Source organism: Acidobacteriota bacterium (assembly GCA_016196035.1).
Lineage (GTDB): Bacteria > Acidobacteriota > Blastocatellia > RBC074 > RBC074 > JACPYM01.
Genome location: JACPYM010000035.1, coordinates 1 through 57671 on the forward strand (window position 1 = coordinate 1; position 57671 = coordinate 57671).

Below are 57671 nucleotides of genomic sequence, written 5' to 3' on the forward strand. Positions count from 1 at the left end.
CAATCAAGGGCCTACCAAAGTGGCGGCCTGTGCCGCTCGCACTCCAAAGACGCTGCGCGTCGAAATCAACCGGTCTGAGGTCTAAACAAAATGCATTGGCTCGATTGGGCAATTGTCGCGGCCTATCTGATTTACATCGTCTATGACGGCTTGCGGCTCACCAAAAAATCGAACGAGGTCGAAGGCTATTTCCTCGCCAACCGCAGCCTGCCGTGGTGGGCGGTCGGTTTATCCGTCATGGCGACACAGCTTTCAGCCATCACGATGGTTGGGACGACGGGGCAGGCTTATGCCGATGGCATGCGTTTCGTGCAGTTCTATTTCGGCTTGCCCTTCGCGATGATCGTTTTGTGCCTGACGGTCGTGCCGTTCTTTTACCGCGCCAGGGTTTACACGGCGTATGAATACCTGGAAAAACGCTTCGACGCGAAGACGCGGGCGCTGGCGAGTTTTTGCTTTCTGGTGCAACGCGCGTTGTCATGCGGCGTCATCATCGCCGCGCCCTCGGTGATTCTGTCGCTGGTGCTGGGCTGGAACGAGCTGACGACGATTTTGGTGATGGGCCTGACGACGACGATTTACACGATGTTCGGCGGCGTCCAGGCGGTGACGTGGACGGATGTGAAACAGATGGTCGTGATCTTCGTTGGCTTGGTCGTCTGTCTTTACATCATCGTCGGCAAGTTCCCGGCGGGCGTTTCGTTGGGCGAAGCCGTCGCGCTGGCCGGGGCGACCGGGCGCTTGAAGATCGTGGATACCAGTTTCAACGTGAAGGAGACTTACACGTTGTGGTCGGGATTGATCGGCGGCTTTTTCCTCGCGCTCTCCTATTTCGGCTGCGACCAAAGCCAGGTGCAGCGCTTCCTGACGGCGAAATCGGTTTCGCAGGGGCGCACCTCACTCTTGATGAGCGCCTTCATCAAAATCCCGATGCAGTTGCTGATTCTGTTCATCGGCGTGATGGTGTTTGTGTTTTATCAGTTCAACGCGCCGCCGCTGATTTTTAAGGCGGATGACCGGGCGAAGGTCGAGCAGCGCGCCGAGTATCAAGAACTGAATGCTGATTACGCCACCGCCTTTACGACACGCAAACAAGCCGCGCTCAGCTTCGCCGAAGCCGCCGAGAACACCCCGCAGCGCGAATTCGCCCGCAACGTTTTTGTCACTGCGAACAAGGACATGACCGAGATTCGCAAACGCACGGCGGATTTCGTCAAACAGACGACGGGCAAACCCTTCAACGACGTCAACTATGTCTTCCCAACCTTCGTGACAACCTATATGCCAGCGGGCGTCATCGGCCTGATCATCGCGGCCATCTTTGCGGCGGCGATGTCTTCCATCTCGGCGGAACTGGCTTCGCTCTCGACCGCGACGGTGATTGATTTTTACCGGCGGCATTTCAAGAAAGAAGCGGCAGACGCGCATTACTTGCTAGTCTCGAAATGGGTCACAGGTTTTTGGGGCCTGTTCGCCTGCATCGTGGCGCTCTACGCCGGACGGCTCGGTTCGCTGATCGAAGTCGTCAACAAATTTGGCTCGTATTTTTACGGCTCGCTGCTCGGCGTTTTCGTCTTGGCGATTGGGACGAAGCGCGCGACCGGGCGGGGGGCGTTCTGGGGCCTGCTGGCGGGCGTCGCGGCGGTTTTCGTGGTGGACAGATTCTGGCCGATCAGTTTCTTGTGGTATAACTTGATTGGTTGCGTGGTGGTGTTTGTGGTTGGGATGTTGTTGAGTTTGACCGACAAAAAGCGAGGTAGCTTATGAGTTCGATGTTGACGGCAATTCAGGAAAAGGTTCGGTTGCTTTCGCCGCAAAGACAGGCCGAGTTGGTAGACTTTGCCGATTTTTTATTGAGCAAAGAACAGGCACAACCGCCCACCAGAGGATTGGCTTTCGATTGGGTAATTGACCCGGCTGAGCCGCCAGAACCGTTAAGCTCGGTTGAGCTGCAACATCAAGCCACCGCCTGGATGGTTGAAATGGCGGAAAAACACCTTGAGAAAAAATGAAGCTGTTACTCGACACCAACGTATTTGCCGAAGTGATGTTTCGTCAGCGCCAAGCAGCCGTGGCGCAAAAGTTGTTGGATGACACCAGTCACGAGCTTTTCATCACTACTTTTGCGCTTTTTTCAATTGGCTTGCTATTGTTCCGGCGCGGTTATGCGACTTATTGGCCGCGCTTTATCAACGATCTGATTGCTTCGGGCCGCGTGCAAGTCGTGTCCCTGGCGCATCAGGAACTGGCAACGCTGCTTCAGGTCGCGCAACAGCTTTCACTCGATTTTGATGATGCTTACCAGTACGTTGCTGCTGAAAACTATGGCTTGACGCTGGTTAGTTTCGATGGCGACTTTGATCACACTCCGCACGGTCGCCAAACGCCGCAAGCAATCCTTCAGCTTCGCTCCCAAGGAAACATCTGAGCCTGGCTGCGCGCGCGCCACATCCGATGAACACAGTGGAACCAAGCCCTAGCTTTAGTCACGAACGCCTGCGGCGGCTGGCGCAAATTGAACGCTGGCATTTTTGGTTTGCCGGGCGGCGCGCGTTGGTGGAAGGCTGGCTGGCCGAATATGTGCCGCCTGCGGGGCAGCGCGTTTACGATGTGGGGTGTGGCACGGGCGCCTTGCTTGAAAGCTTGCAGCGGCGCGATTATTGGGTGGCAGGCTCCGATTTGCGCGCTGAGGGTTTGCAAGCCGTCAAGCAGAATTTGCCAGCGGTGCGTCTGGTGCAAGCCGATGCCACCCAGTTGCCGTGGCAGTCAGAAAGTTTTGACACGGTGTTGTTGCTGGATGTGTTGGAACACGTCAACGACTGCGCAGCCTTGCGTGAGCTTTACCGGATTTTGCAACCCGGCGGGCGGCTCATTCTTACCGTGCCCGCGTTGCCGTGGCTGTGGAGTTACCGCGATGAGGCGGCGGGCCATTTGCGCCGTTATACCCGCCGGCAGTTGCGGGCGGTGCTGAACGAAAGCGGTTTTGAGGTTCGGCAAATCCGCTATTACCAATTTTTGCTGTTGCCGTTGGTGCTGGCGACGCGCTGGTTGGGGCGGCGCCAACCGGTGTGGCGCGAAGTCGAGGATTTGCCCGCGCCTTGGTTGAATTGGGCATTGACCCGGGTAAATCTGTTTGAAGTGCGGTTGGGCCGTTGGCTGGCGTGGCCGTGCGGTTCATCGCTGGCAGCGGTCTGCCAGCGCAGGAAGGCGCACACATAGGGGATGATGGACGAGTTTCAATTCTTGTTGTTTACGATTGATCCGGCCTTGGCGCGGGCCGCCAGCGCCGCCGGGGTTAATGGCATCATCATTGATTGGGAGCACTTTGGTAAAGCCGCGCGCCAATGCGGCGCTGACACGGAAATCAATCATCACACGGTGGATGACCTGCGCCGCGTGCGGGCCAGCACGGACGCGCTGATCGTTTGCCGGCTGAATCGTTACGGCGTCTGGACGGAGGCGGAAGTTGAAGCCGCGCTGGCCGGGGGCGCAGATGAATTGCTGTTGCCGATGGTGCGGCAGGTCGCCGAGGTCGAAGCCGTCCTGGCGCAAGTCGGGGCGCGGGGCCGGGTCGGCATCCTGGTTGAAACTGAAGAGGCCGTGCGTTTGTCCCCGGCCCTGGCGCGCTTGCCGCTGGCGCGGGTTTACCTGGGGCTGAATGATCTGGCGATTGGGCGCGGCGAATCGAACATCTTTACCGCCGTGATTGACGGCACGCTGGAAGCAGTGCGGCGGGCGTTCCGCGTGCCGTTCGGATTCGGCGGTCTGACCTTGCCCGAAGGCGGCAGCCCGATTCCTTGCCGGTTGTTGTTGGGCGAAATGGCACGGCTCAATTGCGGCTTCAGCTTTTTGCGCCGCTCGTTTCACCGCGACATCCGCGGGCGCAACTTACAACTTGAAGTCCCGCGCATGCGCGCCGCCTGGCAACAAGCGACCCGGCGTCCGGCGGCTGTGATCGAACAGGAGCGTCAGGCGCTGGCCAGCGCGATTGTGGCTGCCAGACCGTATTTTGAGCGCCAGTTGGCTGCTCAGGAGGTGCGTTGCGTTGCGGAGTCTTAGCGGCCAGCGCGTGTTGGTGACGGGCGCGACCGGATTCATCGGCGCCAACCTCGTGCGCGCGCTGTTACAGTCCAACGCGGAAATTCACGTCATCGCGCGGGCGGGCGCTGACCGCTGGCGACTAGCTGAAATCGCCGCTCAACTCATCTGGCACGCCGCCGATCTGACCGCGCGTGCGCCGCTGGCGCGGGCTGTCGCCGCCGCCCAGCCCGACTTCATTTTTCATTCCGCCGCATTTGGCGGCCATTCGACGACGGCGGCGCAACGCGCCGCCGCGCTGGGCGACACCGTCGCCGGGACAGCCAATCTGCTCGAAGCGCTGGCGCCGCTGCCATATCGCCGTCTGGTGCATCTAGGCAGTTCGCTGGAATACGGGCCAAAAGCCCAGCCCTTGCGCGAAGACGACCTGTTGACGCCGAATACCTTTCGCGGCGCGACCAAAGCGGCAGCCGCGTTGTTGTGTTTGCAGGCGGCGCGGGCGGAACAAAAGCCCATCGTCGTGCTGCGGCCCTTTTCGGTTTATGGCCCGTGGGAAGCGCACGGGCGTTTGTTGCCGACGTTGATGCTGGCCTTGTTGCGCGGCGGCGAGTTGCCTTTGACCGAAGCGGGCATCTACCGCGATTTCATTTTTGTCGAAGACGTGGTCGAGGCCTGTTTGCGGGCGGCGGCGACGGATGGGGTCGTGGGCGAGATCATCAATGCCGGCTCGGGCGAGCAATACAGCAACGAAGAAGTCGTGGCGCTGGCGCAGGAAGTCGCCGGCATCCGCCTGAAAGTCACGCCCGGCACGTTCCCGCGCCGGCCCTCCGACACGGCGCATTGGGTGGCCGACATCGGCAAAGCGCAACGCTTGTTGGATTGGCAGCCGCGTCACGACCTGCGTGTCGGCCTGACGAAAACCTTCGCCTGGTTTCGCGCGCATCAACAACTTTATCGTGAGCATTAGCCTTTGCTGCGCCTATGGAACCACGCGACAGCCAGTCCGCCAGGCCGCCTGCTCTGAGCGTCGTGCTGCCGGTTTACGGCAACCGCGCAATGCTGCCCGAATTGTATCGGCGTTTGTGCGCGGCGCTCGTGGCGCAGTCCGGTGAATACGAATTGATTTTCGTCAACGATGCCTGCCCGCAAGGTTCGCTCGAAGTTCTGAAGGAACTGGCCGCCGCCGATGCGCGTGTCGCGGTGTTGGCGCTCGCGCGGAATCAGGGGCAGCATTGCGCGTTGCTGACCGGGCTGCGTTACGCGCGCGGCGCGTGTGTTGTGATGCTCGACGCCGATTTGCAAGACCCGCCCGAAACGATTCCGGCCTTGCTCGAAAAACTGGCGGAAGGTTACGGCGCGGTATACGCGGGCCGTTCGGGACGGTATGAATCGGGCGGGCGGTTGTTGATGTCGCGGCTTTTCAAAGGACTGTTGCATGTGCTGGTGGGCTTGCCGGTGAACGCCGGGCTTTTCGTGGCGCTGTCACGGCCAACGATTGAACGCCTGTTGGCCTTTGCTGAACCGCGTCCGTATGTCACAGGCATGATCGCCTGGCTGGGCCGCCCCGTGGCGGTCGTGCCAATTGTGCGCGCCGCCCGGCCTCAGGGCGTATCGGCTTACACCACGTGGATGCGGGTGAAGCTGGGCGTGAATGCGGTCTGGCGCGTCTTGCGCTGGCGTTGCTGGCCGCGCCGCGTTGCAAAATCCACGCTCGCCACACCACTCATCGCTTGTATCGGCGCGCGCTTTACCCCCGCAGGGCTTTTGCAAAGTCGCCAGCGCTCGAACGGTTTAACTGACTCCTGATTCCTGACTCCTGATTCCTGCTAAACTGAAAATACTGGCTGATTTTCAATTTAGCAGGAATCAGGAGTCAGGAATCGGGAGTCAGTCAAAGGTCTTTGGCGGATGTTTTGAGGACTTTGCAAAAGCCATGTTTACTCCCGCCAAACGATTGACAAAGGATTGAACCATGAGCACTACCCGCCCCGAATTCGAGGCGCACAATCAATATCAGCGGCAGTATTTTGACAACACCTTGAAACGGACGATGGTGCCGCGCGCCACGCCCTATGTGCAGCGGCAGGTCAACGAAGCCATGCGCAGCGGGCATTGGACGCCCACCGACCGCGTCCTGGAAGTTGGTTGCGGGATGGGACGCTATACGCTGCCGCTGGCCGAACGCGGTGTGCGCGTCGAGGGGCTGGATTTATCGCCCGTCCTGCTCGAACGGTTGCGGGAATTCAATGCGGGCCGTTTTGACATCCCGCTGTATGCCGCTGATCTGAGCGCGCCGCCCGCACAGTTGCTGGGGCAGTACGATCTTGTGCTGGGCTTTTTCATGCTGCATCACCTGCATTCGCTCGATGAATGTTTCGCCGGGCTGGCGCGCTTGCTCAAACCGGGCGGGCGCGTCGTCTTTCTGGAACCCAATCCCTTCAATCCGCTCTATTACGCCCAGATTTTGCTGACGCCGCGCATGACCTGGCGGGCCGAACGCGGCATGTTGCAGATGCGGCGCACAACGCTGGCGCAAACGCTGGCGCGGCATGGCTTCATCAATTTTACCTTGCGGCGCTTTGGCTTCTTTCCGCCGCTGCTGGCCAATCAAGGCTGGGGCGCGCCCGTCGAGCGCGTCTTAGAGCGCGTGCCCTTGTGGCGCGGCCTGTTGCCGTTTCAAATCTTCAGCGGAGAATTGCCGTGAACTGGCGCGCGGCAGTGGGGCTGTTGCTGTTTATCGGCGTCGGGCTTTGGTTCAGCATTACAGCCGACGGTGTAGGGAATGACGAAGCCTGGTCGTTGCAGGTCGTCTGGCGCATGCAAACGGGCGAAACGCTTTACCGCGACATTTTTTGCGGCGTCTTGCCGCTGGCGTTTTACCTGACGCTGGCGCTGACGAAGTTGCTGGGCGCCGAGATCCTGGTCATCAAGCTGAGCGTGGTGTTGTGTCAGGCGCTGGCGGTGTGGACGGCCGCGCGCGTGATGCAGCAATTGACCGGCACATCACGCTATCAGGGCTTCCTGACGGGCGCGCTTTTGCTTTACGCCACGCCGCGCGCCACCGCGTTGTATCAGCCGCTGGCGACGCTGTTTTTGCTGCTTTGCTATCACGCGGTGTTGGCCCACCAGCAAGCTGAATCGGAAACGCGGCAGGCTCGGCGTTGGCTGCTGGCGGCGGGTGTTTGGGCCGGTTGCTGTGTGGCCACGAAACAAAACGTGGGCGGTTATGCGTTGGCCGCCTTGTGGCTGGCGCTGGCATGCAAACATTGGCGGGGGGCGGACGCCGTTCCCGCTGCGCGCGCGTGGGGCGCGTTTGGGCGCGAGGCGCTCAGCGTCACGCTGGCTGCCGGGTTGACCGTCGGCTTGATTTTGTTGCCGGTGTGGTGGCGCGGCGGGTTGCCGGAGTTGTTTGATTACGCGGTTGCCAACAAGCAGACGTATCTGAAACTAGGCGGCATTTCCTATTTCGCGGGGCTGCGCGAACTCGGTCAGATGCTGGTTGCGCCGTTGTCTTGTTGCGCGTTGTTGCGCGTCTATGTTGATCTGATTTATTTGCTGCCGCCGCTGACACTGGGCGGGCTGGCGCTGCTTTGGCGGCGGCGGCTGGCAGTGGCGGAGCGGCAAGCCCTGGCCGTTGTAAGCTGTTTTCTGGGTGCCGCGTTGCTCACGCTTTACCCGCGCGCCGATCACCTGCACCTCGATTATATTGCGCCGGTTTTGCTGATTGGCGTGTTGGCGGGCTGGCAGCAATTGTGCGTGCAATGGCGCACGCCCTGGGCGGCGTATGTTGAACGCGCGGCGGTGTTGTCGCTGGTGTTTGGCTTGGCGCTCTTTTTGGCGAGTTCGCTAAGAAATCTGCGCTCTGCCCAAACCGCCTGGGTAAATCTGCCGCATTACCGCTATAAGTTATTGCGCGCGGACGAACTGCTCTTAAAACAAACACAGGCTGAGCGGTTGCGCGCGCGCGCGGCGAGTGAACCCGTCTTGTTGTTGTCGGGTGCGGCGGGATTTTACTATCTTGTGACCGGACTGCCCAACCCCACGCCCTTTGATTATCCGCTGGCGACGGCCTTGGGCAGGCACGGCGAAACCGACATCATTGCGGCACTGGCGCAAAAACGCATCCGCGCGGTTTGTCTGGAACGGCGCGGCGACCAGTTGGCGCCGGCACGGCTGGAACATTACGTCATCGAAAATTTACAACGTGAAGAAGACCTGGGTGAATGCACGCTGTATCGCGTGCGCCCCTAACAAGCTGGAAGGCAAAGCTGGAAGGCAAGAAGGATTAAACATGTATAAGCGCTTCGGAATTTGGTTGTCATTGTTTCTGGTTGCAGCACTCACGTGGGCGGCGGTGTCTTCCGCCGACACACGCCCCGCGCCCGAAGACCGCGGCGCAACCGGTCTGGCCTTGCTCTTGCGCCGTTTGCAAACCATCGCCAGCGTCTTGCACACCGCCGCGCATCCCGATGACGAAAGCACCGAGATGATGGCCTATTGCGCCCGCAAAGAAGGCGCGCGCACGGCCTATCTCTCGCTCAATCGCGGCGACGGCGGACAGAATGGCATCGGGCCTGAACTGTGGGACATGCTGGGCGTGTTGCGCACCGAAGAGTTGCTGGCCTCGCGCAAGATTGACGGGGCGGAGCAGTACTTCACGCGCGCCTTTGATTTCGGCTTCACGCGTTCGCCCGAAGAGACGCTGCAAAAGTGGAATCGCGAAGAAATCCTCGGCGATATGGTGCGCGTGATTCGGCGCATGCGCCCGCTGGTGGTCGTCAACGGTTGGAGCGGCACCGCGCAAGACGGCCACGGCCAACACCAGGTCGCGGGCCTGCTCACGCCCGAAGCGATCAAAGCAGCGGCTGATCCGGCGCGCTTTCCCGAACAAGTCAAACAAGGCTTGCAACCGTGGCCGGTGCTGAAATTTTATGCGCGCCGGTTTGGCGGCGGACAGCAAGGGCCACAAGCCCAGTTTGACGTCGGCGCTTACGACCCGGTCATCGGGCGTTCGTACATGGAAATCGCCGCCGACGGGCGCAGCCGCCATCGCTCGCAGGATTTCGGTCAGGTGCAACCGCGCGGTTCTTTTGTGCGCAGCTTCCCGCGCCTGGCTTCGCCCTTGGGCATCAACATCGAGACTCCGGCAGTCGAAGCTTCGCTTTTTGACGGACTGGACGTGACGCTGACCGGCGTCGCCAGGTTCGCGGGCAAAGACGGCGAACGCCTTTTGCCCGCGCTCACCAAAATCAAAGCACACGCCGCCCAGGCGCTCGGCGAATTCCGCCTCGAACATCCGGATTTGATCGCCCCGCATCTGGCCGCTGGGTTGCGCGAAGTGCGCGCCCTGCGGGCGTCACTGCACGGGCTTGACCCCGTCGCCCAAGCCAATGTTGAAGAAATGCTGGCGCGCAAAGAACACGAGTTCAACGACGCGCTGGCCCGCGCACACGGCGTCGTCGTGGACGCGCTCAGCAACACCGAAATCGCCGCGCCTGGTGAAGCAGTCGAGATCAGCGCCAACGTTTATCTAGGCGCGACGGGCAAAGCCGCCAAGACCACCGCCCAATTCAAATTGCTCGCGCCCACCACCTGGCAAATCGCCAGCGCCGGCCCCGAAGTCGAGGCCCCCAGTTCGGTGCCCGCCTTCTTCCGCAACCGCGAAACAGCCGATGCCAGCGCCCGCTTTCGCGCGACCGTGCCCGCCAACGAAACGCCTTCGCAACCGTACTGGCTCGTCCAGCCGCGCACCAAAGATCAATACGACTGGCCCGCCATCGGCGCCGATTTCCCCTTCACGCAACCTTTCGCGCCGCCGCTCTTGCGCGCGCAAGTCACGCTCGAACTCAGCGGCGAACGCGTCGTGCTGACGCAACCCGTCGAATATCGCTACTCCGACAAAACCTTCGGCGAGTTCCGCCACGAATTGAAAGTCGCGCCCGCGCTCACGCTTAACGTCAGTCCGGCGCTCTTGATCGTGCCTTCGGGCGCGCCCAATCGCACCCGCGAAATCACCGTCGAGATCACGCACAATGCCCGCCGCGCGACCAACGGCACGCTCAAACTCGAAGCCCCCGCTGGCTGGAAAGTCGAAAGCGCCGCCGCGCCGCTCGCCTTCACCAAACAAGGCGAAAAGACCTCGCGCACCTTCAAAGTCACCCCGCCCCCCGGCGCAAACGGCAACGTTGAACTTAAAGCCGTCGCCACGGCGGACGGCGTTGCTTACGCGAACGGCTACACCAAGATCGAATACACGCATATCGAACCGCGCTATGTCTACAAACCCGCGACGGCGAAGCTCGAACTCTTTGACGTGAACGTCGCGGCCAATTTGAACGTCGGTTATGTGATGGGCAGCGGCGACGACGGCCCCGAAGTGCTGCGCCAACTCGGCGTCAACGTGCACCTCATCGGCCCGGCGGAACTCGCCGCCAGCGACCTCTCCGGCTACGACACCATCGTGCTCGGCATCCGTGTCTATGAAGTCAACGACGCCGTGATGGCGAATAACAAACGACTGCTTGATTACGTCAGCAATGGCGGCACGCTGATCGTGCAATACAACAAGAACGAGATTGTGCAAGGCAACTTCCTGCCCTACCCGGCGAAGATGGGCAATGGCGCGCGCGTCACGGACGAAACCGCGCCCATCACTGTGCAACAACCGGAACATCCGCTGTTCAACGCTCCGAACAAGATCACCGCCGCAGACTGGCAAGGCTGGGTGCAAGAACGCGGTTTGTATTTTATGACCGAATTCGACGCGCACTATACGTCGCTGCTGGCCGCGCCGGACGACACCGGCAAAGTGCTCAATGGTGGAGAGCTGATCGCTCAGTACGGCAAGGGCACATACATCTTTACCGGTTACGCCTGGTTCCGCCAATTTCCCGCCGGCGTGCCAGGCGCGTATCGGTTGTTTGCGAATTTGGTGAGTTTGCCGAAAGCGTCTGCGCTGAAAAAGTAGCTGTTTCCCGCTTGCGGGCTTGACGAAACAACGCAGCGCTTGCTGAAGTTATAGACCTCAAGAAAATGTAAACACGAAGAAACGAAGCGAACGAAGTGAAGACAAGGGAAGGTAAAGAAGGGCAAGGCGGTACTGTTGACACTGCTTGGTCTTTCTTTGTTCGCTTCGTTTCTTCGTGGTGAAGTTTCTTTTGCTTGAATCCTAGGTCGGATTCAATTGCGTGTACGGTAAGGGTGCGTAACTCTGGGACAGTACCGCGCGCGTGAGCAAGCGGGGCCTGCGTCGCTACTCCAGTGCGCCAAACTTGACGCGCCGCTTGCTCACGCGCGCGGTACTGTCCCGTTGCGCGGCTTTTGCCCTACCCCGAAGTGAAAACCGATCTATTGCTACGAACGTGAGTGCGAAAGGCGCGCCTTCGCTTCATTCTGCTTGCCCTTTGACTGCGCTCAGATTGATCGAATCTCGAACCAGGACGACCCTTATGAAACAACGTACCTTGATCGTGATGTTTGTTGCTCTGTGTTTATTGAGCAACGTTTCGGCTCAGCAAAAGTATGACCTGCTCTTAAAAGGCGGCCACGTCATTGACCCTAAAAACAAGCTCAGCGCCGTTCGTGATGTTGCGATTGCGAACGGGAAAGTCGCCGCCGTCGCGGCCAACATCAATCCGGCTGAGGCGTTCAAAGTCGTGGACGTTGCGGGCTATTACGTTACGCCGGGACTGATTGATATTCACGTTCACGTCTTTGCCGGGATGGGCGAACGCGCTTCTTACGCGGGTGATAACAGCCTTTATCCCGACGGCTTCACCTTTCGCGTGGGCGTCACTACCGTGGCCGACGCGGGCTGTGCGGGCTGGCGCAATTTCGAGGACTTCAAACAGCGCATCATTGACCGTTCCAAAACGCGCGTGCTGGCTTTTCTTAACATCGTCGGTAATGGCATGCGCGGCGGAAAGTGGGAGCAGGATTTGAACGATATGGAAGCCCAGCCAACAGCAGAGATGGCGCTGCGTTATCCGGGCTTGATCGTCGGCGTCAAGACGGCGCATTACGCTGGCCCCGAATGGGCACCGGTCGAACGCGCCGTCGAAGCGGGCACGAAGGCGAATATCCCGGTGATGGTGGACTTCGGCATCAATCATCCCGACACGCGCCCCTTGAGCGAACTCGTCACCAAGAAGCTGCGGCCCGGCGACATTTACACGCATGTTTTTTCGGGCTTGCGTAACGAACAACTCGAAAACGGCAAACTCAATCCCGCGCTCTGGGAAGCCCGCAAGCGCGGCGTGATCTTTGACGTAGGCCACGGCGGCGGCAGCTTCCTCTGGCGCCTTGCCGTCCCCGCGTTGAAAGAAGGCTTCGTGCCCGATTCGATTTCTACCGACATACACATTGGGAGCATGAATGCCGGGATGAAAGACATGCTCAATGTGATGGACAAGTTTCTGGCAATGGGGATGTCGGTGGACGATGTGATTTCGCGCTCGACGTGGAACCCCGCGCGCGAAATCAAACGCGAAGACTTGGGCAATCTCTCCACTGGCGCGGTCGCAGACATTGCCGTGTTCAGTCTCGAAAAAGGCAAGTTCGGCTTTACCGATATGAACGGCGCACGGATGAAAGGCACGCAAAAGCTGACCTGCGAGTTGACGCTGCGCGACGGCAAAGTGGTTTACGATCTGAATGGAATCACACGGCCGGATTGGACTACGTTGCCGCCCAATTATCCGCGCGTAGGCGATGCCCGTTGGGATGCGGTGACGCCCGCCCCTCGTAGACCACAGTAACGAGCCTGGCAATCATTTCAGGTAGTGCTAAAAATGTAGGGCCGAATTTGCAGTCGCGTTAGCGACGACCTGAATTTAGCCCGGCGTTTTCAACGCCGGGAAGACGACGAAAATGCTTTGCGTCGCGTCAGCGACGCCTGAATTCAGGCGTCGCTGACGCGACGCAAAGATCACGCACCGGTTTTCCGTGGGTTGAAAACCTTGTCATTACCCAAATCTTTCGCGTTTAGCGATTCGGGCTTTTGGCCCTGAAAGGGCTGTGGATATTAGCCAGTGGTGAAGCGCTGCGCGGAACCACCGGAAAAGATGCCACCATTTTCGCGCCCTGAAGGGGCGCTGGGACCGAAGCTGATTTACGAATAAATCAGAGTCCGGCGTCCCAGCCGGGACGCAACCCCAAAAACGACGCGGTTCCGGTGGTTTCACCACCGGCTAATGTCCGTCGCGCCTTCAGCGCGCAACTGAAAAGATTTGGGTAATGACAAGGGTTGAAAACCCACGGCTAAATTCAACCGCCGCTAAGCGGCAAAATCATTGCGACTTTACCTTTTATTACTACCAAGGGTTTTCGGTCGTAATTACGCATAGGAGGGACTTCATTTATGAGTTCATCGAAAAAGGCATGGGAGTGGTTTGGTAGCGGCCTTAGTCGGCGCGACCTGTTTCGCCGAGGCGGATTGTTGGCGGGTTTCGCAGGTCTCTGGCCCAACGCTGCCAATGCCAACCCTGCCTCCACCGAAGCAATGCAAGCAGGGCAGAAGATTTATCAAGCGCTGGGTATCCACCCGCTCATCAATTGCCGCGGCACGTTCACCATCATTGGGGGCTCACTTGAGCTGCCAGAGGTAAGAGCCGCGAAAGAAGCCGCTGCCATGCACTACGTCCACTTGGATGAGTTGATGGACGTGGTTGGTCAACGACTGGCTGAATTGACCCAAGCGGAATATGGCCTCGTCACTTCAGGCTGTGCGGCGGCCCTGGCGCACGCCACGGCGGCCTGCGTTGCCGGAGCCAATCCCGACAAACACGTGCGCATTCCCAATCTCAGCGGCTTTGCCAAAGACGAAGTGATCATGCCCAAGCACTCGCGCAACGTTTATGACGCGGCGGTGCGCTCCGTCGGCATCCGCGTGATCGAAGCCAACACGCCCGAAGAATTTGAAGCGGCACTCGGGCCCCGCACGGCGATGGTGTATGTGCTGGCTGGGCCGCGCGCCGAAACCGGCCCGATGGCGCTGGAAGTCCTGACCGGCCTTGCGAATAAGAAAAACGTGCCCGTGCTGGTAGACGCAGCGGCTGAAATCCTGACCATTCCCAACGTACACCTGCAAAAAGGCGCGTCCCTGGTCGGTTACAGCGGCGGCAAATGCCTGCGCGGCCCGCAATGCGCTGGAATCTTGCTGGGACGCAAAGACTTGGTCAAGGCCGCCTGGGTTCACAGCGCCCCGCATCACGGTTTTGGCCGCAGCATGAAAATCGGCAAGGAAGAAATCATGGGCATGCTCGCCGCCGTCGAGATGTGGGTGAAGCGCGACCACCAAGCCGAATGGAACCAATGGCTCGCCTGGATGGAACACATCGCCAAGCGCGTTTCCGCCGTCGCGGGCGTTACGGCTACGGTACAGGCAGATAATCGCCCACTTTCCAACCGCAGCCCCGGCCTAAGCATTCGCTGGGACAGCGCCAAGCTGGGTATCACCGGCGCAGACCTGACCAAGCTTCTTTTTACCACCGAACCGCGCATCACAGTCGCTGGCGGCGGCAGGGGAGCAAATGCGAGTGCCACCGAAACCGGCATCTCGATAACGGCTTACATGATGTCGCCCGGTGATGAAAAAGTCGTAGCCGACCGGCTGCACACGCTGCTTTCCAATCCGCCGCGCACTGCGCCCCAACCACCTCCGAAACCGCCCGTGACCGATCTGAGCGGCCAATGGGATGTGCAAATTGACTTCATCGGCAGCAACTCCGAACACATCCTCCATATCAGGCAGCAGGGCAGTCAGATCACAGGCTCGCATCAGGGCGATTACGTCTCCCGCGAGCTTTACGGCACAATCGAAGGCGATGCCGTCCGGCTCGCAAGCTCCTATACCGAAGAGCACGGAGATAATCTTTCCTACACGTTTACTGGCACGGTGAATGGCGATGCGCTTTCTGGCGCGCTCGATCTGGGCGAGTATCTGACGGCGAAGTGGACGGCCAAGCGGCATGGCTTTCGCCGGGCAGGTCGGTAGCATTTGGTGGATTGGGTCGGCAAATAGCACGAGCCTCAATTTTATCTTTGCGCGGTGAAGACTCTTTTGGCATTTGAATCCTCAGCCAGACGCAGACGCATTGCCTCTTTGGGTGAATTCAACCTAGTACTCCATCAAGCTGTAAGTGATGGATGCTGAGAGCGCATCCGGGATGTAGGGCGGGATTAAATCCCGCCCTACATCCCTCATTTTCAGCTTGATGGAGTACTAGACTGCGCCCGTCTTTCAGCAGTACCCAAGCGCGTTTGCCCCGTCGCTTTTGTTTCAACCATATTCGCAGGATGGTTATTTTCTATGACTACAAAACGCTTTCGCATTGCCTTCTCGTTTGCCGGAGAAAAACGGGCTTACGTAGCGCAAGTCCTTGCTCGCAGCCAAGTTTGGCAAAGACAAAATCCTCTACGACAAATATCACGAAGCCGAGTTTGCGCGGTATGACCTCGGCATTTACCTGCCCAAGCTTTACCGCGAGCAGGCCGATTTGGTCGTAGCCGTCATTTGCCCGAGCTACGATCAAAAGCAATGGACGGGTTGGGAATGGATGGCGATCTATGCGCAACTCACCAAACGCGAAGGCCAAAACATCATGCTCACGAGGTTTGATTACGCGCAGGTTGAAGGACTGTTTGACGCGGCAGCCTTTGTCGAACTCGATGAAAAATCGCCTGAACAAACCGCCAAGCTCATTCTCGAACGCCTCGCGCTGAACGAAAACAAACCGAAAGATCATTACACTAAACCTGCCGCTGAGCCGTCCGTACTCAAAACGGCTGTGCCGAATAATCTGCCGCGCTTGCAATCGTTCTTTGGCCGCACCGAAGAATTGAAACAGATTGCCGAAGCGCTTGACCCTGAGGCGCGCACGTGGGGCGTGTTGATTGATGGGCCGGGCGGGATGGGGAAGACTTCGCTGGCGGTACGCGCGGCGTATGAATGCACGCTTGAGCAGTTTCAACGCATCATCTTTTTGTCGGTAAAAGACCGCGAGATGGAAGACGACGGCGAGCGCAAGCTGGTGGGGTTCATCCTGCCGGGCTTTTTAGAAATGCTCAACGAACTCGCCCGCGAATTGGGCAAGCCCGAAATCAACAAGTCACCCGAAGATCAGCGTGTCAAGTTGTTGCTCGAAGCGTTGCGTCCGGTGCAGGCGTTGCTGATTCTCGACAATCTCGAATCGCTGACCAAAGACGATCGCGACCAGCTTTTCACCTTCGTCAAACGCCTGCCGCAAGGTTGCAAGGCGATTTTGACCAGCCGCCGCCGCATCGGTTCTGGCTCTGAATTGCTGATTCTCGAACAACTCGACGAAGCCGCCGCGCTTGCCACGCTCGACGATCTGGCGCGACACAACAAGTTGCTGGCGAAAACCAGCGAAGCCGAACGCCGCGCGTTGTACCAGCAAACCGGCGGCAAGCCGTTGCTGTTACGTTGGGTCGCCGGTCAACTCGGACGCGGAAGCTGTCGCACGCTGGCCGACGCGCTGACGTTTTTGCGCAATTGTCCGCCCGACAATGATCCACTCGAATTCACCTTCGGCGACCTGGCGCGCGACTTTACCGATGACGAAACCAAAGTGCTGTGCGCGCTCAGCTATTTCAGCCTGCCCGCTGAAGTTGAACATCTGGCCGAGTTGGCGGAACTGGAAAAAGCCGCCGCCGAGGTCGCGTTGCGCGCACTCGCCAATCGCTCGCTGGTGAATCCCGATCAGGAAGAAACGAATTTTGTGCTGGTGCCGATGGTGGCTGACTTCCTGCGGCGCGCGCAGCCTGAAGCCGTAGCGGAAACTGGCAACCGACTGGAAAAGCGCGCCTACGCCTTGATCGTAGAAAATGGCGGCCACGAAAATTACGACCTCTTTCCGGTGCTTGACGCTGTGTGGCCTACGGTCTTGCCTGCCTTACCGCTCTTTATCGCAGGCCCGAATCAGCAACTCCAAACTATGTGCGATGCGCTATCCAATTTTCTCAATTTTACGGGCCGCTGGGATGAATGGCTTTCCATAAGCCAACAAGCAGAATCCAAAGCCTTAGTGGCGAACGATTACGACAACGCAGGTCGGCGGGCCTATCAAGCAGGTGCTGTTCATTCCCTACGTCGGCAGGCAGACGCCTTGCTGGCTTGTGCTGACCGCGCAGCGGCGCACTGGCAAACCGCTCATGCTCGTGCCCGCGAGCGTGCTATCGCCATTCGCTTGCGTGGTTACGGTTACCAGTTGAAGAAGGAATACTCCGCCGCCACCACCGCTTTCAGGGAAGCATTTATGCTTGATCGTAGCCTGTCCGCCGAAAGCGAGGATGTAGCCAACGACCTGAACGACCTCGCAGACACTGAACGACTCTCCGGCGATTTTACGGCGGCAGAGCGAGATTACTGTGAGGCGGTACGCATTGCCCGCGTTATCGGTGATGCCGAGGGGGAAGCCGTCTATCTAGGCAATTTGGCTGAATTAGTTCTAGTACTCCATCAAGCTGTAAGTGATGGATGCTGAGAGCGCATCCGGGATGTAGGGCGGGATTAAATCCCGCCCTACATCCCTCATTTTCAGCTTGATGGAGTACTAGGCCAGAAAGACTGGCCGCGAGCAGAGACGCTGGCGCGCGAAGCACTATCCTTGTCCGAAAAAGTAGGTCGTAAGGAATTGATTGCTCATGACTGTAGTCGTCTTGCAGAGGCATTAATGCAGCAGGGACAGTCCGCCGAAGCTTTGCCCTATGCCCAACGTGCGGTGGAAATCTTCACCCGGCTCGGTGTCGCCCCAGACATCGAAAAAGCCCGTGCGACGCTGGACGAGTGCAAGGGCTGAAGCCTTCGTTGGCGGGGCGCGCTGGATAGGAAAAGGTGTGCGGCCCGCGTCTTTCACACGATTGGAGCTTGCTCCGATGGATCGTTAATGGCGTTGGCCTGGGCGCGTAGGCATCCTTGCCTGTCATAAGTAAATGCCGCGCAGCTTCCAAATCAGCACCTTCGCCAATGTAAGTAATCGAGATAAGGAGCGCTGTGCGACTTCTTTTCCAGCAGGCAAGGATGCCTGCGCTCCCAGGGGCAGCCGAAGGGGTTCTGGGTGCGCGAAACCGCAAATTGACAGCAGGAAAAATCTTAGATCGGGTTGCACTTCGGTGTACGGGAAAACCGTGCAGCGGGGCAGTACCGCGCGCGTGAGCAAGCGGAGCTTTGGCGGTTCAGCCGAGCAGGCAAGGTTGACGCGCCGCTTGCTCACGCGCGCGGTACTGTCCCATTACCCCTTGGGTCGCCAGAACGGGTCGCCGCCCGGCAGGTATTGAATCGGCACTTCGGGCACAAAGGTCTTCAGCCACTTGGCGCACTCTTCCATCCCGCGTTCTTCCGAAGGGACGTGGCCGAGGATGATGAAGCCTTTCTTTTTACCGGCGGTCAGCACGTCGCGGGCGTATTCGATCCCTTCCCATTCGCGGGTTTCCCCGATGACGAGGACGTCTACGGCGGGGTTGTCGAGGGCGGCTTTGATGCCGGGGAAGTTGTTGAAGCCGGGCGAGAGGGCTACGCGGCGGACGAGGAGTTGCGGGTCGCCGATGACGCGCAGCGCGCCTGCTTTGAGGCTGGTTTGCATGCTTTGCGCAAGCTGGGTGAGCGTCGTCGCAGGCAGCGTGAACTGGCGCCGCTGGTCAGGGGAAAGATACTTTTCCCAGCCCAGCGCGGCGGCCATACCGGTGAAGACGCCATCGGGTTGGCGTGCGTGCCAGTGATCGTGGAAGCGCCAAACGACGAGGCCGTTCTTTTCGATAAAGTTGCGCTTGGTTTCGTAAATCTCGCCGCTCAAGGTCGCCGTTTCGTCGTTGTGGTTATAAAACGTCGGTTCGTGGACGATGAGCAGGTTCAGCCCGGCGGCGTGGGAGCGCTGGCATACGTCAAGCGTGGCGCTGAACGAAGTCGCGATGCCTTTGACGGCGTTGTCGGGGTTGCCGATTTTGAAGGTGTCTACGGTATCTTTGCGCCACTCAACGCCGACCTGTTTTTGGATGCGTTCGATGACTTGGCGCGCGGTGAGGGCGGTGCAGGCCGACGCGCGGTTGACGGCGTAAAGTCCGGCTCCGGCGGCGGCGAGAAAGTGGCGGCGTGAATAGGGCGTGTGCAGTGCGTTCATGGATGTCCTTTCGTGCTCGTTGGAAAGTTGGTGAATGTTGTGGGGAAAGTATCGGCGGTGTGGTGCGTTTGGTAAAGGTGGTCTTGTTGTTGTCCGACAAGCTGCCAGCTTGTCGCTGTCTTGGCTGGCGAACAATGGGTGCCACTGCCAAGCGTTCGACAAGCTGGCAGCTTGTCGGACAGTCGCAGGCAGTTGCAGGAAAACATTTGTGCTAGACTTCGCGCCGCATGCCGACACTCACAGACGCTCAAACCGCGCTTGAACGCTACTTCAATTTCAGCCGCTTCCGCGAAGGGCAGGCCGAGGTGATTCGCGCCTTGTTTGATGGGGTCGACACCATCGCCGTGATGCCGACGGGCGGGGGGAAATCGCTCTGCTATCAATTGCCCGCCTTGTTGTTGCCGGGGACGACCATCGTGATTTCGCCGCTGATTGCCTTGATGAAAGATCAAGTGGATGCGCTCACCGCGCGTGAGATTGCGGCGACTTTCATCAACAGTTCGGTTTCGGTCGAAGAGCAACGCGCGCGCGTGCGGGCGATGCAGCAGGGCAAGTACAAGCTGGTTTACATCGCGCCGGAACGCTTCCGCAACGAACGCTTTGTCGAGGCCTTGCGCGGCGTCGAGGTGTCGCTGTTTGCGGTGGATGAGGCGCATTGCATTTCGCAATGGGGGCACGATTTCCGGCCCGATTACCGGCGGCTAAAAGAGGCCGTTGAGAAGATGACCCAAGCTGGCGAAAGGCCACAGGTCATCGCGTTGACGGCGACCGCTACGCCAGCGGTGCGCGAGGACATCGCCAAACAACTTGAATTGAAAAATCCTGCCAGCTTTGTCGCCGGGTTTGACCGGCACAACCTGACGCTGCGTGTGATCGGGTGCAAGAACGAGCACGAGCGCTTGAACCGTGCCGCGCAGATTGCCGAACACGCAACCGGGCCAGGCATCATTTACGCCGCGACGCGCAAGGTGGTCGAAGAGGTCGCGGGCAAGTTGCAGGCGCGCGGGGTCAAGGTCATGGCCTATCACGCGGGCCTCGGCGATCAGACGCGGGCGCGCATTCAGGAACGTTTCATGGGCGATGAACTCAAGGCCATCGTGGCGACCAATGCGTTTGGGATGGGCATTGATAAAAGCGACCTGCGCTTTGTGACGCATTACAACGTGCCGGGTTCGATTGAGGCGTATTACCAGGAAGTCGGGCGCGCGGGTCGCGATGGCTTGCCGTCGGTGTGCACCTTGCTGTTCAACTACGTTGATAAGCGCGTGCACGAATTCTTTCTCGAAGGCAGCCATCCGGGGCGCGACATCATTGAAACGGTTTACAGTTGTCTCTTGGCGACGGGCTTGGAAACAGTGCGGCTGTCGGTCAAAGAACTGAGCGGACGCACGGGCATCAAAAACGAGATCGCCATCAATTCGGCGTTGGTGGCGTTGGAAAAAGCCGGGCATTTGGAACGTGTGAGCGGGATGGACGAGTCGCAATGGCGCGGCGCGCGGTTGGTGGATCGCGTTGGCGTGACCGAACTCCAAGTGGATTGGGGCGAGATGAAACGGCGCGAAGAACTGGATCGGCGTAAGCTGCGCGAGATGCTCGCTTATGCCTATCACGAAGAGTGTCTGCGCAAATACATCTTGAAATACTTTGGCGACCGCAAAGAGGTAACGGGTTGCCGCTGTTCCAATTGTCATCCTGGCCTGTTCGTGCCGAAGATCGAGCCGGGCGAATTGCAGGTGCAGTCCGCGCCAAATGACGCGGCGGTTATCGCCGAACCATCCGTCCCGCGCGCGTTGAGCCAAGTCGAGCATCTGGCCGTGCGCAAGATTCTGAGTTGCATTGCGCGGCTTGATGGCAAATACGGCAAAGGGACGGTCGCGGGCGTGCTGCGCGGTTCAAAAGCCAAAAGCATTCTCAGCCATCAACTCGAACAGCTTTCGACCTACGGCATCTTGAGCGAATACTCGCAGGACGAACTGACGCGCTTCATCAACGCGCTGATCGTGGCGGGCTGCGTCAAACAGAGCGGCGGCGCTTACCCGACCATCAGCCTGTTGCCGCTGGGCAAAGAAGTGATGCACAACCGCGCGCGCGTCGAACTCGATCTGGAAGGCGTCGAGGCCGACACCAGCGAAGATTTCGACACCCTCGCCGACGTCAAACCGCGCAGCGAAACGCACGAACAGACTTACGAACTTTACAAACGCGGCTTGAACATTGCCGACATTGCGGCGGAACGTAATTTGAAACCGCTGACTATCGAACAGCATCTGGCCGAATTGCTCGAACAGGGGCGTGAGGTGCGCGTCGAAGATTTCGTCAACGAAGTGGATCGCGCGTTGATCGAAAGCGCGGCGCGCGAACACGGCTTGGAAAAGCTGCGTCCGATCAAAGACGCTGTGCCGGAAAGCATCGGCTATACGGAAATTCGGTTTGTCGTGGCGGCGCTGCGGGCGCAACAGAAGGCGCAGGCTTGAGCGCGTTCGGAAAATCAGGTGCAGCCGGGAAAATGATGATGGTATGATGAGTTCCGTTTTTGGCGTTGCAACGCCGCTTCCAAAACACAAAGCCTTAGAAAGTGAGAAGTACAGAATGACTACTGCTGCAACCGCACCGGCCCTGGCCAAGCGCAAAAGCGCGGGCGACAAATTGATTCGCACGATTGTGCTGACCGTCCAGCCGCTGACGCGCGAGGCCTTTGCACCCTACGGCGAACTGATCAACGAGCGCGGGCACATCGAATTAGACTTGGATGGCGGGCGCGCCAGCGTCTTTGCGCAAACCAACGAGGCGCATCCGTTCGAGTTCGATTTTCTGGGACGCCACTTGCGCACCGAACAGGTGTTTTCGCCGTTGGGCAATACTCAGTCCATCATTGCCGTCGCGCCGCCTTGCGCAGAAGGCACGGCGCTGCCGGACGAACGGCGGTTGGCGGCGTTTTTGGTGGATGGCTCGTGCGCCTTCAAATTACATCGCGGCACCTGGCACACCAGCGCGTTTCCGTTGGGCGAACGCGCGACCTTCCTGGTGCTGGATCGCGAAGGCACGCTCGAAGAGGATTACGATCTGCGCGATTTGAAAACGGCGCTGGGCGTCGTGGTCGAGATTCAACGTTAATAGTGGGACGGACTTTAGTCTGTCCTACCGATTTCATTCGGAGGAAGTTTATAAATGCATCGTTTGTTTCCGCTCTTATTGATTTCAACTGCTGTGCTCGCCGGCGCGTGCCGCGAAAAGGCGCAGACGAATACGCCGCCCAATGCGCAAGCCGCGCCAACACCGGCGGCGGCTGTCGTCACCGTTTCGCCGCAACCTGCCGGTTCGGTCAATCCGAATCAAGCCGTCGCCGTGCCGGGGCAGATGCCGAAAAACCTGAACGACATACCGGAACGGTTGCGTCGTCCGTTGACGCTGGAAGAGATCAAGCAATTGCCGCCCGAAACGCGCGATATGATCCTGAAGGCCATTGGCCAGCCGGTGCCTACCGGATCACCCGCGCCTTCGCCCAAGAAGAAATAAATGCCGCGCAAACTTTCCGAGGAAACCAAACTGGGGTTGGTTATGTCCGCCGGTATCGCCGTCGCGGGCAGTGTGATCGGCGGAACGTTGCTCGGCTATTACCTGGATGCCTGGCTGGGCACAGGGCCGTGGCTGTTGATCGTGGGCGTGATTCTCGGAACGGCGGGCGCGCTCATCTGGTTGTACCGGTTGGTCGCCCGCATACAACAATGAACCTATGAAAATTGCCATCACCGGCGCAGGTGGATTGGTTGGACAAAGCTTGCAGCAACATTGGGCGCGCACCTTCGCAACCGAATGCGAGGTGCGCGCCTTGTCGCATCAGGCTTTGGACATCACCGACGGCGCGGCGGTGCGCCACTGGTGCGAACGCGAACGCCCCACGCTGCTCATCAATTGCGCCGTCATTGACGTAGACCTTTGCGAACGCGACCTCGCCCTGGCCCAAGCGGTCAACGTGGACGGGCCGCGCCACCTGGCCGCAGCAGCGGCGGACATTGGCGCGGAGGTGCTGCATTTCAGCACCAATTACGTATTTGACGGGCGCACCCAGGGGCGCGTTTATACGCAGGCGGACAAAGCCTCGCCGATCAACAACTACGGACGAACAAAACTGGCGGGCGAACGGGCCGTGCAGACGGCCAATGCGCACAGTTACATCGTGCGCACGTCGTGGGTATTTGGGCCGGGCAAGGAAAGCTTCCTGGCAACGCTGCCGCGCAAGTTGCGCGCGGGTGAGCGTGTGCGGGCGATCACGGATGTGTGGGCGAGTGCGACGTATGTGAATGATCTGGTGGCGCGTGTGGCCGAATTGCTGGCGCGGCGGCGTTACGGCGTTTATCACGTCGTCAACGGCGGTGTTTGTTCCTATCACGATTACGCGCTGGAATGCGCGCGGCTGCTTGGATTGGATGAAGCAAGGATTTCCGCTTTGATCGAAGCCGTCAGCGAAGACGAGGCGCGGCGCTTGGCTGAACGACCGCGCTATACGCCGATGCAATGTTCGCTATCCGCCGAGTTGGGCCTGCCGCCGTTGTGTGATTGGCGGGCGGCCTTGGCGGCTTATGTTCAACAAAGCTAAAACGCGAGCGATACCGATGTTAATGCGTCATTACATTCCCGCGCCGCCGCTATCCGATTTTGTCGGCCTGTTCTGGCTTTACGAAGGCTATCGGCAGTCACATGCATTGGAACGCTGCCTGCCGACCGGCACGACGGAACTGGTCATCAATTTGCGCGAAGACCGCGTGCGCATTTACGACCGGCAGGATGTGCGGCGCTTTCAAACCTTACCCGGCGCGCTGGTGTGCGGCACGCATTCGGAATTTTTCGTGATTGATACCGACGAGCAATTCGCCGTGCTGGGCGTGCATTTCAAACCGGGCGGCGCGTTCCCGTTTTTCAACCTGCCCGCCAGCGAAGTACGCAATCAACACGTTGCGCTGGCCGATCTGTGGGGCGCGCGGGCGGGCGAATTGCGCGAACGTTTGCTGGCCGCGCCCACGCCCGAAGCCAAGTTCCGTGTGCTCGAAACGATTTTGCTGGCCCAACTCGCGCGTCCGCTGGAGCGGCATCCAGCGGTGAAATTCGCCCTGCGGCACTTGCCGCGCGCACGTTCGATGGCCGCCGTGACCGAGCAAATCGGCCTCAGTCGGCGCCGGTTCATTCAACTGTTTGACGCGCAGGTTGGGTTGACGCCGAAGCTATACGCCCGCGTGCAGCGCTTTCAGCAGGTGTTGCGCCTGACCCAGCGCCAGGCCGAAGTGGATTGGGCCGAGGTCGCGTTGCAATGCGGCTATTTCGATCAAGCGCATTTCAGCCACGATTTCAAAGCCTTCTCCGGTTTCACGCCGACGGCTTATCTGGCGTTGCGCGGCGCGAACCTCAACCACGTGCGCTTGCCGGATTGAGCCGCAGTCAAATTTCTACAAGAGGAACCCAATGGTGGTGTGCCAGAATCGTCTTGCCCACGAAACCACACGAAGCAGCGCGAAGAAGAAACAAAACCTTCGTGTTTTCTTCGTGTGACTTCGCGGGCAAGATATTCGACCCAAAGGAGCATTGTATGGCAGACAAAGTAAACCCCGTTCCCGCAGGCTTTCACACTGTGACGCCGTATCTGATCGTTAATGATGGCCACCGCGCGCTGGCCTTTTATCAACAGGCGTTCGGTGCAACCGTAAACCACTTGGACACCATGCCTGATGGGAAATTCCTGAACGCCGAATTCCGCATTGGCGATTCCAATCTGATGATGGGCGAGCACGAGAGGGACGCGCCCGAGGCTGGCAAATTGCCGCGCCTGAGCATTTATCTTTACGTCCCGGATTCCGGTGCGCTGCAGGCGGCGGCCATTGCGGCGGGCGCGAAGGAAATCTACCCGGTCAGCACCAAGTTTTATGGCAATCGTGAAGGCGGCGTCGAAGACCCCTTCGGCATTACCTGGTGGATCAGCACGCACGTGGAAGATTTGACGCCCGAAGAAATGCTGCAACGCATGGCAGAGATGAAGCCGCCTTCATAAACCAATCAACGTAGGGAGCAAAGAATGCAAAATAAACCAGCGGCTGTCCGTTTCATCCTCGTCACCGTCTTGCTGGATATGCTTGGCATCGGCCTGATTATCCCGGTACTGCCCAAGCTAGTGACCTCGCTTTATGGCGGCGATCTGAGCGAAGGCTCGCACGTCTTCGGCTGGTTTGTCGCTTCGTATGCGCTGATGCAGTTTCTGTTCGCGCCGACGCTGGGCAATCTGAGCGATGCTTACGGACGGCGGCCTGTGTTGTTGGTGTCGCTGTTGGGCTCGAGCTTGGATTATCTGATGATGGCCTTTGTGCCGACTTGGAAATGGCTGTTTTTGGGGCGTGTCGTTTCCGGCGTGACGGGGGCGAATATCGCCGTCGCCAACGCCTACATTGCGGATGTCACCTCGCCCGAAGAGCGTGCCAAGAGCTTCGGGCTACTCGGCGCGTGTTTTGGCGTAGGTTTCATCCTCGGCCCGGCGGTGGGCGGATTGCTGGGGCAGTACGGCTTGCGCGTGCCGTTTCTGGCGGCGGCGGCCTTGAATCTGTGCAACACGCTGTACGGCTTTTTCGTGCTGCCCGAATCGCACGCGCGCGCAAACCGGCGGCCTTTTGATTGGAGCCGCGTCAATCCGCTGGCTTCGTTGCGAACATTGGCGCGCTTTCCGGTCGTGCTGGGTTTGACGGCAACCATCGCGCTCGACCGCATCGCGCACGATTCCTTGCCGAGCACTTGGGTGCTGTTCACAACGTATCGCTTCAACTGGACGGAATTACAGAATGGCATGTCGCTGACGCTGGTGGGCATTATGTTTGCCATGGTATCGGGTGTTTTGACGGGCAGGATTGTTGGCAAACTGGGCGAACGGCGCACGCTGATCTTTGGCTTGTGCGTCAGCGCCACGGGCTATTTGATGTATGGGCTGGCGACGCGCGGCTGGATGCTTTACGCCACCATCGCGGCCACCAGCATTGGCGGCGTCGCGGGCGCGGCGCTGATGGCGCTGATTACCAAACTGGTGCCCGCGAATGAACAAGGCGCGTTGCAAGGCGCGCTGGGCAGTGTGCAAAGCGTGGCGGCGATCATTGGGCCGTTGATGGCGACCAGTCTGTTTGGCTATTTCACATCACCGCGGGCGCCGGTGCATTTACCGGGCGCGGCGTTTTTGGCGAGTTCGCTGCTGGTGGTGATTGCAATGTTGTTGGCGGTGCGCAGTGCGCCAGCAAGCCCCGTTGAGAAAGCGGAAGTCCGCGCCGCCGCGCTCTGATGAAGTGCGGCGATTGAGCTTTTTGAGCAAGCCCTCTAAGATCAACCGGCGGTTTTGGCAAGACTGAGCCTTGAATCAACAGCAACCTAACAAGGGAGTAACGTATGAAGCGTGCTCAATCAAATGGCTTTTTCTATTCTTCCGTTCGCACAGTTCTGGTTTTGGCTATTTCATCTTTGCTCTCCCAGGTTTCACCAAGCACAACTGCTGCCAATTCGTACTTGCCAGCTAAATTTCAAACACAAGAACCAATAAAAAGAAAACTATCGCTCGCCTATGATCCTCCTCCGGTCATTAAGTTGACCCGAATCAGCGGCGTTGATTCAGCAGATTTCCCGAATGATTTTGAAGTTGAGATCAAAAACATAGGGGACAAGCCCATCTATTTTATGTATTTGTACCTCGATTTGCCTGAGGTTGAAATTGGCGGATCACACTGGGTGTTTATCATTCAATATGGCAGAGGCGAATTGCTCGAGTTGAGGAACACAGCCAACGCGGACGATGTGCCAATCAAACCTGGCGAGGTGCATACTCTCAAGATACCAACGAATCAACTGAATAACTTTGCCAAACTTATGAAAGAGTTGGAGCCCACGAGAAGTGAAGCCCTTAAAATTACCAAAGTGCAGCTTAGTCCGTTCCTGATTAATTTTGGCGATGGCACGGGTTACATTCTTGGCAAACCAAATGGTAAGCAAGTCGGTCAATAGCCCAATCAAGAAGCTGGAATTCAAAATAACCTGAAGCATTCCTCTTACTGCTATGACGCAAACTGCTAGGCCTTAGCTTGACGCCAGCGGACGGCGTGCAGTAAAAGTCCGGCGCGGCGGTGCTGCTCCCGCCTGACCTTCTGACCGGATGCCCGCGCGTTCCGGCCTGTGCGAGGGTAAAGGGGATGGATGTCCTCGAGTTTGGTAGACATTGTTGATTGGCTACTCATCTTTTGGTTCGGAGTGGGCCACGGCGCGCGGGGTTGTGGTTTGTTCCGGGCACGTGAGGAGAGTCAACAATGACCGCACAAAAACACCTGAAACAACTCATCCGCGCTCGTATGCAAAAGACCGGTGAGCGTTACGCCACCGCCCGCCGCCACCTAATCGGCACAATTCAAACAGACAATTCAGACCCAAGCACGCGCTGGCATTTTCCCGGTAATGTCCCGGCGACGACGGCTTTGCGCATCATGCTCGCGCACCATGGCGTGCGCGCACCGCATACGGGCGAACCATTTACCGAAGCGATGCTGTTCGGCTTGGCGGGCGGCATTGGCATCGGCGTCTTTGCATTTTATTACCAGCGTGAGGACCACGCTTCGTTTTTCCTGGCGGGGCGGCATCAATGGCACGACGACGCGGCCTATCTTGCCGAAGCGTTGCAACGCTTTGGCATCAAACCGGTGATTCAGGAAAGCGGCGGGGCCAAAGCCGCTGAACAGCAATTACGCGCGGCCCTGGCCCACGGCCCTTGCATCGCCTGGGTAGACATGGCCGAGTTGCCGCACCGCGCCATGCCCAGCGAATTCAGTGGCGGCGGCTATCACGTGATCGTCGTCTATCGCGTGAACGACGAAGATGGCACAGCGTTGATTGGCGATCTGACTGACGCGCCGATCAGCATTCCGCTGGCCGATCTGGCGCGCAGCCGCGCGCGCATCAAGAAACAAAAACAGCGGCTCTTGTCGCTCGACGCCAAGCCAGCCAAACCAAATTTGAATTTGGATTCGCTGGTGCGCGTCGGTTTGCAGCGTTGTCACGAAGTGCTGCAACACCCCACGCTGCCCGGGATGAAAAGCAACGGCAAGCTCGAAGCGCTGCGCACCTGGGCGCAGCGTTTGCACGGCGGCAAAGACAAAGAAGCGTGGGGGACAATTTTCAAACCGGGCGCGAATCTCTGGCGCGGGCTGACCTGGATTTATGATTGCATCGAAAATTACGGCACGGGCGGCGGCCTGTGCCGTCCGTTGTTTGCCGAGTTCCTGCAAGAAGCCGCGTCGGCGCTGGGCCAGCCAAAATTCGCGGCGCTGGGCGAACAGTACGCCGCACTGGGCCGTCAATGGAGCGAACTGGCTGAAGCCGCCTTGCCCGATGACGTACCGTTGATGCGCGCAGCCAAAGAGCTTTACATTCGCCGCCGCGAATTGCTGCACGATGGCGCACCCGTGGCCGATGTCCGCGCGGTATGGCAAGAACTGGGCGCCTTGGCACAGCAGGCGGGCGCACAGTTTCCGCTGACGGACACGGATTGCGGGGCGTTGCGGGCACAACTTCAGACGCGAGTGTTGGCACTGTATGAAGGTGAAGTGGCGGCGCAAGCGGCGTTGCTCACGACGCTTGCTTGAGACTGTGCTTAACCTTTGGAGTGCGGCGGTACGGCGCCGCTTTTCATTTGCGGCTAACTGGCGCAAGGGATTCTGAAGCCCTCAAGAGCAAACGAAAAGTGGGGTCGAGCGATACCGCTGGCGATGCGCCAAGTTGTCCGACAAGCTGCCAGCTTGTCGTGGTCGTGGATGGCGAACATTGGGTTTAACGGCCAGGCGTCCGACAAGCTGGCAGCTTGTCGGACATTCGCCAGCGGTATCTCGAGCCACGACGTGCCAGAGTGGCCCATCTATCGGGAACTGAGCTTGTCGGACATTCGCCAGCGGTATCTCAAACCACCGCACTCCAAAGACGCGGCGCGTCGAAAAGCACTCAAGCATCGGCTAAGATACGCGCGATGCGCACAGCAAATTTCAAATCTCATCAAGCTGGTAGGGCGCGGTTTAGCGTGCGCTTTTCCTTCATTGCCTTACTTGCCATGCTTGTCCTCAACGGCAAACCGGGCGACACCCAGGTGCAACGCAACCAGCGCCAGCCGATCCAAATCGTCAACGGCTACCCCGAATTCCAATTCCACGGTCAACCCTTCTTTCCGCACAGCACGGCGTTTTTCTACAACCGCCTGCCGCGCAGCGAATGGGCGGCGTCGCTGGTCAAGCTGAAAGAGCTGGGCATCAACACGATTGACCTGTATCTCACCTGGAGCTGGCACGAGCCGGAAGAGGGCCAACTTGATTTCGACGGGCACAGCAATCCGCGCCGCGATGTCAAAGCCTTGCTGGCGATGCTCGACGCGATGGGGTTCGCGGTGATTGCGCGGCCGGGGCCGGTGATTTTGAACGAGTGGCGCAATGGCGGCTATCCCGACTGGCTGCTCAAACGGCCTGAGTATGCGATGCACGAGGTCGCGCGGCTCGATGGGCATTACCCGCCGCTGTCGGGCCTGAGCGCCAGCAATTCCGAAGAGGCGAGCAAGCAATGGCTGGCGAATGCAACGCACTTGAGCTACACGCGCAAATGGTTCGGCGAGGTGATGCGCGAGTTGCTGAAAGACCGGCAGGCGACGCAGGGCGGCAATGTGATTGCCATTCAGCTTGATGATGATCAGGCGATCAATCGGGCGAATTATAACGGGCCGGTGTTCTGGCAGTACATGACGACGCTCGCCGGTTATTTGCGCGCGGCGGGCGCGACGGTGCCGCTTTACATCAATCCGACCGATATGCGCGTCTCGGCTGCCGGAGCGCCGCACAACATCGGCGCGATGGGGCAGTGGTATTTCAACTTCGGCAACGACCCGGCTTTGCGTTGGGAAGACACGGCGGTCTTGCAGCTTTACGCCGAGACACTCAAGACCCAGCCGCGCTTCCCGCCGATGCTGATCGAATATCAAGCCGGTTGGTACGGCACGGGCGATGATACATACGCCAAGACGGCGGACACGACCAACACGCTGCTCTCGTCGCGTGTGTTGTTGGGGCACGGCTTGAAGGGGCTGAATTACTTTCCCGTGCAAGACACGCTCTATCCGGCGGGTTACGAAGTGCCGTGGGCGAATCATTACTACACCTGGGAATCGGCGCTGAATCTGGCCGGGCAGGAGCGCCCGCGCGCCGAGGCGGTGCATCGCAACGGACGTTTGATTGCGGGCTTGGGGCGCGAATTGGCGCAGATGCACAAGGTGGCCGATGTCGGATTGGTCTATCCGATCAGTTCGTTCGAGCAGGCGATGTTGACGCGCGAAGACGTGCTGCGCATTTCGCGCGCGACGCTGCAAATCCAGCAGTATTGCCAACTCAATCAGGTCGCGGTCGAGTATCTGGATTTGGAATTCCAACCGCTGGAACACCTGCAACGGCACAAGGCGCTGTTGTTGCCGGTCTTTGATGACGCGGCGTTGGCGCGGACGGCGGCGACGGGCAGGGAAGAGATCACGGCGGCGAATGAAACGGCGGCGGCAGGAGAGACGCGAAAGGGCGGCAAGCTGCAATTGTCGCGGGCGGCGCAGCAGAAGCTGGCGGATTACGTGCGCGCGGGCGGCAAGCTGATTTGTTCGCCGCGCGCGCCGCAGGGCGAAATCATCGGACGGTTGGCGGGCAATGCGAACGTGCTGGTGTTGCCGGAGGCGTGGTGGCGCGACGTGCCGCTGGAACCGGGCCAGGTGACGGCGTTGCGGGTGTCAGCAGGCATTGCGCAGTTCGCCGGACAGTTTGCGGATTTGCTGTGGCGCGCGGGGGGGACGCCAATCGGGCCAAGCGTGGTGAATGCCGCCACGCCGTTGGCTACGGCGACGGTGCTGACGCTGGGTGAGGGCGCGCCGCGCGGCTTGCTCTGCCTGACCAATTTCGACGAGCACGAGGCGGCGCGGCTGACGTTGCGCGAGTTCGGTGCCCGTGTTTGGCTGCGCCCGCGCGAGGCGCTGCTGTTGCCGTATCACTTGCCGTTGTTCAACCGCGAGGAAGAGCCTGCCCGTAGCGCGGCGCGCGAAGAGATCGTCTGGGCGACGGGTGAATTGGTCAGCCGGGAATTTGCTAACGGGCGGCTGGCGCTGCGGTTTTATGCGCCGGATGAAATGGCGGTTGCGCTCAAGCTGGCGTACAAACCGGCGGGCGCGGTCACGGTGGACGGCGCGCCCGCGCAAGCGGACTTTGATGAACAGCGCGGCCAATTGCGGATTGCGCTCGCCACGCCGAAAGCCGGCGGCGCACCTGAACGCGAGGTGTTGATCGAATACGAACGGCCCGTCACTGAATTGAATGTCAAGACCACCAGGCTGCTGGTTGGGCAGGACAATCAAATCAGCGTTGAGATCAACAATCGCTCCGGCGCTCTATTGCGCGGCACGCTGACGCTGCTTGTGCAAAATGGTTTGAAACAACAGCGTCTGACGCAAACCGAAGTCACCGCGCCGCCGGGGCAACACACGTTGAGTTTTAGTTTGCCGGTCGGCGCGGCGGCGGTCGCGGGCGATTGGTATGACTTGCGAGCGCTGTTCGTGGACAACGGACACTCGTATTTCTCGCCCACCCAACGCGCTGAAATCTCGCGCCGTTTCAGTTGGGAAATCCTGCCGCCTGTGACTTGGCCGTTGCGCGCCGATACGGCACAGCGCATTACGCCGCCGTTGTTCTATCCTACTGACGACAACGCGACCGAAGCGAAATTGAAATTGCAAATGACCAATCACAGCCCGCAACCGTTGACGCTCAATCGTTCGGCCTTGGGCGTGGCTTCCGAGCCGCTCAAGCTGAAGCCGGATGAAGTGGTTGTGGCCGATTACACCTACAGCTTTGCGCCCGGTGCGCCGCAGGTGCTCAATCCGTTTGAGATCGCCATCAGTGACGGCGCGACGACCGAGGTAGCCAAGGCGGCTTTCGTCGCATTGAAAAAAGGCGCGGCGGTGGCGTTTGCCTACGACGTGGATCAGGACGGCTTTGACGATTACGTGCTGGAAAACGAACACCTGCGCTTGATCGTTTCGCCGAATGCGGGCGCGCGGGCGTTTGCCTTGATAGACAAACACAGCGGCGTGAATGCCTTTACCAGCGTGGGCGGCTTGCGCGATAAATTCGTAGAGCTTGATCCGACCGACCCGACGCGCAATGCGCGCCGCAAGCGTGGGATGTATGGCACCTTCAATCGTCCTTACGCTGCTGAAATCTTATCAGCGCAAGGCGCGCGGGCGGCGTTGCGGCTAAGTTATTACGCGGCGGATGCCTACCCGGATGGCGCGCGCATTGAGCGGTTCATCGTGCTGGCAGGTGGGGCGGACTATTTCACGGTGGATTATCTGGTGACGCCCAAAACGCCCGATGGTGTGCAGGCCTTTTGGTCCTCGAATTCGCTGGCGATTGGCGATCCGGTCTTGCAAACGAAACGCTGGGTTGTGGTCACCGGTGCATTCGCTTTTACGGCGGCGCAAACCAAGACGCTGGACGTAAACAGCGGCTGGGTGGCGGCGCCCGTGAATCCGACTGCAACCTTGGCAGTGTTGTGGCGTTCAAGCGAAGTTCAGACGGCGGAGGTTGAGATGAAAGACTTTTCGTCTTTCATCAATTTGAAATTCAAACCGTTCGTGACCCGCGAGCCGCAGGCTTATCGCGTGGCCTTTGCGCTGGGTGCGTGGACGCCAGCGCGCTTACTGGCGGAGCGGGCGCGGATTTTGGGGCGGTAGAAAATCGCCGCCGCTTCGTGTAGCCTAACGGTGGAAAAAGTCGGCAGTTACCCCTGGCCGATCAAATAAGAGACTCGCACATTTGATCCCCTGACGTGAGCGAGCGACGCAAGAGAAGAAACGGGAGTTACGCAGTGAACGCATTACATCATCGTTATTCTGCCAGCCTTTGCCTGGCCTTATTTCTGGCTGCGCTTTCTTTTGCCACCACGCCGCGCGCCATCTTTGCTCAACAACAAAGAACCACCCGGCAAATTCATGTCACCGTTGTGGATGACGCGGGCGCGGCAGTGCCTGAAGCGACCGTGCAATTCAAACGCAAGGGCGAAGTCGTCGGCGTCGTCGCCACCGATGCCAAGGGCGAAGTCGTCGCCAATAATTTCCCGCCGGGCAGTTATGAGGTCATCGTCACCAAAGACGGTTTTGAAGCCAAAAGCTACAAGGACATTTTGTTGACCGAGGAGATGTCGCCCGCCATCAAGTTCGAATTGAAGGTGAAGGGCCTCTCGGACAAGGTCGAAATCAGCGCCAGCGCCGCGCCGACGGCGTTGCCCGAACAGTCCGCCACGACAGCGGCGGCGGAAGTCAGCGCGGAGCAGGTGCGCTATTTGCCGAACAAGCCGACCCAGGTGAGCGATGCCTTGCCGCTGATTCCGGGCGTGTTTCGCACCTTTCAAGGCGAGATCAAGATTTCGGGCAGCGGCGAAAATCGCAGCGCCTTTATCGTCAACGCGCACGATGTCACTGACCCAGCGACAGGGCAGTTCGGCATGACCGTGCCGGTGGATAGCGTGCGCACGATCAGCGTTTACAAGACACCGTACCTGGCGCAATACGGGCGCTACACCGCCGGGGTCGTTTCGGTCGAAACCAAACGCGGCGGCGACAAATGGAATTTTGAGTTGAATGACCCGCTCCCGGAGTTCCGCATTCTCGACGGCGGTTTGCGGGGTCTGCGCGAAGCCACACCGCGCATCGTTTTCAACGGGCCGCTGATCAAGAACAAGCTTTATCTTTCGGAAGGCACCGAATATGCGATCCGCAAGCGCCCCGTGCAAACGCTGGAATATCCGAACAAAGAAACGAAGTCGGAATACATCAATTCGTTCACGCAACTCGATTACATCGTCAATGATCTGCACCAAATCACGGGTACCTTCCATTTCGCGCCGCGCAAAGACCAATACGTCAATCTGGACTTTTTCAACCGCCGCCCGGTCACACCGAACTGGAAAGGCCGCGATTTCACCGGCACCTTGATTGACCGCTACACCCTCGGCACCAGCCTGCTGGAAAGCGGATTGTCGGCCAAGAGCTTCACGATTGATGTGTGGGGCCAGGGGCGCGCCGAGATGAACATCTCGCCGGTGGGCAACACGGGCAACTATTTCAGCGAACAGAACCGCGCCGCCTCGCGGGTGGAATGGACGGAAACGCTGGCGCTCTCGCCGATCAATGCGTTGGGCGCGCACAATCTGAAATTCGGCACGGTGCTGGCGCGCACGACCAATGACGGCCAGTTTTTGGCGCGCCCGGTCAACATCACGGATGCGCAAAACCGCCTCTTGCGCCGCCTCGAATTCACGGGCGGGCAGCCCTTTGATTTAAGCGACACCGAAGTCGCCGGCTTTGGGCAGGATCACTGGAACCTGACGCCGAAGCTCTCACTCGACGCAGGACTGCGGTTTGAGCGGCAGGGCATTTCGGGCGTTTACCGCTTTGCGCCGCGTGTGGGATTGGCCTGGACGCCGTTTGCCGATCAGAAGACGGTGGTGCGCACTGGGTACGGCATCTTTTTCGACCGCGTGCCGTTGAGCGTTTACGCCTTTGGCCAATTCCCTGAGCAGCTTCAGTCGAATTACGATTTGAATGGTAACCTGATTGGCGTGCCGGTGCGTTTTGCCAATCTGATCGGGGTTTCGGGACAAACGGGGACGACCTTTATCGGCGGCAGCGAGCGCGCGGGCAACTTCGCGCCTTCGAGCGAAACCTGGAGCGTGGAGATCGAACACGCGCTTTCCGCCAACCTGAAGCTGCGCGCCAATTACCAGCACAGCGATTCGGATGGCATCGTGACGATAGCCCCCCGCACGACGCCGGGGCAAGAGGCGCTGCTGCTCAACGGCAACGGCACTTCGCGCTATCGCCAATTGGAGCTGACCGCGCGCGTCACCTTGCGCGAAGGGCGGCATCAGTTTTTCCTGTCTTATGTCAACAGCCGGGCGCGCGGCGATGTGAACGAGTTCAACAGCTACATCGGCAATTACCCGTTCCCGGTGGTGCGGCAAAACCAATACGCGCGGCTGAACGCCGATTTGCCGCATCGGTTTTTGGCGTGGGGCACGCTGAATCTGCCGCGGAAGATTCGCTTTTCGCCCACTGTCGAATATCGCAGCGGCTTGCCATTTTCGACCACTGATGCGCGGCAGGATTTCATCGGGCAAATCAATGCGCTGCGCTTCCCGCGCTTTCTTTCCATTGATGCGCGCGTGACCAAAGACTTTCAGTTGTCGCCGAAATATGGGCTGCGTGTGTCGGTGCGCGGGTTTAATTTGACGAACCATTTCAATGCGCTGGATGTGCATCGCAATCTGGGTGATCCGCTGTATGGCGCTTTCTTTGGCAATTATCAGCGGCGGTTCATGCTGGATTTTGATGTGTTGTTCTAATGTCGGGACGGGTGTTGGGCTGCCTTTCATTAACATACTCTGTGCGCCAGAGATGGGTGGCAACGTTGATTGAAAGCCTGGGGGTGATGAAGTATGATGCGCCGCGTTTGCAGAACTGGATTCCCAGCCGCAACGTGCGCGGCGACCATTTGAAACGCAAGCGCGCACGACATCCCACGCAACAAACGACGATTCAAAACGGGCAGTACAAGCGGTTCAGGCAAAAAGTAGTCGCAGCGGTGCAGACGCTTGATCTTCGAGAGGGCGAAAGCGTGCAAGCTGAGTTCGATCCCCCGGATCAGCACAGCGTTGAGGAGACGAAGCAAGATGAGCAATCAAACAGGTCAAAAAACGGCATTGAGTCCACACTATCTGAACCCCGATCTGAAAAGCCCACTGGCGCAGGAATTCGAGGACAAGCTCACGGCGCTGATCGTCGGGCAGGATCGCGCCGTGCGCCGCTTGACTGGCTTATATCAAATCTATTTGGCGGGCCTCTCGCATCCGGGCCGCCCCATCGGCACGATGATCTTTCTAGGGCCGACCGGCTCAGGCAAGACGCGCGTCGTCGAAGCCGCCGCGCAGGTGCTCTTTGGCGATCCCATGCTGGTTACCAAGATTGATTGCGCCGAGTTTCAGCACTCGCATGAGATCGCCAAACTGATCGGCTCGCCGCCGGGCTATCTGGGGCACCGCGAAACTTCGCCGATGCTGACGCAGGAAAATCTGGATCGTTCGCACAACGAGACGCACAAGCTTTCGCTGCTGCTGTTTGACGAGATCGAAAAGGCCAGCGATGCGCTCTGGCAATTGCTGCTCGGCATTCTGGACAAAGCGACGCTGACGCTGGGCGACAACCGGCGGGTGGATTTTTCGCGCACGATCGTGGTGCTGACGTCCAATCTGGGCGCGCGCGAGATGAGCGAATTGATTTCGGGTGGCATCGGCTTCGCGCCGAAATCCGGCGTGATTGACGCCGAGGTGGATCAGAAGATTTACCGTACCGCGCTCGAAGCCGCGCGCCGTAAATTCTCGCCGGAATTCATGAACCGCATTGACCGCGTGGTGGTATTCCGCAGTCTGCGCGATGAACATTTGCGGCAGATTCTGGAAATCGAACTCAGGGCCGTGCAGCATCGCGTGATTGAGGGCACCGGCACGAAATTCATCTTCCGCTGTTCTGACGCCGCCAAACAGTTCCTGCTCGACGAAGGCATTGATTTCAAATACGGCGCGCGCCATCTGAAACGCGCCATCGAACGCTTCCTGGTCTATCCGTTGTCGAATCTGATTGCGACCGATCAGGTGGCCTATGGTGATTTGCTGTCGGTGGATTTCTCGCCCGAAGTCGGCAAACTGGTTTTTGCCAAAGAACACGGCGGCGCGTTGGTGATGACCGAAGGCGGCGAGCGCGTTTTGTCTGAACAGGCGGTCGCCAATCACAGCACCAGTTCGTTTGCGTTGGCCATGCCCGAAGCGGCCCCTGCGCGTGCGCGCGTCAAAGAGGAAGATTGAGGACGCTTTTGACCGACAGGAACCAAAGGGGCAAAGACCCAGCCAGTCTTTGCCCCTTTCTTGCTTATGAGGAGGAGAGGATGAAACGGCTGCTCTTACAAGTTGCTTTTGTCTGTTGCGTGGCTGGCGTCGTCCTGGCGCAAGACCCGCTGAAGGTTGCCCCGGACGCTTACAAACTGGAATTTGAGAATGCGTATGTCAAAGTGCAGCGCGTGCATTACGCCGCGCACAGCAAAGTGCCCGAACACGACCACACGGCGTTTGGCGCGGCGTATGTTTACCTGAACGACGCCGGGCCGGTGATCTTCAAACACATCGGCCTGAGTTACGGCGCCGTCACCCGCCCGGCGGTCAAAGCGGGCAGCTTCCGCCTTTACAAAGCCGTCAAAGAAACGCACGAAGTCGAAAACCCCGGCGACACGCCCAGCGACTTTCTGCGCGTCGAATTCAAAACCGAACCCGCCAAAGACGCCAACACATTACGCGGCAAATTCTTTCGTGAAGACGTTCCCGCTGGCGAGAATTTTCAAAAGGTGCAATTCGAGAACGAACAAGTGCGCATCACGCGGCTGGTTTGCGCGCCGGGCAAGCCGTGCGAAGTGAAGACCAATGTCACCGAACCCGCGTTGCTCATTGCGCTCACGCCCGCCCAAGTCGCGCAATCGAAAACTGCCTGGACAAAGTTGGAAACGGGAAAGACGCGCTGGCTGGCGGCTGGAAAAGCGCAGCAATTGGGGGCGGTCAACAACACGGCGGCGGAATGGCTGCGCTTCGATTTCAAAACGCCGCCGTTGAAAATCGGCGGTGCGGAGAAAGACAAACCGCACGTGCATCCGCAACAGTAAAACCAGTGTGAGCGAAGAAAATATGCGGCGCGTCAAAAGCGTCAAGTCCGCAGTCAATTCAACCCATCCGCCACTTCGATTTCCATCCGCAACAGCGCCGAACTCAGCGTCTTGCCCTGCGGATCGGTCTTGAGCGAAACCGTCCCGCCGCCGCCCAGGCTCTCGTGCAAGAGAAAGTTCAACGACTTCAGATTGGGCAGTTCGTAGCGTTCGACCGCACCTTGGCAGATGCCGGCGAAATGCTGTTTGACACGCGCGGCGGTGACCTCGGCGACTAGCAGCGGGTAATACTCCGGTTTGAGCGCGATCAAACCGATGTTGGCGGTGTCGCCTTTGTCGCCGGAGCGGGCGTGGGCGATTTGTAGCAGTTGGATTTTCATAGTCCTTATTTCACCGGAAAAGTTTGGCTCTTGCCAGTGCGTCCATTCGTTACCGCAAACGACTTCTTCCCCGCGTCCACCGACACGGTAATCATATTCGCCGCATCGTTCTTGTCGTCCACATTGGCGATGAACTCTTCGGCCACATTCTGTTCCGCCGTCAGCGTGATGTTGCGGTGCCCTTGATAGAGCGCCTTGAGCGACGGCAATTCGCGCAACGCCTTGATCGTCGTGGCCGAACCGCCTTTGCGCGGGCCGTTGTTCATGATCGCCACCGTCGGTTTGACCGAGGCGAGCAGCGCCGTGTTGTTGCTGGTGTCCAGGCCATGATGCGTGACTTGGTACAAGTCCACTTCGCCGATCAGGTTGGCGGGGCAGGCGAGTTTGTGTTCGATGTTCCAGGTCAGGTCGCCGCCATCGAAGAAATCGAACGCGCCGTAACGCAGCAAAAAGGCCACGCTGCGCGCATTGTCCGACGGGTCTTCGGCTTGTGTCGTGGCGGTGGCACAGGCCGGATTTTTCGCGCCCGCCATACCTTTTTCCGCGACGATTTCGCGCGCGGCGGCCAGTACCTGCAAGGTGACGGGCGGCAGTCCGGCGGCGCGTTTCAGCTTGATCGAATCACCCGGTTTGAGCGTGATCGTCTTGTCTTTGGCGGCGGCGCGATAGGCGGCGTATTTCGGGGCGAAGTCTTTATCTTCGGTCAACTCGGTCATTGGCCCGTGGTCATAAAAGTTGATGACCTTCACGCGCTTTGCCAGTTCGGGGATGCCGCCGAAATGGTCTACGTGATAATGGGTCATGATCAAGTGGTCAATTTGCGTGAGGCCCGCCTGCTTCAGCGCCTTTTCGATGCGCGTCGCGTCACGCCCGTCAAAGCCCGGCCAACCCGCATCCACCAGGATGGATTCGCCGGCGGGCGTGACGATCAGCGTGGAGGCGCCGCCTTCGACGTCAACGTAGTAAATGTCGAGCGTGGTGCGGTTGCCTTGCGCCAGTGTGAGCGCGGGCATTGCCAGCAAGACCAAAATTGCTAAAAACTGTTTCATCGTAATGTTCTCCAAAATTGAGGTTGTTTTAGACAAGCTGGATAGGCTAGCCCTGGGAGCGCAGGCATCCGTGCCTGCTGGGAAAAAGTTGCGCCGCGTTCCTTTTTCTCAGCTTTGCCTCGGCCTAGATCGGCTTTCACTTCACTGTGCGGGAAAACCGCGCAGCAGTGCGGTACCGCGCGCGTGAGCAAGCGGAGGTTTGGCGGTTCAGCCAATGGCACAAGCTTGTCGCACCGCTTGCTCACACGCGCGGTACCGCACCAGCGCCATCTGCCCCCGTATACGCAATTGCAAACCGATCTAAGTGGCGCTGCGGAAGCCACGCAGCTTCTTTTACAGCAGGCACGGATGCCTGCGCTCCCAGTATCCTGCCCATCCTGTCAAAATTTACCTGGACGGTTCAGACCGCTTCATTTGCCGAAGCTGACTGCAAAAACGCCAGCGTCTCTTCCTGCTTCGCCTTTGTCCATGCCGTCGCCGGATCGCTGCCGCGCGCCGACCACAGGAACGCCGCCGGGTAGCCTTTTTCAGCAACATTCGCCAACCGGTGCTGAATCGTTTGCTGCAAGCCTTGCCGTTTCAACTCCGGCCAATCACGTTCGACAGCCGAAGCAAATTCGCCGATGAAGCAGGGGTATTCGCCGGAATAGCTATGCTCCGGCAGCTTGCGTTTGTTTTGCGCGTAGTAGTGAAACTGGTGCAGCGTCACACCCAAACCGGGCGAATCCCATTCGGCCAGCGTCTCGTGATGCGCAAAGCCGATAGTCGAACGAAAGGCATTTTTGGAATTGATGCGCCGGACGCCTTCGGCAATGAAATCGCGCATGATTTCTTGCGGCACTTGCTGTTTGTCATCCGCCGGGATTTGTGACGGCGCGAGGTTGCGCGGATTGGTGCACCACTCCGGCTCGTTGATCAATTCCCACGCATAAATCGTGTCTTTGTATTGGGCCGAAATTTCCAGCAACGGTTCCAGCACGCGGTCAAAGAAGGCTTCGCGTTTGGCCGGGTCAATCACGATGTCGGCGCGGCCTTGTTTGACGACAGGCGTGTTCGCGACCGGCTCACCTGGAAAGCCCCAATGAAAATCGAGCAGCACCGGAACGAATTTCAGCTTCAAGTCGGCGCAGGTTTCGAGCACAAAGGCGAAATCCTCGAACAACTGCGGATAAAACGGATGCGCTGCGGGCAAGACTTCGGCGTGCCAGCGCTGGTCTTCCAACTGCGGCGCGTCTGGCCCGAAGCCGTAATTCGTGCCATCGCCCAGCACGAACCAGCGCACAGCGAAAAGGCCCATTGCAGCGAATTGCGACAAATCAGCCACGATGTCGCGGCGTTGTTGCGCACGCCATTCAGCCACCGGCTTGCCGCCCGTCCAACCCGGCGGCGGATCGCCGAAATCCCAGCCGTAATTGATCCAGGGATAGTTGATGCCAACTTGTAGCGAAGGGTTTTGGATCATAGTGTGCGGAGTCAGGAATAAGAACTTGTAATTACAGGACTGTGCAGTGTGTCGAAAACGCTGCGCGATTAATCGTATGTGTCACGAATCCGGCCAATGTGAATAATGGTAATGCTCTGCCGTTCGTCATCAATTTTGTAGACCACTCGGATATTACCTACACGCAAATGCCAACCGTCGCGTCCGACAAGATAAAGACAACCGTATGGCTTTGGCTCTTTGGCGAGAGCCGTTATGGCATCGCGCACGTGCAGATAATCTTCGGCTGGCAACCGTCCGAATTGATCCAACGCGTAGTTGGTGAGGAGCAAGCTATAAATCATTTCGGCTGCTTTCGATCTCTTTTATCGCTTGCTCAAAAGGAATCAATTTGCCCGGATTGACCATTGCCTCGTCGAAGGCGCGGATGGCGTCGGTCATTTCCAACTCGGCCAGCATTTTTTGATAGGTTTCAATATCCAGGATCACCGCTGTGCGGTTACCTTGTGTATCCGTAACAAACTGGGTTTTTGCTCCGATCATTGCCTTTTCTCCTAAAACTCAGGATTGCTGCTGCGATTCTCTCTCAATCAACCTTCCACATTCAATTCGTTAATCAGCCGGTGCAAATACTGGCGGCTGATCTTCAGCCGGTGCGCCGCTTCAGACCGCGAGTTATTGCATTCGCGCAGGGCCTGCCGCACCAGATCGCGTTTGAGCGATTGAATTGCCGTCTCAAACGACAGGTCGGGCGGCAGCGCGTCGTTGATGAGCGCGACGCCCAATGTCGGCTGGTTGGCGGCGATGGGCACGATGGTGCCGCTGCCCGATGGCGTAGACGATGTGACGGGCGCGGCGCTCGATTCGGCCAGCACTTTGTTGGGCAGCACGGATTCATCCATGACGGGCGCAGTGCTGATGACGACGGCGCGTTCGATCACGTTTTCCAGTTCGCGGATGTTGCCGGGCCAGCGGTAATTTTGCAGCCGGTTCAAAAACGCGGGCGTGAAGCTGGGCGTATTGCGCCCGTGTTTGCGCGCCGCCTTGAGCGCGAAATGATTCGCCAGAATCGGCACGTCGTCCGGGCGTTCGCGCAACGGCGGCAGTTCCAGATTGACGATGTTGAGGCGGTAATAAAGATCGGCGCGGAACTGACCGTTCTCGACCATCTCTTCCAGATTGCGATTGGTCGCGGCGATGACGCGGATGTCCACGGTCAGCAATTCCTTGCCACCCAGGCGCTCGAATTGGCGTTCTTGCAGCACGCGCAACAGCTTGACCTGCATCGCCGGCGTGAGTTCGCCGATCTCATCCAGAAACAAGGTGCCGCCGTCAGCGAGTTCAAAACGGCCTTGCCGTCGCGTCTGCGCGCCGGTATAGGCACCTTTCTCGTGGCCGAAAAGCTCCGATTCGATCAGCGATTCGGGCAGGGCGGCGATGTTGCAGGCGATGAACGGCTTCGTCGCACGCGGGCTGGTGTTGTGTATGAAGCGCGCCAGGACTTCTTTGCCGGTGCCCGATTCGCCGGTAATCAGCACCGTCGCGCTGGTGTCGGAAACGGCGTGCGCCTGATCCAGAATGCGCGTGAGCGCCGGGCTGGAACCAACGACATCGTGTTTGCTGCGGTCTTCGCTGCGTAGCGCGATGTTGTCTTGGTAAAGCCGGTAAAAATTAGCGGCGCGGCGGACGATATATTCAACTTGTTCGACGTTGAAGGGTTTCTGGAAGAAATCATAAGCGCCTTTCTGAATAACCACTTTGATCGCGGTTTCGTGCTCGTCGTCACCAGAGATCACGATGACTGGCAGCGCGGGGTTGAGACGGCGCGCGGCTTCGAGCACCCCCAAGCCCTCACTGATGTCTTGATCGTTGGGCGGCATATGCAAGTCGGTCAACACCACATCCACGAGTTCGCGTTCGAGAATTTGGATGGCCTGAGTACGTGAGGAAGCTTGCAGCACGTTATAGTTTTCTTCGAGCGCCCAGTAGAGTTGGTTGCGAATGGCTTGCTGGTCGTCAATGACAAGGATGGTTTGTTTGAGTGGGTCGGACATTTTTGGGTCGGTAGTCAGTGGATAGTAGTCCGTGAGTAATAGGCAACTTGTTTATCGCGTTTTCTTTTCCACTAGCCAAGCCGCGAACGGCTGGGTTAGTGAAAAGGTGGTGAGTGGCGATGTACTCAAGCCGCCTGTAACAGGGCTTGTTCTACTGCTGGTGCGAACTCCGCAAAGATGAAATAGGACGCCGGATAAAGGTAATCTTCACCCTCGTCGTCAATTACACGGAGGTAGTTTGACTTGGCCGCCTGCTCGTCGGGCAAGACCTGATAAATACGCCGTGGCGTTAGCAACGTGTCGTTGTCAGCGTTGATGCAGATAACAAATCGCGTTGCTTGGTGTGGTTGATTTGTCATAAGTCTAATCCAGAAGACGTTTGATTCTCATCAGCCTTTTGCCAATGCCGTGTGCTTCGAACCAGTGGAGTTCGGCGTGATGCGTCGTTCCATCTATTAGGCGAACCGTTGCAATTCCTTTGCGCTTGCGCCAGCGTGCATTGCCAAAGCGCTTCCGCAATACAGGCAAGATGCGAATGCCGCTGCCTGTAGCGATAGTTTCAATATCCGTGATTAAGCCGATAATTTCAAAGTTCATGGCTGGCTACCCCAGCGGCTATACAGTCATCACCTGTTTCTCCGCAACCTTACCTTGCTCCGCCTGCAACGGCAACGTGATCCGAAATTCCGTCCCCACATCCACCTGACTATTCACATCAATGCGTCCGCCGTGCTGTTCGATGATTTCGCGGCAGGAGTACAGGCCCAGGCCGATGCCTTTTTTCTTGGTGGTGGCGAAGGGCTGGAAGAGGCGGTTGCGCATGAACTCTTCGGTCATGCCTTTGCCGGTGTCGCCGACTGAAAGGAGGGCCTGGCCTTTCTCGATGCCGGTCAGGATGAAGAGGGTGCCGCCATCGGGCATGGCTTCGAGGGCGTTGATGACGAGGTTTTCGATGACGCGCTCGATGGCTTTGCCGTCGGCGATGGCCATGACGCTGGGCGTGAGTTTGGCGGTGATGTTGTATTTGCCGGTGGCCTGTTTGGCGGTGCGCTGTAGGACGCGCTCGACCAGATGTGTGAGGTCGGATTGTTCGCGCACACGTTTGGTGGGTGTGCGCGGGTCTGAGAGTTTGGCAACCAGGTTGGTCAGATTCTCCACCGTGTCGGAAAGCGTGCGCATGGCGTCTTCGCGGAAGCCTTCGCGGTGGAATTTCTTTTCCATGTTCTTGACCAGCAACGAGAGCGAGAGGATTTGGTTCTTCAAGTCGTGAGTCAGTACAGCAGAGAGGCGGGCGAAGGATTCGAACTGTTTCTGTTCGCCCTCCTTGCGCAACATCTCGCGCAACTTGGCGGCCATGCGGTTGAAGGCGTGGGCCAGCACGCGCGTTTCGTCGTTGGTGCGCACGACGATCTGGTGGTTGAGATCGCCTGAAGCGATGGCTTTGGCGCCGACGGTGACGCGGCGAATCGAATTGGTGATGTTGCTGATCAGATAATAGACCGTGAGCGCCGCAACGGTCGCCAGCAAGGTCGTCACCAGCAGCATCACGGCGCTGTTGCGTTCGAGATCGGCGATGGCCTGGTCGTAGCGTTCGAGGATGATGATCGAAAGCTTGGGCGCGGTCGTGTGTATGCGGCGGCGCAAAATCCAATCGTCCCACTGCTGGTCTTCGCGGCCTGCGTCCAGCATTTGCGCGAGCGGTGTTTGCAAGGCCGGAAAAGCTTTGGCGTAAGGCTGGCCGAGCAACGCCGCGTCATTGGCGTAAAGCACCGCGCCTTGCGGACTGAGGATGATGCTTTCGCGCCAGGTCGCGCCAGTTGGGCGGCTGGCGCTGGTTTCTCCCTGGGCTGAATAACGCGGCTGAATTCCCGGCGGGCCTGCCGCGTCACGCAACAATGGATTCACGCGCACTTTGGCCGCCAACGCGCCGGGGGCGGTCTTGTCATCGGCTTGCAAGGGCACCAGCAGCCAGAGATAGGCGCCTTGCGGCGCTTCGATGATTTCGGAAACGTGGACGGTTTGCGTGGTCAGGAAGGCGGCCAGGCTGTTGAATTTGTCTTCGGCGGCCAAATCGCCGCTGGCAAAAAGCGGTTGCGGGATGCCGTAAGCGTTCGTTTGCGTGTCGAGTTTGAAGACCGGCTCACCCGTCTGATTCAACGCGAGCAGGGTTTTGTAATGCTGTTGATGCGCCAGCAGGAACGCTGACAGTTCCAGCCGCAATTGGCTGTCGGGCAAGGTGCGATTGTTTTGCGTCAGCAGGTTGGCGTAAATCCGCAACGGAGCTTGTTGCGTCAATTCGGTCAAGCGTGTTTGCTGTTCCTGCACGGCGCGGTCAAGTTGTTCTGAGATTTCGCGCGCCCGATTGTTGGCGTCGCGCCGCAACATCGAAGTGATCGTGCCGACAGCCGTGCCCTGCCAACGCGCCCAGAGCAAAAACATCGGCAGGATGGCGAAGACAAAGACGACGATAACAAGCTTGGCGCGAATGGGCATAAAGTCAGGCAGTCTGGGAAGCCTTGAGAAGTCCGATGAAGTCTGGAGCAGTCTGGTGAAGTCGCAGCCGCTGCGCTGCTTTGCGTGACTATAAAAGCAGAAAGTCTGGAAAGGTTTCGGCGGACTTCCCAGACTTTTCAAGACTGCGCTGGACTTCGCCAGCCTTTGTTTTACTGCTTGGCCGTTTCGGACGGCTTGTTGGCATTTTCGGCCAGAAAGCTTTTTTCTTCCATCTGTACGTTATACGCCACCTCGATCACCTTGCGCTCCTCAATCACCTTGTCGTTGGCATACACGCGAATGCTGCGGGGGACAATCGTATTTTGCACCGGGAGGAAGTCCGTGAAATAGAGCCGGTATTTGACCGGCGCGGCTTCGGGCGCAGGCTGCTCTTCATAATGCAAGTAGATGATGCGTCCGGTGCGACGGCTGATTTCGTAGCGCGTCTTGGTGCCGGAAGGCAGCGTCATCTCAACCAAATCCGTTTCGATGGGGCCGATTTTATTGTTGCCGACGAGTTCGAGCTTTGCCTCGTTTTCTTTATAACGGAGCAGTGCTTCGTAGCTGTGTTCGTGCGCCGCGCGAAAGGCGCGGACGGTTTCGGCGCTCGGCTCCTGCACTTCGCCGTTGCTGATGCTCCAGGTTTTCTGGCCGTCAAACCCCAGCAAATAACGTGTGCCCGGCAGGTCGAGATCAATCAGAATCAAATCTTCGGCGAGTTTGGGTTTGCGCAGGAATTTGCTGGTGATGCGGCCTTCGCGTTCGCCTTCGGGCGTGAAGAATTTGACGTTGGCGCGCATCGTTCCGTTTTTCTGAATCGTCTGCATCACGGGGCGGCTGCCATACGCGTAAATGGCCCGCTCGACCAGGTCTTCCGGTTTGACGTTTTTGGGTAAGGGTTTCGCCGTCTCCTGTTTGGCTGCTTCCTGTTTACCCGTTTCTGGTTTAGCAGTTGGCGGTTTAGAAGCTGGCGACGTGGCCGGTTGCTGAACGGGTTTGGCAGGAGCGGCCTGTGACCGCGCCACTGCATTACCGCCAGCCAAGAGCAGGCCCAGGGCCACACAAAGTATGCCGCGCTGTTGGTTGTTAAGAATCATTTCGTTTGACACCTCTAAATACGCTACCTAGACTGCACGTTTTAATTTTCCAGATCATAGCCTACTGAACGTGCCTGCCGCTACCCCTTGCGCACACAGGGGGCGGGCAGGGCAGCAAACATACAAGCAATTAATGCAATAGGAGAAGCGCATGAAAATCGGAATCCTGGTCGGCATGGAAAACACCTTTCCTCCGGCCCTGATCGAAAAAATCAACAGTCTGGACGCGGGCGTGACCGCCGAATACGTCACGATTGGCGGCGTCCGCATGGATCAGCCCAGCGAATACCGCGTCATTTTTGACCGCATCTCGCACGAAATCCCGTTCTATCGTTCGTACCTCAAACACGCCGTGCTCAACGGCACAATTGTCGTCAACAATCCGTTCTGGTGGTCGGCAGACGAGAAGTTCTTCGGCTATTCGCTCGCCAATAAACTCGGCCTAGCCGTGCCGAAAACGGTGCTGCTGCCGCAAAAGGCGTATATCAAAGGCGTCACCGATGCCAGCCTGCGCAACCTGGAATTTCCGCTCGATTGGGACGGCATTATTGAACACATCGGAATGCCGGCTTTCCTGAAACCGCACGATGGCGGCGGCTGGAAGGATGTTTACAAGGTGCATACGAAAGAAGAACTCTGGCAGGATTACGACCGCACGGGCACGCTGGCGATGACTTTGCAGGAGTTCATTGACTTCGACGTTTACACGCGTTGTTACTGTGTCGCGCGCAAAGAAGTGCTGGTGATGCCTTACGATCCCAAACATCGCCGCTACATTCCGCGCGACGAATACCATCTGCCGCAAGAACTGGAAGACCGCATGATCCGCGATACGATTTTGATCAACGAGGCGCTCGGTTACGATCTCAACACGGTCGAATTCGCAGTGCGCGACGGCGTGCCTTACGCGATTGATTTTACCAACCCCGCGCCCGATGCCGACATCTGGTCGGTGACCGAACCCTATCACCGCTGGGTGGTGGATGCCGTTGCGCGGATGCTGGTGGATTATGCGATCAACGGCGCGCCCACGCTCAAGCACCATCGTTGGCATCGCTTTCTCAATCCTGAGATCAACGAACAGCCGGTGCACCTGAGCGGCGCGGCCCAAATCGCGACTTCCGCCACGGCTGCGTTGTCCGCCATGGTGGATGAAATCAGCGAACCCGTGCAGCCCAAGCGCACGGTCAAGAAGGCCGCCGGCGAAGTCAAAAAGCCCGCGAAGGCGGCGAAGAAGGCCGTCAAGAAAGACTGACGAGCGCGTCAGCAAATCGTCTGAGCCGTAGAGTGAGCCTGTGGCTAAAACGCAGGCTCACTCTACGGCTTTTTTCGTGTCTGCCTCAGCGTTATCCCGCCCATTTCCTTTCACCTGATTTTGCGCAGTAATGTTCAGCCCTCCTACGCCACCATTCAGTGGACAAAACTGGCAGCAGTCCGTGAAAAGCTAGATCGGTTTTCACTTCGGTGTATGGCAAAAGCCGCGCAAGCGGGACAGTACCGCGCGCGTGAGCAAGCGGCGCTTCGGCGTTGCGCCAGTCCAGCTGTACTTGACGCGCCGCTTGCTCACACGCGCGGTACTGTCCCGGCGCGGCGCGCCTACCGTACACGCAAATGAAAACCGATCTAAGCTGCTGCCCTCGCTCAAGTGTTCGGAATGGAAAAGGGAAGGGTGCCGTGATGAGTGGTGAAATTCGTAAGGCTTGCCGTGTGGCAGTGAACATCCAACTGCCGCAAAAAAATGCTTCCTGTAAAAAAAACGAGACCCCTCCTGGGAGCGCAGGCATCCCTGCCTGCTGGAAAAGAAGCCACGTAGCGCGCCTTTTTCCAAATCTAAAGCGGGCGGAATACTTGGTTAAGGAAGCTGCGCGGCTTCTTTTCCAGCAGGCAGGGATGCCTGCGCTCCCAGGGGACAAGCAGCGCTTTACCAGTCCGGGAAAGTTTACGGGAAGAAACTTCGTGCAGTTGCGTGCGTGGCGTTGTGTGTTTGTTACTGCGCTGGTTTGTTCATGGTTTGCCTTGGGCAGTGGGCTGGGTTGGCTGTCTGTTCACGCCAACGACTTCGCCGAATTGGTCGTGGGTCAACCGGTTGAAGCGGTGCTGACCGGCAGCGAGCCGCACAGCTACCCGCTGGCGCTCATGGCGGGTCAATACGTCGAAGCGGTCGTCGAGCAGCGCGGCGTGGATGTGATCGTGACCTTGCAAGGGCCGGACGGCAAGGCTCTGGCGCAATTCGATACTGACAAGCGCCCACGCGGCAGAGAGGTCGCGGCGCACATCGTCAATGCCACCGGCGCCCACCGGTTATTGGTCGAGACGCGCGCCACTGAGGTCATGGCGGGGCAATACACGATTCAGCTTGTCGCCCTGCGCGCAGCCACCGCGCAAGATCGCAGCTTGCAGGAAGCGCGCAGCCAAAGCGCTGAGGTGCAGCGTTTGATCAGCGCCGGAAAATTCCCCGAAGCACAACCCTTGGCGGAACGCGCGTTGGCTGGGCAGGAACAGGTGCTGGGGCCAGCACATCCCGAAGTCGCCTCCGCGCTGACCCGCTTGGCCACGATCTTGCGCAACCGGCGCGAACTGGCGCGGGCCGATACGCTCAATCAGCGGGCGCTGGCGATTGCGGAAAGCACGCCGGAGCCGGGGCATCCCGACCTGGCGCAAATTCTCAGCGAGATGGGCGCGCTCGCGTTGTCCCGCGCCGATTTCGTGAAGGCCGAGCCGTTCTATCAGCGCGCCATTGCGATTTGGGAGCAAACCTTGGGGCCAAATCACCCCAACGTCGCCAAAGGTCTGAGCAATCTGGCCTCCGTTTACGGCCAACGCGGGAATTACGCCAAAGCGGAACCCGCCTTGCGCCGCGCGCTCGCCATTCGCGAACAAGCTTTGGGGGCAGAGCATCCCGATTTGAATGTCACGCTCACCTTGCTGGGCAATGTTTATTTCGCGCAGAAACGTTACGACCAAGCTGCGCCGTATTACCAACGTGTGTTGCGCGTGCTGGATCAAGCACCCGCCCAGGCCAATCCGCAACAACTCATCCCGGTGCTCAACAACCTGGCAAGTATTTATACTGAGCAAGGCAAATATGCGCAGGCCGAAAGCCTGTATCGCCGCTTGCAGCCGTTGCAGGAAAAAACGCTGGAGCCGAATCATCCGCAAACGTTGATGACGCAATTCAATCTTGCCACGCTCGCCGCCTATGAGGGCGATTTTGCGCGCGCGCAGCAACTGCATCAGCGCGTGCTGTTGTTGCGCGAACAGACCTTGGGGCCGGATCATCCGGACGTGGCGAATTCCTTGCGCAACCTGGCGCACGTTTACACGGCGCAAGGCGCACTGACACAAGCCATCACCACGCTGGCCAGAGCCAATGCAGTCATCGAACGCAATCTCGCCTACAACCTGACGGTGGGGTCGGAAAGCGCCAAGCGCGCTTATCTCGACACGGCGGCGGAAGAGACCGACCGGGCCATCTCGTTGCATCTGCGTGCCGCGCCCAAGGATGCCGAGGCGCAACGGCAGGCGCTGACGGTGATCTTGCAACGCAAAGGTCGCGCGCTCGACGCGATGGTTGACAGCCTGGCGAACTTGCGCCGCCGCGCGACGCCGGAAGACCGCGCCCCGCTCGATCAATTGAAAACCGCGCGCACCGAAATCGCCCGCCAGTCATTGGCTGGGCCGCCCGCGCGCACTCCGCTGGCCGAACACCGCGCGCGCATCAAGGCCCTGGAAGAGAAACGCGAGCAACTCGAAGATCAAATCAGCCGCCGCAGCGCCGAGTTGCGCGCCCAAACGCAGCCCGTCACTTTAGCCGCCGTGCAAGCCGCCATCCCCAGCGAAGCGGCCTTGATCGAATTCGCCAGTTTCCGGCCTTTCAACGCCCGCTATACCAAACAGAGCGAAGCTTATGGCGCGCCGCGTTACGTGGCCTATGTGTTGCGCCACACGGGCGAGCCGCAAGCGCTGGAACTCGGCGATCAGCAAACGATTGATGCGGCGATTGAACGCTGGCGCAAAGCCTTGCGCGATGCGCATGCAACCGAGGTCAAAAAATATGGGCGCGCGGTTGACCGGTTGGTGATGCAACCGTTGCGTCCCTTGCTGGGGCAAACGCGCCGCGTCTTGCTTGCGCCGGACGGCTCATTGAATCTGATTCCCTTTGCGGCGCTGGTGGATGGGCGCAACGAATACCTGATCAAGCGCTACCATTTCAGCTATCTGACCAGCGGGCGCGACTTGCTGCGGTTGCAGGTCAAACAGCCGAGCCGGCAGGGCGCATTGATCATCGCCAATCCGGATTTTGGCGAAAGCGCCGCGAATGCTAGCTCGACGCAGCGCGCGCTGGTGGCGCGTCCCGTGATTGCGCCGGCGGAGGATGGCGTTTCGATCCTTTCGGTCGCCTTTTTCCCCGCCTTGCCGGGCACGGCGGGTGAAGCTGCGGCGCTCAAGGAACTCTGGCCTGATGCGGCGGTTTACAGCGCGCAGCAGGCCACCGAGACGCAACTCAAACAGGCCGACGGCCCCGCCATTTTGCACATTGCGACGCACGGTTTCTTTTTACCGGATGCCACACCAGGCACGCGCTCAGCCGCAGCCGACCCGCTGGCGCGCTTGCAACTCGACAATCCGCTGCTGCGTTCGGGGCTGGCGTTGGCCGGGGCGAATCAGCTCAAAGGCGGGCCCACTCAGGAAGACGACGGCATTTTTACCGCGCTCGAAGCCGCTGGACTCGATCTGTGGGGCACGCGCTTGGTTGTGCTCTCGGCCTGCGACACGGGCGTCGGCGAAGTGAAAACCGGCGAGGGCGTTTATGGGTTGCGCCGGGCGTTGGTGCTGGCCGGTTCAGAGACGCAGGTGATGAGCCTCTGGCCGGTGTCGGACGCCGTCACGCGCGACATGATGATTGCCTACTATCGCGGTTTGCAGCAGGGCGAAGCGCGCGCCGCCGCCTTGCAGCAGGTGCAGTTGCGCATGCTGGAACGCGCCGAACGCGGGCTGACGCCCGATGGCCGCAAGCAGCACCCGCAACGCGCGCGCGATTACAGCCATCCGTTTTACTGGGCCAGCTTTATCCTCTCCGGCGAAGACGCCAAGCTGGATTGGCAGGGCGGTTCTCAATTGTCCATTCGCTAGAGCGGTTTTCACTTCCGTGTATGGGAAAACCACTGAACGGTGGGACGGTACCGCGCGCGTCAGCAAGCGGAGGCGATGCCTTTATACCAAATCGCCTAACTTGACGCGCCGCTTGCTGACGCGCGCGGTACTGTCCCTACACGCTGCCCGCAAATGCAATTGTACCCTGATGCAATGTAAAGAGTTCGTAAAGGGCTGGTTAAGCGTCAGTAAAAGAGCCTCAGCCGTGTGTAATCAAACAGCCGCTCCGCTCACTTAAGGCGTAGTGTGCAGCATTCCCCGCCCGCGCTTCAGCGGCGTCACGTAACACACCGATCTTCCAAAGGCTTTGGCCGAAGGCTATGGCCCCGCCCGCCTTCGACCCGACAACTCTAAAAGGTAATGCCATGCAAAATGCCCTCCCACGTGCGTTTTTGGTTACGCTGCTTTGCGCAGCGTTGATGCTGATGGTTTGGAGTCTTCAGCCCGTGCCTTGGCGTGTGGCCAAGTCCGCCGCCGCGTTCAACGTCATCACTGTCACGACCGCCAATGACGTTTACGGCGAAGATGGTCATTGCTCGTTGCGCGAAGCCATCGAAGCGGCCAATACCAATACGGTAGTTTGGGAATGCGCCGCCGGGGTCAGCGGCCTGGATACGATTCAATTCAATCTGGGCACGGGGACGCCGGTGATTAACGTGTCCATGTCCGCCTTACCGAACATCACCGAGCCGCTGTTGATTGATGGCGCGACGGGCGGCGCGACGCGGGTGGAGTTGAATGGTTTGGGCGCGGGGGCCGATGCCAGCGGATTGGTGGTTGACGGCGGCGGTACGACGATCAAAAGCCTGGTCATCAACCGCTTCACCGCTTTTGGGATTTACGTGCGCAGCAGCGGCAATGTGGTGCGGGACTGTTACATCGGCGTCAACGCGGCGGGCACAACGGCGCTGGGTAACATGTATGACGGCATCGTGCTCGAAGGCGCTGACGGCAACACCCTCGGTGGAACAGTTGCGGGACAAGGCAATATGATTGCCGGCAATGGCAACAACGGCGTGATTCTGACCGGCTCGTCGAACAATCTGATCCAGGGCAATTTCATCGGCACGAACGCGGCGGGGGCGGCGCTGGGCAACGGCCAGGACGGCGTTCATCTGGATAGCATTGACGCGCCTTCGACCGGCAATACGCTGGGCGGCACGGCAACCGGGGCGGGCAATACGATTACCTTTAACACCGGCAATGGGGTACTGCTCCAGGACAATGCGACGCTCAACAACCGCCTCGCGTCCAATCTGATTTTTTCCAATAGCCTGTTGGGGATTGACCTTAAATCCGACGCCAAGTTCAGCGGCCAGACAACCGCCAACGATGCAGGCGATCCCGACACGGGGCCGAACAATGTGCAAAACTTTCCGGTGCTGGCATCCGTGAGCGCCACAGGCACGATCAGCGGCACGCTTGACAGCACGGCGGGCAACAGCGCTTATCCGGTGCGGCTCGAATTTTTTGCGAACGCCGCATGCGCTGCCAGCGGCAACGGTGAGGGCGAAGTCTATTTGGGTTCAACGACGCTCGCCGCGCCGGGCAGTTTCACCTTCAACGCCACACTGGTCGCGGGCAAGAATTTCATCACGGCGACGGCCACCGACAACAACGGCAATACGTCTGAATTTTCGGCCTGCCGTATGGTGACGCTCAACAACGCGCCGACGATCACAGCCAGTTCGCCACTGGCGCGTCAGCAGGCCAGCCCCGGCTTCAATTCCCAAATTGCCACCGTCTCCGATGTTGAACAGGCCGCCGGTACGCTGACGGTGTTGGCCAACGACGAAACGCTTTTCACGCTCAATGGCGTGACCATTTCCAACCTCGCCGTCAATGCCAGCGGCCAGGTGACAGCGGACTTGGTCGCCTCGTGCACAGCCACCGACGCCACCTTTACGCTGAAGGTGATTGATAGCCTGGGTGCGTCGAATACGGCGGCGCTGACGATCAACGTCACGGACAATGGGTTGCCCGTGTTGAATTACGCCGCGCAAACGGTGGCGGCGGGCGCGGCGTTGACGGTGAGTCCCGCGGCGGGGCCGAACGATAACGGTGCGGTCAGCACGATTGCCTTGCTCAGTCAGGGCACGTATACGGGAACGATCAGCGTCAACAACGGCACGGGCGTTGTTTCGTTCAGCAATGCGAAGCCGGGCGGGACGCATACGATCACTCTGCGCGTAACCGACAATTGTGGTGCCTCCACCGATGCCTCCTTCTCGTTAGAAGTGACCTGCCCGACAATCTATCTAGGCCCGGCAGACTTGCCCAGCGGCACGACGACGGCGGCTTACAGCGAGACGCTCACGGCCAATGGCGGCGTGGGGCCATACACCTTCAGCACGGGCCGCGACCCGTTGCCGCCGGGATTGAGTTTGTCTTCGAGCGGCTTGCTGAGCGGTACGCCCAGCTCGGCGGGCGTCTTCAATTTTGTCGCCGTCGCGACGGACGCGAATGGTTGCGTGGGAAATCGCGCGTACACCCTGCTGGTCAATTGCGTTACGTTCACGCCAACCAGCCATGACTTCGATGAAGTCGGCGGCACGGGGACGATCAATCTCAGCGCGCCCGGCGGTTGCACCTGGACGGCGGTCAGCAATGCCGCCTGGATCACTGTCACCGGCGGCGCGAGCGGCGCGGGCAATGGCACGGTCAGCTATACGGTCGCGGCGAACGCGGGCAACGCACCGCGCACCGGCACGATCACCATCGGCAACAATCTTTTTGCCGTGGAGCAAGACGCGCCCGGCGTCGAACTGGAAGAGGATTTAGGCAACGGACTTCCGCCCGGTTGGACGGTGGTGGATGAAGGCGTGGGCGGCGGCAATGCGGCCACCTGGACGACGGCCAATCCTTGCAGCCAGTCGTTTCCGTCGTTGATCAATGGCCCGTTTTTGAGCGTGGATGTCTCGTGCTCCGGCCCGGGTTCCGTGCAGGATGAATTTTTGCTCCTGCCGCTGCTCAATCTCAGCGGCGCAGGGCGCGTGGTGCTGCAATTCAGCACGCAATTCAAATTGGATTTGGGGCCGACGCACACCGGCGATGTGGATGTCAGCCTGAATGGCGGCGCGAGTTGGGTCAATGTTCTGCGCTTGCAAACTGCCGATGCCACGCCTGTCACGAAAAGCGTTGACCTAACCAGCGCCATTGCCGCCAGCCCTGCCAACGTGCTGCTCCGGTTTCATTACTACGGGCAATTACCAGCCCGGCCCGGCGCGGGCAAAGGGGGGAATCGGCCCACCGGCGGCACCGATGTCATCTGGCCGATTGATAACGTGGTGCTGCACAGTTACGCCATTGACCCGGCCAGCGTGAACGTGGCCGTGGCGGGCGGCAGCGGTAACATCAATGTCCAAGTCGCCAGCAACACCGTTTGGACGGCGCAAAGCAACGTCGGTTGGATTACGGCGCTCACGACGGGCGGTACCGGCAGCGGCTCGGCGGCCTATCGCGTGGACGCCAATCTGACCGGCGCGCCGCGCACGGGCACCATGTTTATCGCGGAAAACGTCTTCACGGTGAATCAAGCGGCTTGCACGGCGCTGGCGTTGACGCCCACCAGCCTGAACAACGGCGCGCTGGGCACGACATTCAACCAGTCGCTGAGTGCCAGCGGCGGCACGGCTCCTTACGACTACTCCATTCTCAACGGCGCTTTGCCCAACGGCGTCAGCTTTACGGCGGGCGGCGTGCTGTCAGGCACTCCCACGCAAACCGGCGCGTTCAATTTCACCGTCAAGGCGCAAGACGCGGTCGGTTGCACGGGCACGCAGGCCTATACGTTGACGATCAATTGCCCGGCCCTCAGCGTGAATCCCGCGACACTTGGAGCCGCCACAGCAGGCGCTGCCTTCAATCAAACGTTCACGCAAACCGGCGGCACGGGGGCAATTGCCTGGAGCTTCACGGGCACGCTGCCTGCGGGGTTGACGCTGAATGCCGCGACCGGTGAATTGGCTGGGACGCCCAGCGTGACAGGCAATTTCAGTTTCACCATCACTGCCACCGATGCCAACAACTGCACGGGCAGCCGCGCCCTTTCGCTGACGGTCAACTGTCCGACCATCACGCTGACGCCCGGCAATCTAACCAACGGCGGTGTCGGCCTGCCCTATAACCAAACGATTTCAGCCAGTCCGGCGGGCGCGTATAGCTACACTGTGACGGCGGGGAACTTGCCTGCGGGGCTGACGCTCAACAGTTCGACAGGCGTGCTCAGCGGTACGCCCAGCACGGCGGGCGCGGCGAATTTCACGATCACGGCCACCGGCTTTGGCGCCTGTGTGGGAAGTCAGGCGTATGCACTGACCACCAATTGCCCGGCCATCACCGTGAATCCGGCGACGCTGGGAGCGGGCACGGCGGGTACCGCATTCAGCCAGACGTTTACGCAAACCGGCGGCAGCGGCACGATTATTTGGAGTTCCACCGGCGCGCTGCCTGCGGGCCTGACGCTGAACGCCGTGACCGGTGAACTGGCCGGAACGCCCACCGTGGCGGGCAATTTCAGTTTCAACATCATCGCCACGGACGCCAACAACTGCACGGGCAGCCGTTCACTTTCACTGACGATCAACTGTCCGGCCATCACGCTGACGCCCGCCACGCTGTCCTCCGGCTCCGAAGGCGCGCCTTACAGCCAGGCCCTGACGCAAACCGGAGCGACGGGCACGGTGACGTGGAGCGTCAGCGCGGGCACGTTGCCCAACGGGCTTTCGCTCAACGCGGGGAGCGGGTTGCTCTCCGGTTCAACTTTGGCGGCGGGCACGTTTAACTTCACGGTGCGCGCCACAGGCGGCAATGGTTGTTTCGGCGAGCGGGCCTATGCGTTGGTGGTGGCGAATTGTCCGGCGCTCACACTCACGCCCGGTTCGTTGCCGAATGTTCGTTTGGGCAATGCCTACAGCCAGACGCTGACGGCCAGCGGCGGTCAAACGCCCTATGCCTTCAGCGTGACGACAGGCATCTTGCCGACGGGCGTCACACTTGCCACAAATGGATTGCTGGCCGGGACGCCCACGCAAAGCGGGACATTCGCATTTACGGTGACGGTGCGCGATGCCAATCATTGCAGCGGCACGCTGAGCTACACGCTGATGGTCGAACGTGGGTTGGTACAAGCCGATTTCGATGGAGATGGGCGCACCGATCTGAGTGTTTGGCGGCCTGGCAACGGGGCCTGGTATTCCCTCAACAGTTCCAATGACGCCGCGCGGGTACAGAGTTGGGGCGCGGGCTATGCGCCGTACAACGACGTCATCGTGCCGGGCGATTACGATGGCGACGGCAAAACCGATTACGCCGTTTGGCGCGGGCAGACTTCGGTTTGGTACATACGGCCCAGCGCCACGCCGGAGGCGCCTATCCTACGCGAATTCGGGGCGGCTTATGCGCCCTACTTCGATGTGCCGGTGCCGGGCGATTATGATGGCGATGGCAAGACCGACATCGCGGTTTGGCGGCCCACCACGGGGACTTGGTTTGTGTGGAAGAGTTCCGATGGCGGCTATCTGATCACGGCTTGGGGCACACAGGGCGACATCCCGGTGCCCGGCGATTACGATGGCGATGGCAAGACCGACATCGCGCAGTGGCGGCCCAGCGACGGCGTCTGGTACATCAAAAACAGCAGCGGCGGAACGCAAATCATTGAATGGGGCGCGGGGGTTGCGCCGTACTTTGATGTGCCCGTGCCCGCCGATTATGACGGCGACGGCAAGACCGATTGCGCCGTTTGGCGGAAACAGAGCGGCACCTGGTATATCCGCCAGAGCGCGGATGCGAAACCCCTGGTGCAAGCCTTTGGCGCACCCTACGCGCCATATAACGACCTCGCCGCGCCGGGCGATTACGACGGTGACGGGAAAGCCGATATTGCCGTGTGGCGGTCATCCGACGGCAATTGGTATGTGCTGCGCAGCTCGACCGGCACGGCTTTGGTGAAAGCCTTTGGCCAACTGGGCGACATGCCGGTGCCAGCCAGCGGGGCGCG

42 protein-coding genes (1 of these 42 running past the window's edge) are annotated in these 57671 nt (G+C 59.2%); 31 read left to right on the plus strand and 11 right to left on the minus strand.

Translation table 11 applies throughout. The features are described from left to right. Positions 1–90 precede the first annotated feature (90 nt). From HY011_12540 to HY011_12605, 14 genes are all read left to right on the plus strand, one after another. Positions 91–1767, plus strand: a complete 1677-nt coding sequence (locus tag HY011_12540) for a sodium:solute symporter (GenBank protein ID MBI3423757.1) — start codon at positions 91–93, stop codon at positions 1765–1767. Further along, entirely contained in the window at positions 1764–2012 is a 249-nt protein-coding gene (locus HY011_12545; protein ID MBI3423758.1) for a DUF2281 domain-containing protein, read from the plus strand. The genes HY011_12540 and HY011_12545 overlap by 4 nt, the downstream gene beginning before the upstream one ends. Beyond that, complete coding sequence (locus HY011_12550; protein MBI3423759.1) at positions 2009–2428, plus strand: PIN domain-containing protein; 420 nt, start codon at positions 2009–2011, stop codon at positions 2426–2428. Before HY011_12545 ends, HY011_12550 begins: the two co-directional genes overlap by 4 nt. 35 nt (positions 2429–2463) lie before the next feature. Beyond that, positions 2464–3219 (plus strand): class I SAM-dependent methyltransferase, encoded by a 756-nt coding sequence (locus tag HY011_12555; protein ID MBI3423760.1) that lies wholly within the window; start codon positions 2464–2466, stop codon positions 3217–3219. Positions 3220–3222: 3 nt separating this feature from the next. Continuing rightward, positions 3223–4059 (plus strand): hypothetical protein, encoded by an 837-nt coding sequence (locus HY011_12560; GenBank protein MBI3423761.1) that lies wholly within the window; start codon positions 3223–3225, stop codon positions 4057–4059. Next, positions 4046–5005 (plus strand): NAD-dependent epimerase/dehydratase family protein, encoded by a 960-nt coding sequence (locus tag HY011_12565; protein ID MBI3423762.1) that lies wholly within the window; start codon positions 4046–4048, stop codon positions 5003–5005. The genes HY011_12560 and HY011_12565 overlap by 14 nt, the downstream gene beginning before the upstream one ends. Before the next feature lie 14 nt (positions 5006–5019). Then, positions 5020–5844 (plus strand): glycosyltransferase family 2 protein, encoded by an 825-nt coding sequence (locus HY011_12570; protein MBI3423763.1) that lies wholly within the window; start codon positions 5020–5022, stop codon positions 5842–5844. A gap of 166 nt (positions 5845–6010) precedes the next feature. Continuing rightward, positions 6011–6742 (plus strand): class I SAM-dependent methyltransferase, encoded by a 732-nt coding sequence (locus tag HY011_12575; GenBank protein ID MBI3423764.1) that lies wholly within the window; start codon positions 6011–6013, stop codon positions 6740–6742. Next, entirely contained in the window at positions 6739–8289 is a 1551-nt protein-coding gene (locus tag HY011_12580) for a glycosyltransferase family 39 protein (protein ID MBI3423765.1), read from the plus strand. Before HY011_12575 ends, HY011_12580 begins: the two co-directional genes overlap by 4 nt. 40 nt (positions 8290–8329) lie before the next feature. Then, positions 8330–11005 carry a PIG-L family deacetylase gene (locus tag HY011_12585; GenBank protein MBI3423766.1) on the plus strand — a complete coding sequence of 892 codons (2676 nt, stop codon included), beginning with the start codon at positions 8330–8332 and terminating at the stop codon, positions 11003–11005. A 481-nt stretch (positions 11006–11486) separates the two neighbouring features. Further along, on the plus strand, positions 11487–12794 hold the full coding sequence (locus HY011_12590; GenBank protein MBI3423767.1) for an amidohydrolase/deacetylase family metallohydrolase: 1308 nt from the start codon (positions 11487–11489) through the stop codon (positions 12792–12794). Between the two features lie 602 nt (positions 12795–13396). Further along, positions 13397–15031, plus strand: coding sequence for an aminotransferase class V-fold PLP-dependent enzyme (locus tag HY011_12595; protein ID MBI3423768.1), 1635 nt, complete (start codon positions 13397–13399; stop codon positions 15029–15031). Between the two features lie 385 nt (positions 15032–15416). Then, positions 15417–17540, plus strand: coding sequence for an AAA family ATPase (locus tag HY011_12600; protein ID MBI3423769.1), 2124 nt, complete (start codon positions 15417–15419; stop codon positions 17538–17540). 123 nt (positions 17541–17663) lie between these two features. Then, positions 17664–17855 (plus strand): hypothetical protein, encoded by a 192-nt coding sequence (locus HY011_12605; protein MBI3423770.1) that lies wholly within the window; start codon positions 17664–17666, stop codon positions 17853–17855. Between the two features lie 432 nt (positions 17856–18287). Here the strand turns inward: HY011_12605 and HY011_12610 are convergent, their stop codons facing one another. Continuing rightward, complete coding sequence (locus tag HY011_12610; GenBank protein ID MBI3423771.1) at positions 18288–19172, minus strand: Nif3-like dinuclear metal center hexameric protein; 885 nt, start codon at positions 19170–19172, stop codon at positions 18288–18290. A 227-nt stretch (positions 19173–19399) separates the two neighbouring features. Here HY011_12610 and HY011_12615 point away from each other — a divergent pair, with 227 nt between their 5' ends. From HY011_12615 to HY011_12680, 14 genes are all read left to right on the plus strand, one after another. Then, on the plus strand, positions 19400–21646 hold the full coding sequence (locus HY011_12615; GenBank protein ID MBI3423772.1) for a RecQ family ATP-dependent DNA helicase: 2247 nt from the start codon (positions 19400–19402) through the stop codon (positions 21644–21646). 115 nt (positions 21647–21761) lie between these two features. Beyond that, positions 21762–22286 (plus strand): ureidoglycolate lyase, encoded by a 525-nt coding sequence (locus HY011_12620; GenBank protein ID MBI3423773.1) that lies wholly within the window; start codon positions 21762–21764, stop codon positions 22284–22286. A gap of 54 nt (positions 22287–22340) precedes the next feature. Further along, positions 22341–22688 (plus strand): hypothetical protein, encoded by a 348-nt coding sequence (locus HY011_12625; GenBank protein MBI3423774.1) that lies wholly within the window; start codon positions 22341–22343, stop codon positions 22686–22688. Then, the gene (locus HY011_12630; GenBank protein MBI3423775.1) at positions 22689–22901 is read left to right on the plus strand and encodes an AtpZ/AtpI family protein; all 213 of its coding nucleotides are present in this window, start codon (positions 22689–22691) and stop codon (positions 22899–22901) included. Positions 22902–22905: 4 nt separating this feature from the next. After that, a complete protein-coding gene (rfbD, locus tag HY011_12635) occupies positions 22906–23769 on the plus strand; it encodes a dTDP-4-dehydrorhamnose reductase (protein MBI3423776.1) in 864 nt (287 codons plus the stop codon). 16 nt (positions 23770–23785) lie between these two features. Further along, the gene (locus HY011_12640) at positions 23786–24598 is read left to right on the plus strand and encodes a helix-turn-helix transcriptional regulator (protein MBI3423777.1); all 813 of its coding nucleotides are present in this window, start codon (positions 23786–23788) and stop codon (positions 24596–24598) included. A gap of 155 nt (positions 24599–24753) precedes the next feature. Continuing rightward, positions 24754–25212 (plus strand): VOC family protein, encoded by a 459-nt coding sequence (locus HY011_12645; protein ID MBI3423778.1) that lies wholly within the window; start codon positions 24754–24756, stop codon positions 25210–25212. Positions 25213–25236: 24 nt separating this feature from the next. Continuing rightward, complete coding sequence (locus tag HY011_12650; protein ID MBI3423779.1) at positions 25237–26478, plus strand: TCR/Tet family MFS transporter; 1242 nt, start codon at positions 25237–25239, stop codon at positions 26476–26478. A 104-nt stretch (positions 26479–26582) separates the two neighbouring features. Further along, on the plus strand, positions 26583–27191 hold the full coding sequence (locus tag HY011_12655) for a hypothetical protein (protein MBI3423780.1): 609 nt from the start codon (positions 26583–26585) through the stop codon (positions 27189–27191). Between the two features lie 299 nt (positions 27192–27490). After that, on the plus strand, positions 27491–28819 hold the full coding sequence (locus HY011_12660) for a DUF4872 domain-containing protein (protein MBI3423781.1): 1329 nt from the start codon (positions 27491–27493) through the stop codon (positions 28817–28819). A 428-nt stretch (positions 28820–29247) separates the two neighbouring features. Continuing rightward, a complete protein-coding gene (locus HY011_12665) occupies positions 29248–32973 on the plus strand; it encodes a beta-galactosidase (protein ID MBI3423782.1) in 3726 nt (1241 codons plus the stop codon). Positions 32974–33107: 134 nt separating this feature from the next. Further along, complete coding sequence (locus tag HY011_12670; GenBank protein ID MBI3423783.1) at positions 33108–35642, plus strand: TonB-dependent receptor; 2535 nt, start codon at positions 33108–33110, stop codon at positions 35640–35642. 327 nt (positions 35643–35969) lie between these two features. After that, positions 35970–37157: an ATP-dependent Clp protease ATP-binding subunit gene (locus HY011_12675; GenBank protein MBI3423784.1), complete on the plus strand. Its 1188-nt coding sequence runs from the start codon at positions 35970–35972 to the stop codon at positions 37155–37157. A gap of 80 nt (positions 37158–37237) precedes the next feature. Further along, positions 37238–38002, plus strand: a complete 765-nt coding sequence (locus HY011_12680) for a hypothetical protein (protein MBI3423785.1) — start codon at positions 37238–37240, stop codon at positions 38000–38002. A 53-nt stretch (positions 38003–38055) separates the two neighbouring features. Here HY011_12680 and HY011_12685 read toward each other — a convergent pair whose 3' ends face one another. The 10 genes from HY011_12685 to HY011_12730 form a co-directional block, all read right to left on the minus strand. Continuing rightward, the gene (locus tag HY011_12685; GenBank protein ID MBI3423786.1) at positions 38056–38382 is read right to left on the minus strand and encodes a hypothetical protein; all 327 of its coding nucleotides are present in this window, start codon (positions 38380–38382) and stop codon (positions 38056–38058) included. Positions 38383–38387: 5 nt separating this feature from the next. Beyond that, positions 38388–39431 carry an MBL fold metallo-hydrolase gene (locus HY011_12690; GenBank protein MBI3423787.1) on the minus strand — a complete coding sequence of 348 codons (1044 nt, stop codon included), beginning with the start codon at positions 39429–39431 and terminating at the stop codon, positions 38388–38390. Between the two features lie 400 nt (positions 39432–39831). After that, the gene (locus HY011_12695; GenBank protein MBI3423788.1) at positions 39832–40893 is read right to left on the minus strand and encodes a hypothetical protein; all 1062 of its coding nucleotides are present in this window, start codon (positions 40891–40893) and stop codon (positions 39832–39834) included. 68 nt (positions 40894–40961) lie between these two features. Beyond that, entirely contained in the window at positions 40962–41216 is a 255-nt protein-coding gene (locus HY011_12700; GenBank protein MBI3423789.1) for a type II toxin-antitoxin system RelE/ParE family toxin, read from the minus strand. Continuing rightward, on the minus strand, positions 41206–41412 hold the full coding sequence (locus tag HY011_12705) for a hypothetical protein (GenBank protein ID MBI3423790.1): 207 nt from the start codon (positions 41410–41412) through the stop codon (positions 41206–41208). Before HY011_12705 ends, HY011_12700 begins: the two co-directional genes overlap by 11 nt. 50 nt (positions 41413–41462) lie before the next feature. Beyond that, positions 41463–42926, minus strand: a complete 1464-nt coding sequence (locus HY011_12710; GenBank protein ID MBI3423791.1) for a sigma-54-dependent Fis family transcriptional regulator — start codon at positions 42924–42926, stop codon at positions 41463–41465. A gap of 125 nt (positions 42927–43051) precedes the next feature. Further along, the gene (locus HY011_12715) at positions 43052–43285 is read right to left on the minus strand and encodes a hypothetical protein (protein ID MBI3423792.1); all 234 of its coding nucleotides are present in this window, start codon (positions 43283–43285) and stop codon (positions 43052–43054) included. 4 nt (positions 43286–43289) lie between these two features. Next, entirely contained in the window at positions 43290–43523 is a 234-nt protein-coding gene (locus HY011_12720) for a hypothetical protein (GenBank protein MBI3423793.1), read from the minus strand. A gap of 18 nt (positions 43524–43541) precedes the next feature. Beyond that, positions 43542–45419, minus strand: a complete 1878-nt coding sequence (locus HY011_12725) for a HAMP domain-containing protein (GenBank protein MBI3423794.1) — start codon at positions 45417–45419, stop codon at positions 43542–43544. Between the two features lie 170 nt (positions 45420–45589). Further along, a complete protein-coding gene (locus HY011_12730; protein ID MBI3423795.1) occupies positions 45590–46516 on the minus strand; it encodes a hypothetical protein in 927 nt (308 codons plus the stop codon). Between the two features lie 151 nt (positions 46517–46667). On the opposite strand from HY011_12730, the gene HY011_12735 reads away from it, so the two are divergent. From HY011_12735 to HY011_12745, 3 genes are all read left to right on the plus strand, one after another. Next, positions 46668–47771 (plus strand): hypothetical protein, encoded by a 1104-nt coding sequence (locus HY011_12735; protein ID MBI3423796.1) that lies wholly within the window; start codon positions 46668–46670, stop codon positions 47769–47771. A 635-nt stretch (positions 47772–48406) separates the two neighbouring features. Next, positions 48407–51649, plus strand: a complete 3243-nt coding sequence (locus HY011_12740; GenBank protein MBI3423797.1) for a CHAT domain-containing protein — start codon at positions 48407–48409, stop codon at positions 51647–51649. A gap of 386 nt (positions 51650–52035) precedes the next feature. Beyond that, positions 52036–57671, plus strand: the 5' portion of a protein-coding gene (locus HY011_12745) for a putative Ig domain-containing protein (protein ID MBI3423798.1). Its footprint extends 4 nt past the window's final position; the window shows 5636 of its 5640 coding nt (coding positions 1–5636); it begins with the start codon at positions 52036–52038; its stop codon lies beyond the right edge, outside the window.

Coding starts and splice junctions, on each gene's coding strand:
- HY011_12540 (MBI3423757.1), top strand. CDS start 91: ATGCATTGGCTCGATTGGGCAATTGTCGCGGCCTATCTGATTTACATC.
- HY011_12545 (MBI3423758.1), top strand. CDS start 1,764: ATGAGTTCGATGTTGACGGCAATTCAGGAAAAGGTTCGGTTGCTTTCG.
- HY011_12550 (MBI3423759.1), top strand. CDS start 2,009: ATGAAGCTGTTACTCGACACCAACGTATTTGCCGAAGTGATGTTTCGT.
- HY011_12560 (MBI3423761.1), top strand. CDS start 3,223: ATGATGGACGAGTTTCAATTCTTGTTGTTTACGATTGATCCGGCCTTG.
- HY011_12570 (MBI3423763.1), top strand. CDS start 5,020: ATGGAACCACGCGACAGCCAGTCCGCCAGGCCGCCTGCTCTGAGCGTC.
- HY011_12575 (MBI3423764.1), top strand. CDS start 6,011: ATGAGCACTACCCGCCCCGAATTCGAGGCGCACAATCAATATCAGCGG.
- HY011_12585 (MBI3423766.1), top strand. CDS start 8,330: ATGTATAAGCGCTTCGGAATTTGGTTGTCATTGTTTCTGGTTGCAGCA.
- HY011_12590 (MBI3423767.1), top strand. CDS start 11,487: ATGAAACAACGTACCTTGATCGTGATGTTTGTTGCTCTGTGTTTATTG.
- HY011_12595 (MBI3423768.1), top strand. CDS start 13,397: ATGAGTTCATCGAAAAAGGCATGGGAGTGGTTTGGTAGCGGCCTTAGT.
- HY011_12610 (MBI3423771.1), bottom strand. CDS start 19,172: ATGAACGCACTGCACACGCCCTATTCACGCCGCCACTTTCTCGCCGCC.
- HY011_12615 (MBI3423772.1), top strand. CDS start 19,400: ATGCCGACACTCACAGACGCTCAAACCGCGCTTGAACGCTACTTCAAT.
- HY011_12620 (MBI3423773.1), top strand. CDS start 21,762: ATGACTACTGCTGCAACCGCACCGGCCCTGGCCAAGCGCAAAAGCGCG.
- HY011_12625 (MBI3423774.1), top strand. CDS start 22,341: ATGCATCGTTTGTTTCCGCTCTTATTGATTTCAACTGCTGTGCTCGCC.
- HY011_12630 (MBI3423775.1), top strand. CDS start 22,689: ATGCCGCGCAAACTTTCCGAGGAAACCAAACTGGGGTTGGTTATGTCC.
- rfbD (MBI3423776.1), top strand. CDS start 22,906: ATGAAAATTGCCATCACCGGCGCAGGTGGATTGGTTGGACAAAGCTTG.
- HY011_12640 (MBI3423777.1), top strand. CDS start 23,786: ATGTTAATGCGTCATTACATTCCCGCGCCGCCGCTATCCGATTTTGTC.
- HY011_12645 (MBI3423778.1), top strand. CDS start 24,754: ATGGCAGACAAAGTAAACCCCGTTCCCGCAGGCTTTCACACTGTGACG.
- HY011_12650 (MBI3423779.1), top strand. CDS start 25,237: ATGCAAAATAAACCAGCGGCTGTCCGTTTCATCCTCGTCACCGTCTTG.
- HY011_12655 (MBI3423780.1), top strand. CDS start 26,583: ATGAAGCGTGCTCAATCAAATGGCTTTTTCTATTCTTCCGTTCGCACA.
- HY011_12660 (MBI3423781.1), top strand. CDS start 27,491: ATGACCGCACAAAAACACCTGAAACAACTCATCCGCGCTCGTATGCAA.
- HY011_12675 (MBI3423784.1), top strand. CDS start 35,970: ATGAGCAATCAAACAGGTCAAAAAACGGCATTGAGTCCACACTATCTG.
- HY011_12680 (MBI3423785.1), top strand. CDS start 37,238: ATGAAACGGCTGCTCTTACAAGTTGCTTTTGTCTGTTGCGTGGCTGGC.
- HY011_12685 (MBI3423786.1), bottom strand. CDS start 38,382: ATGAAAATCCAACTGCTACAAATCGCCCACGCCCGCTCCGGCGACAAA.
- HY011_12690 (MBI3423787.1), bottom strand. CDS start 39,431: ATGAAACAGTTTTTAGCAATTTTGGTCTTGCTGGCAATGCCCGCGCTC.
- HY011_12695 (MBI3423788.1), bottom strand. CDS start 40,893: ATGATCCAAAACCCTTCGCTACAAGTTGGCATCAACTATCCCTGGATC.
- HY011_12700 (MBI3423789.1), bottom strand. CDS start 41,216: ATGATTTATAGCTTGCTCCTCACCAACTACGCGTTGGATCAATTCGGA.
- HY011_12710 (MBI3423791.1), bottom strand. CDS start 42,926: ATGTCCGACCCACTCAAACAAACCATCCTTGTCATTGACGACCAGCAA.
- HY011_12715 (MBI3423792.1), bottom strand. CDS start 43,285: ATGACAAATCAACCACACCAAGCAACGCGATTTGTTATCTGCATCAAC.
- HY011_12720 (MBI3423793.1), bottom strand. CDS start 43,523: ATGAACTTTGAAATTATCGGCTTAATCACGGATATTGAAACTATCGCT.
- HY011_12725 (MBI3423794.1), bottom strand. CDS start 45,419: ATGCCCATTCGCGCCAAGCTTGTTATCGTCGTCTTTGTCTTCGCCATC.
- HY011_12730 (MBI3423795.1), bottom strand. CDS start 46,516: ATGATTCTTAACAACCAACAGCGCGGCATACTTTGTGTGGCCCTGGGC.
- HY011_12735 (MBI3423796.1), top strand. CDS start 46,668: ATGAAAATCGGAATCCTGGTCGGCATGGAAAACACCTTTCCTCCGGCC.
- HY011_12740 (MBI3423797.1), top strand. CDS start 48,407: ATGCCTGCGCTCCCAGGGGACAAGCAGCGCTTTACCAGTCCGGGAAAG.